The 57,671-nt window shown below is 67.8% G+C and carries 50 protein-coding genes and 1 pseudogene (1 of these 51 running past the window's edge); 39 read left to right on the top strand and 12 right to left on the bottom strand.

The genetic code is table 11. From position 1 onward, the window contains the following. The 3 genes from ABZS64_RS31080 to ABZS64_RS31070 form a co-directional block, all read right to left on the bottom strand. Positions 1–266 carry the beginning of an IS256 family transposase gene (locus ABZS64_RS31080; protein ID WP_355836952.1) on the bottom strand. The gene continues 979 nt to the left of window position 1, outside the view, so the window shows 266 of its 1,245 coding nt (coding positions 1–266); it begins with the start codon at positions 264–266; the stop codon falls past the left edge of the window. A gap of 47 nt (positions 267–313) precedes the next feature. Then, complete coding sequence (locus tag ABZS64_RS31075; RefSeq protein ID WP_355836948.1) at positions 314–919, bottom strand: hypothetical protein; 606 nt, start codon at positions 917–919, stop codon at positions 314–316. Between the two features lie 411 nt (positions 920–1,330). Then, positions 1,331–1,573, bottom strand: a complete 243-nt coding sequence (locus ABZS64_RS31070) for a hypothetical protein (protein WP_355836946.1) — start codon at positions 1,571–1,573, stop codon at positions 1,331–1,333. 193 nt (positions 1,574–1,766) lie between these two features. Between ABZS64_RS31070 and ABZS64_RS31065 the strand changes: the two genes are divergently transcribed. The 6 genes from ABZS64_RS31065 (at position 1,767) to ABZS64_RS31040 (ending at position 6,003) form a co-directional block, all read left to right on the top strand. Further along, a complete protein-coding gene (locus ABZS64_RS31065) occupies positions 1,767–2,576 on the top strand; it encodes a hypothetical protein (RefSeq protein WP_355836944.1) in 810 nt (269 codons plus the stop codon). Positions 2,577–2,765: 189 nt separating this feature from the next. Beyond that, positions 2,766–2,927, top strand: coding sequence for a hypothetical protein (locus ABZS64_RS31060; RefSeq protein ID WP_355836942.1), 162 nt, complete (start codon positions 2,766–2,768; stop codon positions 2,925–2,927). A gap of 447 nt (positions 2,928–3,374) precedes the next feature. Further along, complete coding sequence (locus tag ABZS64_RS31055) at positions 3,375–3,977, top strand: sigma-70 family RNA polymerase sigma factor (protein ID WP_355836940.1); 603 nt, start codon at positions 3,375–3,377, stop codon at positions 3,975–3,977. Further along, positions 3,974–4,651, top strand: coding sequence for a hypothetical protein (locus ABZS64_RS31050; RefSeq protein ID WP_355836938.1), 678 nt, complete (start codon positions 3,974–3,976; stop codon positions 4,649–4,651). Before ABZS64_RS31055 ends, ABZS64_RS31050 begins: the two co-directional genes overlap by 4 nt. Positions 4,652–4,759: 108 nt before the next feature. Next, the gene (locus tag ABZS64_RS31045; RefSeq protein ID WP_355836936.1) at positions 4,760–4,939 is read left to right on the top strand and encodes a hypothetical protein; all 180 of its coding nucleotides are present in this window, start codon (positions 4,760–4,762) and stop codon (positions 4,937–4,939) included. A gap of 614 nt (positions 4,940–5,553) precedes the next feature. Next, on the top strand, positions 5,554–6,003 hold the full coding sequence (locus tag ABZS64_RS31040; protein ID WP_355836934.1) for a hypothetical protein: 450 nt from the start codon (positions 5,554–5,556) through the stop codon (positions 6,001–6,003). An 86-nt stretch (positions 6,004–6,089) separates the two neighbouring features. Here the strand turns inward: ABZS64_RS31040 and ABZS64_RS31035 are convergent, their stop codons facing one another. Continuing rightward, positions 6,090–7,454: a cytochrome P450 gene (locus ABZS64_RS31035; protein WP_355836932.1), complete on the bottom strand. Its 1,365-nt coding sequence runs from the start codon at positions 7,452–7,454 to the stop codon at positions 6,090–6,092. Positions 7,455–7,799: 345 nt separating this feature from the next. On the opposite strand from ABZS64_RS31035, the gene ABZS64_RS31030 reads away from it, so the two are divergent. Both ABZS64_RS31030 and ABZS64_RS31025 read left to right on the top strand, forming a co-directional pair. Further along, the gene (locus ABZS64_RS31030; RefSeq protein ID WP_355836930.1) at positions 7,800–9,134 is read left to right on the top strand and encodes a cytochrome P450; all 1,335 of its coding nucleotides are present in this window, start codon (positions 7,800–7,802) and stop codon (positions 9,132–9,134) included. A gap of 1,096 nt (positions 9,135–10,230) precedes the next feature. Further along, the gene (locus ABZS64_RS31025; protein ID WP_355836950.1) at positions 10,231–11,406 is read left to right on the top strand and encodes a selina-4(15),7(11)-diene synthase; all 1,176 of its coding nucleotides are present in this window, start codon (positions 10,231–10,233) and stop codon (positions 11,404–11,406) included. A gap of 111 nt (positions 11,407–11,517) precedes the next feature. On the opposite strand, the gene ABZS64_RS31020 is transcribed toward ABZS64_RS31025, so the two are convergent. From ABZS64_RS31020 to ABZS64_RS31010, 3 genes are all read right to left on the bottom strand, one after another. Beyond that, positions 11,518–12,126: a hypothetical protein gene (locus tag ABZS64_RS31020; RefSeq protein WP_355836928.1), complete on the bottom strand. Its 609-nt coding sequence runs from the start codon at positions 12,124–12,126 to the stop codon at positions 11,518–11,520. Positions 12,127–12,461: 335 nt separating this feature from the next. Further along, a complete protein-coding gene (locus tag ABZS64_RS31015) occupies positions 12,462–13,700 on the bottom strand; it encodes a cytochrome P450 (protein ID WP_355836926.1) in 1,239 nt (412 codons plus the stop codon). Between the two features lie 86 nt (positions 13,701–13,786). Then, positions 13,787–14,875, bottom strand: coding sequence for a hypothetical protein (locus ABZS64_RS31010; protein ID WP_355836924.1), 1,089 nt, complete (start codon positions 14,873–14,875; stop codon positions 13,787–13,789). Positions 14,876–15,453: 578 nt separating this feature from the next. Between ABZS64_RS31010 and ABZS64_RS31005 the strand changes: the two genes are divergently transcribed. From ABZS64_RS31005 to ABZS64_RS30945, 13 genes are all read left to right on the top strand, one after another. Then, positions 15,454–16,383, top strand: a complete 930-nt coding sequence (locus ABZS64_RS31005; RefSeq protein ID WP_355836922.1) for a helix-turn-helix transcriptional regulator — start codon at positions 15,454–15,456, stop codon at positions 16,381–16,383. Next, on the top strand, positions 16,380–17,240 hold the full coding sequence (locus tag ABZS64_RS31000; RefSeq protein ID WP_355836920.1) for an SAM-dependent methyltransferase: 861 nt from the start codon (positions 16,380–16,382) through the stop codon (positions 17,238–17,240). The genes ABZS64_RS31005 and ABZS64_RS31000 overlap by 4 nt, the downstream gene beginning before the upstream one ends. Before the next feature lie 301 nt (positions 17,241–17,541). Continuing rightward, entirely contained in the window at positions 17,542–19,455 is a 1,914-nt protein-coding gene (locus ABZS64_RS30995) for a helix-turn-helix domain-containing protein (protein WP_355836918.1), read from the top strand. Between the two features lie 278 nt (positions 19,456–19,733). Continuing rightward, complete coding sequence (locus ABZS64_RS30990) at positions 19,734–20,546, top strand: hypothetical protein (RefSeq protein WP_355836916.1); 813 nt, start codon at positions 19,734–19,736, stop codon at positions 20,544–20,546. Between the two features lie 863 nt (positions 20,547–21,409). After that, positions 21,410–21,763, top strand: coding sequence for an SH3 domain-containing protein (locus tag ABZS64_RS30985; protein ID WP_355836914.1), 354 nt, complete (start codon positions 21,410–21,412; stop codon positions 21,761–21,763). A gap of 267 nt (positions 21,764–22,030) precedes the next feature. After that, positions 22,031–23,353 carry an MFS transporter gene (locus ABZS64_RS30980; protein ID WP_355836912.1) on the top strand — a complete coding sequence of 441 codons (1,323 nt, stop codon included), beginning with the start codon at positions 22,031–22,033 and terminating at the stop codon, positions 23,351–23,353. An 18-nt stretch (positions 23,354–23,371) separates the two neighbouring features. Beyond that, positions 23,372–24,418, top strand: a complete 1,047-nt coding sequence (locus ABZS64_RS30975; RefSeq protein ID WP_355836910.1) for a GNAT family N-acetyltransferase — start codon at positions 23,372–23,374, stop codon at positions 24,416–24,418. A gap of 843 nt (positions 24,419–25,261) precedes the next feature. Further along, positions 25,262–26,134, top strand: coding sequence for a nucleic acid/nucleotide deaminase domain-containing protein (locus ABZS64_RS30970; RefSeq protein ID WP_355836909.1), 873 nt, complete (start codon positions 25,262–25,264; stop codon positions 26,132–26,134). Continuing rightward, a complete protein-coding gene (locus ABZS64_RS30965; protein ID WP_355836907.1) occupies positions 26,131–27,813 on the top strand; it encodes a hypothetical protein in 1,683 nt (560 codons plus the stop codon). Before ABZS64_RS30970 ends, ABZS64_RS30965 begins: the two co-directional genes overlap by 4 nt. Before the next feature lie 98 nt (positions 27,814–27,911). After that, positions 27,912–29,429, top strand: coding sequence for a nucleic acid/nucleotide deaminase domain-containing protein (locus ABZS64_RS30960; RefSeq protein WP_355836905.1), 1,518 nt, complete (start codon positions 27,912–27,914; stop codon positions 29,427–29,429). 20 nt (positions 29,430–29,449) lie between these two features. Continuing rightward, positions 29,450–30,004, top strand: a complete 555-nt coding sequence (locus ABZS64_RS30955) for an SUKH-4 family immunity protein (RefSeq protein WP_355836903.1) — start codon at positions 29,450–29,452, stop codon at positions 30,002–30,004. 56 nt (positions 30,005–30,060) lie between these two features. Beyond that, positions 30,061–30,270 (top strand): hypothetical protein, encoded by a 210-nt coding sequence (locus ABZS64_RS30950; protein WP_355836901.1) that lies wholly within the window; start codon positions 30,061–30,063, stop codon positions 30,268–30,270. A gap of 847 nt (positions 30,271–31,117) precedes the next feature. Then, a complete protein-coding gene (locus ABZS64_RS30945; RefSeq protein WP_355836900.1) occupies positions 31,118–31,339 on the top strand; it encodes a hypothetical protein in 222 nt (73 codons plus the stop codon). A 530-nt stretch (positions 31,340–31,869) separates the two neighbouring features. Here ABZS64_RS30945 and ABZS64_RS30940 read toward each other — a convergent pair. Continuing rightward, positions 31,870–32,253 carry a hypothetical protein gene (locus ABZS64_RS30940; protein ID WP_355836898.1) on the bottom strand — a complete coding sequence of 128 codons (384 nt, stop codon included), beginning with the start codon at positions 32,251–32,253 and terminating at the stop codon, positions 31,870–31,872. Further along, positions 32,250–32,474: a hypothetical protein gene (locus tag ABZS64_RS30935; protein ID WP_355836896.1), complete on the bottom strand. Its 225-nt coding sequence runs from the start codon at positions 32,472–32,474 to the stop codon at positions 32,250–32,252. The genes ABZS64_RS30940 and ABZS64_RS30935 overlap by 4 nt, the downstream gene beginning before the upstream one ends. Before the next feature lie 393 nt (positions 32,475–32,867). On the opposite strand from ABZS64_RS30935, the gene ABZS64_RS30930 reads away from it, so the two are divergent. From ABZS64_RS30930 to ABZS64_RS30900, 7 genes are all read left to right on the top strand, one after another. Beyond that, positions 32,868–33,902 (top strand): ATP-dependent DNA ligase, encoded by a 1,035-nt coding sequence (locus ABZS64_RS30930; protein WP_355836894.1) that lies wholly within the window; start codon positions 32,868–32,870, stop codon positions 33,900–33,902. 176 nt (positions 33,903–34,078) lie between these two features. Next, positions 34,079–37,543, top strand: a complete 3,465-nt coding sequence (locus tag ABZS64_RS30925) for a DNA polymerase III subunit alpha (protein WP_355836892.1) — start codon at positions 34,079–34,081, stop codon at positions 37,541–37,543. Positions 37,544–37,686: 143 nt separating this feature from the next. Then, on the top strand, positions 37,687–38,946 hold the full coding sequence (locus ABZS64_RS30920) for a TIR-like protein FxsC (RefSeq protein ID WP_355836890.1): 1,260 nt from the start codon (positions 37,687–37,689) through the stop codon (positions 38,944–38,946). Between the two features lie 26 nt (positions 38,947–38,972). After that, positions 38,973–42,938: an FxSxx-COOH system tetratricopeptide repeat protein gene (gene fxsT, locus ABZS64_RS30915; RefSeq protein ID WP_355836888.1), complete on the top strand. Its 3,966-nt coding sequence runs from the start codon at positions 38,973–38,975 to the stop codon at positions 42,936–42,938. A gap of 146 nt (positions 42,939–43,084) precedes the next feature. Further along, on the top strand, positions 43,085–43,240 hold the full coding sequence (locus ABZS64_RS30910; protein ID WP_355836886.1) for a hypothetical protein: 156 nt from the start codon (positions 43,085–43,087) through the stop codon (positions 43,238–43,240). A gap of 22 nt (positions 43,241–43,262) precedes the next feature. Further along, positions 43,263–44,531 (top strand): radical SAM protein, encoded by a 1,269-nt coding sequence (locus tag ABZS64_RS30905; protein WP_355836884.1) that lies wholly within the window; start codon positions 43,263–43,265, stop codon positions 44,529–44,531. 759 nt (positions 44,532–45,290) lie between these two features. After that, on the top strand, positions 45,291–45,587 hold the full coding sequence (locus tag ABZS64_RS30900) for an ATP-binding protein (RefSeq protein WP_355836882.1): 297 nt from the start codon (positions 45,291–45,293) through the stop codon (positions 45,585–45,587). A gap of 392 nt (positions 45,588–45,979) precedes the next feature. On the opposite strand, the pseudogene ABZS64_RS30895 reads toward ABZS64_RS30900, so the two are convergent. Then, a pseudogene (locus ABZS64_RS30895) lies at positions 45,980–46,099 on the bottom strand (chloramphenicol phosphotransferase); the annotation flags it as partial. A gap of 434 nt (positions 46,100–46,533) precedes the next feature. Continuing rightward, positions 46,534–47,436, bottom strand: coding sequence for a phosphotransferase (locus tag ABZS64_RS30890; protein ID WP_355836880.1), 903 nt, complete (start codon positions 47,434–47,436; stop codon positions 46,534–46,536). A 158-nt stretch (positions 47,437–47,594) separates the two neighbouring features. Between ABZS64_RS30890 and ABZS64_RS30885 the strand changes: the two genes are divergently transcribed. After that, on the top strand, positions 47,595–48,608 hold the full coding sequence (locus ABZS64_RS30885; protein ID WP_355836878.1) for an NAD-dependent epimerase/dehydratase family protein: 1,014 nt from the start codon (positions 47,595–47,597) through the stop codon (positions 48,606–48,608). On the opposite strand, the gene ABZS64_RS30880 is transcribed toward ABZS64_RS30885, so the two are convergent. Further along, positions 48,609–49,931 (bottom strand): DNA-binding protein, encoded by a 1,323-nt coding sequence (locus ABZS64_RS30880; RefSeq protein WP_355836876.1) that lies wholly within the window; start codon positions 49,929–49,931, stop codon positions 48,609–48,611. 342 nt (positions 49,932–50,273) lie between these two features. On the opposite strand from ABZS64_RS30880, the gene ABZS64_RS30875 reads away from it, so the two are divergent. The 10 genes from ABZS64_RS30875 (at position 50,274) to ABZS64_RS30830 (ending at position 57,234) form a co-directional block, all read left to right on the top strand. Beyond that, complete coding sequence (locus ABZS64_RS30875) at positions 50,274–50,723, top strand: hypothetical protein (protein WP_355836874.1); 450 nt, start codon at positions 50,274–50,276, stop codon at positions 50,721–50,723. Further along, complete coding sequence (locus tag ABZS64_RS30870; protein WP_355836872.1) at positions 50,716–50,964, top strand: hypothetical protein; 249 nt, start codon at positions 50,716–50,718, stop codon at positions 50,962–50,964. Before ABZS64_RS30875 ends, ABZS64_RS30870 begins: the two co-directional genes overlap by 8 nt. 67 nt (positions 50,965–51,031) lie before the next feature. Beyond that, a complete protein-coding gene (locus ABZS64_RS30865; protein WP_355836870.1) occupies positions 51,032–51,232 on the top strand; it encodes a hypothetical protein in 201 nt (66 codons plus the stop codon). Positions 51,233–51,893: 661 nt separating this feature from the next. Further along, entirely contained in the window at positions 51,894–52,088 is a 195-nt protein-coding gene (locus tag ABZS64_RS30860; RefSeq protein ID WP_355836868.1) for a hypothetical protein, read from the top strand. After that, positions 52,085–52,507, top strand: a complete 423-nt coding sequence (locus tag ABZS64_RS30855; protein WP_355836866.1) for an ATP-binding protein — start codon at positions 52,085–52,087, stop codon at positions 52,505–52,507. Before ABZS64_RS30860 ends, ABZS64_RS30855 begins: the two co-directional genes overlap by 4 nt. A gap of 106 nt (positions 52,508–52,613) precedes the next feature. Then, positions 52,614–52,751, top strand: coding sequence for a hypothetical protein (locus ABZS64_RS30850; protein ID WP_355836864.1), 138 nt, complete (start codon positions 52,614–52,616; stop codon positions 52,749–52,751). Between the two features lie 245 nt (positions 52,752–52,996). Beyond that, a complete protein-coding gene (locus ABZS64_RS30845; protein WP_355836862.1) occupies positions 52,997–54,262 on the top strand; it encodes a TfuA-like protein in 1,266 nt (421 codons plus the stop codon). Further along, entirely contained in the window at positions 54,252–55,391 is a 1,140-nt protein-coding gene (locus ABZS64_RS30840; protein ID WP_355836860.1) for a YcaO-like family protein, read from the top strand. The genes ABZS64_RS30845 and ABZS64_RS30840 overlap by 11 nt, the downstream gene beginning before the upstream one ends. A 14-nt stretch (positions 55,392–55,405) precedes the next feature. After that, the gene (locus tag ABZS64_RS30835; RefSeq protein ID WP_355836858.1) at positions 55,406–56,233 is read left to right on the top strand and encodes a methyltransferase domain-containing protein; all 828 of its coding nucleotides are present in this window, start codon (positions 55,406–55,408) and stop codon (positions 56,231–56,233) included. Next, a complete protein-coding gene (locus ABZS64_RS30830) occupies positions 56,230–57,234 on the top strand; it encodes an NAD(P)H-dependent glycerol-3-phosphate dehydrogenase (protein ID WP_355836856.1) in 1,005 nt (334 codons plus the stop codon). The genes ABZS64_RS30835 and ABZS64_RS30830 overlap by 4 nt, the downstream gene beginning before the upstream one ends. The last annotated feature ends 437 nt before the right edge of the window (positions 57,235–57,671 follow it).

Raw genomic sequence — 57,671 nt, 5'->3', positions numbered from 1 at the left:
GGCACGTCGATCTCGACCGGGCCGATATCCGTCAGCACCTTCTTCGACCGGGTGCCGTTACGGGAGTTGCCGCCGTCCTTGCCCGCAGGATCGTGCTTGTCATAGCCGAGATGGTCGGTGATCTCGCCCTCCAGGGCGGACTCCAGCACCGTCTTGGTCAGCTGCTGCAGCAGCCCGCCCTCGCCGGTCAGTTGCAGCCCCTTGTTCCGGGCCTGCTCGACGAGCTGGTCGATGAGCTTCTGCTCGGCCGCCGGGGCCTCCAGCAACGGTTCCGCCTGGTCATCGGCGCCCTCGGACTCGGTCACGGTGTCAGTCACTTGATGTCTCTTCCTTGATCATCAATTACACCGGAGACCGTACAGACCCTGTCCGGGGGGACGCCGATGCTCCTTCGCATGACGCGGCGCATCTCGCTGAGCTGGTCCCAGAGCCTCACGATCTGAGCGTGCGCCTGCTCCAGGGACTCGCCCTCCCGGCGCGGCGGGATGCTGCCGTCGAGACGCTTGAGGACCCCATATATCCGGCTGAGCCTACGGTGGACGTCGTCGGCGGTGGCGAGCACGTCGTCCGGGACCCGCATCTGCGCCTCGGAGTACCGCGCACGGTGCTCGCGCCGCGCGTCGTCCAGACGTGACCTCAGGTCATCCGTGACCCGGTCGGCCCGGAGCGCGTACCAGAAGTTGTTCAGCTCGGAGTGATAGTCCAGGGAAGCGGTGTTCAGCATGACGGAGCAGGCCCGAACGGCCTCCTCCATCGCACGCTTCGTCTCGTACTGTCGCTCCTCGGCGCGCTGCCGCTCGGAATGGTCCAACTCCTTGGACTTGACGTTCTCGGCGAGCCGCTGCGTCATGAGCCCTGATGCGAGCGTGCCGACGATACCCAGGAACGCGATCACCAACGGAACCACCGTACTGCTCATGTGGTACCACCATTTCTGGCCCGCTCCGAGTATGGCGGTGTCGCGCCGCCGTACCCTGCAGCCCGCGACGGTCGCAGAGAACACCCAGGGGCGGAGATCGGCGCTGCTGCGTCACTACCCGTCGGACAGGCCCTAGCGAACCCTCCCGTCACCAAGCCCGGCGGTCCGCATGCCGACGCCGAAGCCCAGGGCGGTGAACAGGCGGTTGCTTCCGCTTCTGGGCGCCATGGGCGGGTAGCCGGTGTTGCCGCAGCCCCACCAGCGATCCAGCCGTCGGCGACATCGGGTAGAGCGTCCTCCTGGCCATAGGTCGCAAGCGATTCGACGCGCAGCGCGCGGGCCACGGTGGGCCAATCATCGCGGGGTCGGCAGACTCGCCCTGACCTCGGCGGCGGGCGGGTGGCCAGGAACTTAGTGGCGGCCCATCAGGTCGCGGACGGCGGCCGCAGCGTCGGCGAGGGCCTTGACTACGGTGTCGCTGCCGCCGAGCGCAGTAACGGGGTGGCGCAGAGCATCGAGGTTGCCGGCGATGTTGTACAGGACTTCGGCGGGCGCGCCCGTGTTCGCGACGTCATTGAGCAGCGCGAGGCGGGAGGCGGCCGCGCGCAGGTCGAGGGAGTGGGATGCGGCGGGGTCGGGCTGCGTGGTCATCATGCTTCCGAGATTAGGGAATTGGCCACGGCTGCGGCGTCGTTGACGCCTAAGGCGCAGGACACCCGTGAGTCGATGCCCGCTCGGTGGCTCACGGCAGTGCAGATACCAACACTGCTGTCCGGATCGTGCCGTGTCGTCAGCATTGGAGATGGGTACGGCTTTCGCATCGGCCATCGGGGCGAGGGGGCCAGGGGTGGGAAAAGCGAGTCGGGGCAAGCGGGAACGGAGCAGGGAGAAGGCTGGCCAGTGGACCGCAGCAGGTGCGGCGCGCGCCGCCCACCAGGCAAAGGCCGACACCCAGCGGCGGCTGCCCGGAAACCCGTATGTGCGTGCCGCCCTCGCCTCAAACCTGGACGACGTCATGGCGGAGATGCACAGCGTCGTGCTGAACAGTGACGCGCCCGAAGGCATGGAGCGGGACTTGGCCTGCTCCATGACTCTGGGCAAGCTGGGCGTGAAACCACCGTGGCCGACTGGCCCGCAACAGGCCGCCAACTGGCAGATGGAGCAGGTCACACGGCTGCTGACAGACGCGGAAGTGTTCGTCATCTCCCCGGCCGCGCATGCAGCGGTGATGGCGGCCGCAGCCACTCTCGAGCCGGCAGACGTCATCACACTTGTGAGGGAGCGGGACGTCGAGATACCGAACGGCCTGCTCGTGCTGCCCGAACCGTTGGTGATCGTCAACCGGACCGGATCGCTTTCTGACACCGCCGCCTTCGGCTGGCAGTTCACCATCCAGCACCAGGTCCTTCCCACCGCCCAGTACCCGGGAGTACGGGTCACCACGTTCATGGACCGGGACGGACCCATGCAGCCGGCCGAATGGCGTCTCGCCGTCGCCCAGGCGCAGGTCGGCGGAACTCCCATGCCCCGATTCGTGCCTGACGGTATGTACGGGATGCGCGGGGATGGCTGTCTTGCCGAAGAGAGCAGCGAGAAGCTTGCCGATGTCTCCGCCCACCATCGGGAACTGCAGACTGCGCTGAACCAGGCGTCCTAGTGGCGGGCGCAGCCTGTCCCCGAGATCGGAGAGTGGGGCGGGGGCCGCGTTGAGGAGATGCGGCCCGTACCCGGAACGCAGAGGCAACCGGGGAGCGCGGGCGAGCCGTACGACCCGGACATCCGAGTGATCCGCCTCGCCAGTCAGGTGCCGGCACAGCGCTCCGGTGCTGAAGGAGCCGACCGCGGTGTGCGCATCTACAACCACCGGTGGCCGGTGCGGATGCACAAGGTCCGGCAGTGGTACCCCAGCCACCAGGAACATCGCGTGATCTGGCGCGGTCCCTACATCAAAGGACCTGCTGACGCCCCCCTCATGGTCGGCGAGAAGGCGTATCTCATCGACTCATAGAGCACCCGCCAGACTTACCTCCTCCAGTAGCCGCCGGGTGCACATGGTCGGTGGGCGCGGGTGGGCTGTTGGCGCTTTCCACCCGATTGTGTGAGGCGAGTCGTAGGGGCGGTCTGCCGACGACCGGAGCGGTTCGGGTGGTGCTCGTTTTCGCCCAACTCCCCTGTGACGTGTGTCACTTCGCGGTTGGGGTCTGCTGACTGTTTCGCGCGCGCCTTCGTTTGCACTGTTCGGAGCCCTTTTCGTGAATACAAGTTCGATAGCCGAAATGACGTAGCGTGCCCGTACATGATCAACGGGTGATTTTTCTTCGAGGGGTGATGAGTGATCGGGCCTCGTTCTCGACATCGTGGGTGCTGAGAGCCAACTGGCTCCCGGTACGGGCTTGTTGCGTACCGCCCTCAACGAAGAGGAACCCGCAATGAGTAGTGCACGCCGGAGGCCCGCGTGAGCGACGACGACGTCCGCGGAGACGTCTCGCCCCAGGGCAGCGGATACGGCCAGCCGGTACGCGCACCCCTGGCGCTTCCCCTGGACTACGAAGGCTTCTACCTCGGCCACCAGGAGTTCTTTCACGCCTTCGCGGAGATCCACCTCGGCAGTCGGCGGACTGCCGAAGAGGTGGTCCACCAGGTGTTCCTGGAAATCCTGGGCGGCTGGGAGCAGCTGCTGCAGGAAGGGGATCTGGAACAGCAGACTCTCGCGGTCCTGCACCGCCGTGTCACCCGTCGTCTGGAACGGGAGGGCCGGATTCCCGCGTTCGTCATCAACGGTCCGATAGCCCAGAACCTGCGTGCGGTCAGGAACGAGCTGGAGCTCAAGGACGGCACCGGCGGGCTGTACGAGGCGATCGCCGGGCTGCCGCCCCGGCAGTTCAACGTGATCGTGCTGCGCCATCTTCTGGGCTACAAGACGGCGCAGATCGCGCGGTTCATGGGCCTGGACGGACGCACCGTCGACTACCACGGCCGCAAGGGCAAGGAACGGCTGCGCGTGCAGCTGGGCCTGCCCGCCGATCTGAACAAGAAGAAGAAAGGGGGAGGGCAGTGACCTCCACCATCGATGACCTCCTGGCCGACGCCGCCATCCCCACCTCGTCCCCCTCCCCGTCCGTGTTCGACGTCGGGGCCGCGCTGCGCAGGCTGGCCGCCGACGCGGCTCAGGCCGCGCCGCAGCCGGACATGGTCCGGGCGGCGCAGGCGGGGCAGCGTCTGGCCGTGGTCTCGCGCTGGATCCTCAACGGGCCCGGCGCCGCCACCCACGTCGACCGGCTGGCAGAAGGCCCGACGGCCACGCCGGTCGAAGAAGAACAGCTGGATGTCGACGGCGCGCTGGTCTTCGCGTGCCTGCTGTATCTCACCGGCCATCCGGAGAGTGCCCAGTTCTGGTGGCAGCTCGCCGCCGGTGCGGGTCACCGGGCTGCCGCCTACTGCCTCCACCTGCACCACCTCGCACTGGGGGAAAGCCGGGAAGCCCGGCACTGGCGGCACGAGGTCACCCACTCCGTACTCGACGCCGACGCGCCCGATGAGGCGTTTCTCGCCTGCCTGGAGGCAGTTGCACGCTACGTCCGCCACAACGGCTCGCCCTCCGCGAGTGCCCCCACCGGGGGCCTGGAAATGGAAGTCGACCGCCTGGCGGAACACGGCGCGAACTCCTGCATCATCGTCCGCCGGCCCGACCGGCGCCTGGCCGACCGCCTGGCCGACTTCACCCGCCGCTAACGGGCCGAACACAAAAGCAGAGGAGCCCCGACTCCGACCCCGGTTCCTAGGCCTCCGGTCGGAAGGGCTCCCCGCACGACACCCCTCCGAAGAAGAAGGACATCTGCCATGCACAATAGCCCCGCCTGCTGCCCCTGGTGCAAGACCACCGAAACCGTACGCCGACTGTTCCACTGGGCCGCCTGTCGCCGCCGCGTCGCCACCGGACTGCTGCTGCGCGGCGCCTGCTACGGCCTGGGCACCGGTGCAGTCGGCATCATCACCGTCTGGGTCCAGCACCGCCTTTGAAACCTGCCACACCCGGGCAGGTTTCGGTCAGCAGCCAAGGGACAGGTCGCACGTGAGCAGATCTTCGAGGGCTCCTCAGCCGACTCGATGCAGAAGGCCTCCTGTTGAGCTGGAAGAAATGGACCGGGCGCGCACCCCATCGAGGCCAGTGATCTCGTGCGGGAGGACCTGGATCGCTTCGTCGCCGAATGCCGCCGGGTGCTGGATCCGAATGCTGACCGGCGCCCGCGTCTCAGCCCGTTGGGGCGTCTGCGCCTACGCCCGTACGCCGACACGGCGGCCCGTACGGTTGGCGAGGCTGGCTCACTGAACTCTGTTCGGCGCTGACGCCGGAGGAATCAGGAGCCTGATACCTCCGGCGACCACGCACAGCACCAGCAGGGTGGGTTCCACGGGGAACAGGCGACAATTGAATAGGCCCCACCAGTATTGAACCCCTGCGGCAGGCCACCGAGGTCCGCCAGCCGGCATGCGGAAGGCTTGGCTCCTACAGCCTCCAGGAGAGGCGGCGTATCTACACTCGTCTGGTGAATCTCAGTGCGAGTGACCGGAGCAAGCTACGGTCCGTCAAGGACGACATGGTGTCCTGCGCCGCCACGGGTGAGAGCCGTGTCGTGAGCATGCTGCAGCGCACAGTGGCTGCTCAATGGGGGACTCAGGGGCTGGACTTTGTGTTGCTGCTGCTGGCCGAGGACGTCGTGCGGCACGCACCCAGCAGTGCGCGGAACGATTTCGCGCGAGTCGTACCCGAACAAGCCCTGACTCCCGCCCAGTACGAGGAGCTGAAGGGGCGAGTCCTCGCGGTGCTCCCGGGAACGGCGTTCGGAGTCTCCGACATGGACACGCTGTGCCGACTGGTTTCCGACATGGACACGCTGTGCCGACTGGTTTCCGATTACCTGGCTGAAGTCGAGCGTGGGGACGCGGAGGGGCAGACCCGAATCCTGGCCGAGATCCGGCGCGGACAGCCGGATGACCCGCACGCGGTGCGCGAGATCACTCTGGAACTGGCGGTCCTCTACTCTCCGGACGCGCATTCACCTCCCTCTCCTCCGGCCACCTGAACACGCCCGAGCGGCTTTCGGGGGGCCCGGCGTGCAGCTCGCCGTTGACGAGCGCGAGCTGCACGTGAGTGAGCGGGGTGCGCGGGTCAGGTGTGACGGGGCCTGACCGTCATGGGGATGCGGTCGGCGTGTGCCACCGCTGAGGCGACTTCCTTGGGCGTGTGCCCGGGGGCGGGGACCAGCTGCCAGCGCGCGAGCACGGTGGCGATGGCGATGGTGGCTTCCGTCCACACGAATAGGTCGCCGATGCATTTGCGGTTGCCTGCACCGAAGGGGATGTAGTCCTTGCGCCCCAGGCCGGCCTCTTCCTGCCGCTTCGGCAGCCATCGGTCGGGGTCGAAGCTGTCGGCGTTCGCGTACAGGGTCGGGTCGCGGTGGATGGCGTACAAGCTGAACGCCACCTCGGTGCCGGTGGGGAAGGTGATGCCGGCCAGTTCCACTGGCTCCGTGGTGCGGCGCATCAGCATGGTGACGCCGTGCAGCCGGATCACCTCGTCCAGCACCCTGCGGATCCCTTCCAGTCGCGGTATGTCCTCGATGGTGACCGGCCGGTCGCCGACGACCTCCTCAATCTCCGCAACCAGCTGCTTCTCGACCTCGGGATGCGCGGCCAGCTCGTGGAACGTCCAGGCCAACGTTGCCGCCGTGGTCTCGGCGCCCGCGAAGAGGATGGTGCCCAGCTGGTCCCTGACCTCGGTGTCGGAGAGACCGTCTCCGCTCTCCGTGTCCTGGGCCGCGAGCAGCAGCGACAGCAGGTCGTTCCGGTTGGTGTCGCCGGAACGGCGGGCGGTCACGATGACCTCGTTGATGACCTCGCGCAGGTTCGCTGCTGCGGCGTCAAAGTCGCGGTTGGCGGGGATCGGCAGCCGGTCCAGAGCCTTCGGGGACGCCGCGCGTATCAGCAGGTTCTTCAGCAGTACGGGAAGGTTCTTGCGTACGGCCTCCACCGCGGGCAGTCCGATGTCCGTGGAGAACATGGTCGACGCCAGCGTCTCGATGGCGTACTCGGCCATCGCCTGTTCCAGCTCGATCTCCTGCCCGGGCGTCCAGGAGTCGGCCAGCGCACGCGCATTGCGGCTCATCGTGTCCGAGTAAATCGCGATGCGCTCCTTGGAGAACATCGGCTGGAGCATGCGCCGGTGTTTGCGGTGCACCTCGCCGTCGGAATTGGCCAGGCCGTTGCCCGCCAGCGGCCGCAACCTGTCGAAGAACCGGCCCTTCTCAAAGCTCCGGGCCTGCTTCACCATCACCTCGTGGACGAGTTCCGCCGACGTGATCACGATCATGGGCATGGTGCCGAGATCCACACGGACCAAACCCCCGTGCTCCCGCAGCGACTTCAGGAAGCCGAGAGGATCCCGCCACAGCTTCAGGGCATGCCCGAGAAGCGGGACCGCCCCGGGGGCGCGCGGCACCGACTGCAATCCGACAGGCTGCAACCCAACTGACACCGAAGAATCCTTTGCTCTGAGCCGTGCGGCACACCGGATGGTGCACCGCGCCGCGCTGTCTCGTCATTGAGGAGATCCCACCATCAGGAGCCCTGCGGCGCGACCCTGAATCCCGGCGCCGGGAGTCCCCGGGGTGGTTGTGGAGCCAAGTGTCGTAATGCGCAGGCCAGTTCACCCGGCACTGGCTGCAAGTTCGGGACTGGCCAGGGATATGCTGCGGACGCTCCTGCATCCTCTGCCGTTTCCTCTTCGCCGTTGCTCCCCGGAGGCATCGTGGCCAGCCCGCTTTCAGACCCGACCGGCACTTCGTCCGCGCCCCCTCCTGGGTGCCCGGCGCATGCTCAAGTGCCCAGCGGGCTGCGGCGGCTCTACGGGCCGGAAGCGGACGCGCCGCACGCGCTCTACGGAAACCTCCGCCAGGAGCAGGGGCCGGTGGCGAAGGTGCTGCTGCCCGGTGACGTGCCGGCCTGGCTGGTCCTGGGGCACCGGGAGAACCTCGAAGTCATGCGCACCACGTTGCTGTACTCCTCCGACTCCCGGACCTGGAACGTCCGCCTGCCGGCTGACTCGCCGCTGCTCCCGGTCACCATGTGGCAGCCGTTGGTGGCCTTCACCGACGGTGAGGAGCACGGTCGGCTGCGGAACGCGATCACAGGAAGCCTGGAGCGCTTCAACCGGCACGGAGTCCGCCGCTATGTCGTCCGATACACAAATCAGCTGATCGACGGCTTCGCCGCCACGGGGCGGGCCGACCTCGTCGCGGACCTCGCCGAGAAGCTGCCGAGTCTCGTGCTGGCCCGGCTGTTCGGCATACCGGAGGGGCACGCGCTTCCGATGGGTGAGGCCGTGCGTGACATGATCCGGGGCAGCGAGACGGCCCTGCAGAGCAACCAGTACGTCGTTGACGTCATGTCGGAGCTGGTCAAGCGCAAGAAGGAGCAGCCCGGCGAGGACCTCGCCAGTTGGCTGCCAGCCCACGAGTCCGGCCTCACCGACGACGAAGTCGTCGAGCACCTACGGCACGCGATCGTCGCCTCCACCGAGACCACGACCAACCTGATCGCCAACGCGCTGCGGATGGTGCTGACCGACCGGCGCTTCCGCGGCCATCTGTCCGGTGGTCATATGACCCTGCCGGACGCCCTGGAACAGGTGATGTGGGACTCCCCGCCGCTCGCGGTGGTACCGACCCGCTGGGCCACCGGCGACACGGTACTCGGCGGCCAGCAGATCAGGGCCGGCGACATGGTGATGCTGGGACTCGCGGCCGGCAACATGGACCCCCAGATCAGGCCCGATCTGGGCACGCCCGTGCACGGCAACCGCTCGCACCTCGCCTTCGGCGGCGGACCCCACGAGTGCCCCGGCCAGGACATCGGACGAGCCATCGCGGACACCGGCATCGACACGCTGCTCGCACGGATCCCGGACATGGAACTCGCTGTGCACGAGGGCGAGTTGAATGTGACCACCTCGCTGATCTCCCAGCGCCTGGACAACCTGCCCGTGCACTTCCGCAGGCAGGGGACGGCAGGCTCCGCGGCCCCGGCACCAACGGCCTCCGTCGCGCAGCCGCTACCCGCCGCCCATACGGTCACAGCGACGGTCCCAGCATCTGCGCCGGTGAACGACCAGAACCGCGGGCCGTGGTGGCGGCGGCTCCTGCGCCGACTGCGCTGACGTCCCGGACGGGCAGAGCGGTGGGCAAGGCTGCTGCTGCCCAGACCGATACACCGCCCCTGCCGCTCCACCAGGAGCAGTCGGCCCTCGTGGAGACTTCTCGTTTCCTCTGCGGAGCAGGGGCGCGGGTCGCGAACAGCGGGCCTGCTCAGGTCGCCAACCATTCCGTGGTAGGACGGCGGACGCGGACTGCATACCTTTCGAGACGGGCCTCGCTTTCCATGGATTTGTTCACCAGTCGTCGCTCTGGCCAACTTCTGTAGTGTCACGGCAGAGTGCCGACTCCTACCACGTTCCAGGTAACGGACTCGCCCTCCACAGGGCGCTGTCTCTACCCTGGCCGGAGCGGGACTGCGCAGTTCCCGCAGGTTGCGGAGTCGTGGCAGAGCGGCCCATTGCGATCGACGTGAGCGAGGCCCCTCTCACGTCGACTGACGGGGACCGGGGCGGGCCTGCCTCTCCCTGTCCGCGGGTTCGAATCCCGCCGGCACCGCAGCCGACCAGCACATGATGGGGCGCCTGGAATCTCACCTCGGGGCAAAACCGCACTCCAGAGGTTGAGCCTGAGACCGTTGTCGTGGGCAGAGCCGCTTTCCAGCTACCCACGCGTCAACGCCGCCTTTCAGGCCACGGCGCGCGGGTGCGTCCGCGACGGTCAAGGCGACACGCCGACAACCAACTCCCGGCCGCACCCTTGTCGGTCGCCCCCGATAACGCCATCTGTCGTGAATTGGATAGGCGTGACCGTCAAACGTGACTCATGTCTCCCGTCGGCTTGCCCCATAGAAACAACCCCCGACTTGCGTCACGAGACGACCAGGGCCGGGACGGCGCGTTGCGTTCAAGCCAGACACCGCCGACGCACATCACCAGGGAATCTTTTCGAAAAACGGTTGCTCATGCGGCCCCAGCAGGGGCCCCGACTGCCCCCCCGAAAGCCCTGTTCCCCCTGGTGCAGGGCCCTTTGGAGGGACCTGAGTGGCGAGAAGGACCTGTTGGAGGGGGTGTGGCGGGTGGGTACGATGCGGCGTAGTTGATCAATCGGGTGGCGTATTCGCAGCCGTGTCATGACCGCTTTCGCAGAGAGGTGATCAGGGTGTGGCCTGAGCTGACAGTTCCACCGATCTACTCTCCGATACCACCGGCAATACATCCCAGCCATGCGGCGATAGACGCCCAGACCACGGCGTGGGCCGAAGCGGTCGGCATCGGATCCAGCGAACTGCGCAACAGGCTCGTCCAGCACGACATCGGCACCTTCGCCGCCCGGGTCCTGCCCGAGGGCCGCGCGGCCGTCGTCGGCATCCTCGCAGACTTCGTCCTGTGGCTCTTCGGTGTCGATGACGGATACTGCGAGGAAGGCGAACTGGGCCGCCAGCCAGGGCAGTTGATGGCAGCACTGCTGCGGCTGCTGCGCGTCGCACAGAACCCAGAAGTCCCCATGCTGCTCGACGACCCGCTCGCTCGCGGGCTGCGTGACCTGCAACGCAGAATCTCTGAGCACGGCACTGTCGGGCAGGCGGCTCTCTGGGTACATGCACTGCGCGAGTATTTCTCCACCGTGGTGTGGGAGGCAGAGCACCGCAGAGCGGGCACCGTCCCCGACCTGAACGACTACACCCTGATGCGCCTCTACGACGGCGCGACGACGGTCGTGCTGCCGCTGCTGGAGATGGGGCACGGCTACGAACTGCAGCCGGCTGAGCGGGACCAGAAGTCCGTGCGGGCCGCGGTTGAGATGGCGTCCTTCATCATCACCTGGGACAACGATCTCTTCTCTCATCACAAGGAGAGCCGCGGAACGGGCTACTACCTGAATGCCGTGCGGGTGCTGGAGCACGAATACCAGCTCAGCCCCGGCCAGGCCATCGACATGGCGATCTCCCAGCGGGACCGGGTGATGCGCCTCTTCCTGCGTCTGCGCGAGCGCATGCTCCCTGCGGCCAGCCCACAGCTGGGGCAATACCTCACCAGCCTCGCCACATTCATCCGCGGCGCCCAGGACTGGGGCATAAGCTCCGTGCGCTACACCACTCCCGACGACCCGGCTGGCCTTCCCACTGCCTTCCGTGAGACACCCACCGACCGTAGCGACAAGCCCGTGGACATCCCCGTCATCTCCTGGTGGTGGGACCTCGATCTCGTCCGGCCCGATCCGCCCCTCGCACAAGACACCCAGGCCGGCTCTCCCCCTTCCACGCCGGAAGGGGCCAAGGCACGCCGGCGGAGAAAGGATTCGTCAAGAGTCCTGAGCTGCCCATCCGGCACATGACGCAGTAGTGGCCTCTCCCCGTGGGGAGAGGCCGCCCCCTTACGCTGCCGCCACCGGCTGCCGCGGGTGCCACCACGGCGGCATCACGGGGCCGGGGAATGCTTCGTGGAGCTACTGCGAGTCGTAGGCCTTGATGCTCACCGCCGGGCCGTTGGAACTGCGCGCCACCGCAGCGGCCGCATCCCCGGTCACCTTGACTACAGCAGTCCCGTGGGGCGGTACCACCGTCAGGCCTCCGACCGCCGTGACCTCGACGGCCTGTTGGGTGACGCCCTTGGGCGGCTGGTCCCACACGATGTAAGCGACCCTCACGAAAACCGGGAAGTCATCCTCATTGGTGAGCCGAACCTTGGAGAAACGCTCGAACCTGGTGATCTCGCGGCCCTGGCTGTCCAGCGCTTGAGTCGTCACCTCGTGCATCCCGGCGGGGATCCGAGCGGCGGCCGTGCTCTGCACCGTCACACGGACATCCGCCACCTCATGCTCACCAGGGCCGGAGAACCGCAGGATGTCGACGCTCGTCCCGTACGCCGCTACCAGATTGCCCCGGTCGCTTCCGTACACCGTGCTCACCTTGACCTGAGGCAGAACCTGATGATTCTTGTCGAGCGCGCTGAAGGACAGGACCGGGACCACCGACTGCCCGGAGACGTTCTCGATCTCCAACTGCTGATTCATCGTCTCGTCCTCGCCGGAGTCCCCGATGTAGCGGAAGGACAACGCCTTCGAAAGCCCGACGCTCCCAGATGCCGCTTCAGAGCCGGGCGGCTCTCCGCGCGCACCGGGCGCCGCCCCGCACCCACACAACAGTGCCCCGCCCACAGCCACCGCCACACCCGCGGCAACCAGTCTTCGCTGTCCCACCCTCACGACCTGCACCCCTCCCCATCGATCATTGTCCGTCGGACGCTATCTGATCCGCTTCACCGCCTATGCGGCCCCACCTCGGCATCTGCCCGTCAGCCGTCGGCGTCGCGAGCGGCGGCCCAGGTCGGCCCGAATGCCGCCCTGGGGGATGGCCTCGACGGTGGCCTCTCCGTGGGCAGCAGCGATTCTTATGCCGGTTGCTGGCCGGCCTTGAGGTAGACGGGCAGTTCCGTGAAGCCCTGAAGTGCAATGGAGTGGATGGGCGGAGGGCTGGCGGAGGCGAGGGTGAGGTTGGGGTAGTGGTGGAACAGTTTGGTCAGGGCGATCTCGATTTCGGCCCGGGCGAGGATGGAACCGGGGCAGAAGTGCTGGCCGTGACCGAAGCTCAGGTGGTCTCGGTTCGCGCGGATGTCGAAGGTGTCGGGTGCGGCACCTCCGGCGGGGCATCTGCCGGGGTCGCGCCCGGCGGCGGCGAGGGCGACGACGACGGGGTCTCCCGCGGGCACTGTGACTCCGGCGATGTCGATGTCCTGGGTGGCGTACCGCATGAGGGCGTATCTGACGGGCGAGCCGTATCCCAGCCCTGCTTCGACCGCGTCGGAAACCGGATGGCTCCGCTCGCCCAGCAGGGCTAGCTGATCGGGGTGCGTCAGCAGGTGGTACACGTCGTTGGTGATGGCGTTGACGGTGGTCTCGTGGCCGGCGGTGATGACCTGCAACAGGTTGTCGACGAGCTCCTGTTCGCTCAGTTTGCCGGCGTCTTCGTCGCGTGCCTCGATCAGGGTGGTGATGAGGTCATCACCCGGGTGCGCACGTTTGTCGTCGATCAGCTCTCGTAGAACACGGTCTGTCTCCTCTATGGCGGTGACCAGCTCCTCGGGGCTGCTCATGGTCAGGAGCCGTTCGATGGGGGCACGAAGGCGAGTCGAGGCGTCGTCGCTGATGCCCATGTAGTCGCAGATGACCCGCATCGGGAGCGGGTAGGCAAACTGTTCGCGCAGGTCGACCGGCTCGGCGGGGTCTGTGGCAGCCAGGTCCGCGAGGAGCTCATCAGCGATTTCCTCGATGCGCGGCCGCAGCCCGGCGACGCGTTCGCGGGTGAAGGCCGGGGCCACCATGTTGCGCAGGCGCTGGTGGTCGTCACCGTCGCAGTGGAGCATCCCGGTTCCCTGGACGAGGGGAAACAAGGACCAGTCCTCGGGTACCTCTCCTGCTTCCAAGGCCCGCCAGTGGCGTATCTCCTTGCTCAACAGCGGGTGGTTGAGGACGGTGCGCGCCGTGTCGTAGTCCGTCGTGACCCATGCCGGCACCCCGCCTGGCAAGTCCACGAGGACCAGTCGGCCCAGCGCGCGCAGCTGCTCGGTTTCGGCGGCGACATCGGGGGTGTGCGGGTTGAGGGGGAAGCGGGGGGCGTGCTTGTAGCCCATCGGGCACCTCCAGAGTCGGGACGGCATGCGAGGCAGCGGCAGATGCCGCCGTTCAGCTGGGGTGGTCGCGCGATCGTGGGCGTTGGCTAGTTTCTGCGGCCGCTGTGCCGCAGTGATCGCCAACGGACGGAACCGGTATCGGTCGGGTGGGGGGCGGCTGGCTGCGGTGGGGGAGCGTTGATGAAGTCGCAATCGGGCAGCCACTGGACGTCTGCGGTGACGTCCGGCCTGCCGGGCAGGAACTCCACGGGCAGCGACTGCGGGGATCGGGCCGAGTGGGCGGACCCCCACAGGAGCTCACGGGCTGGCATGCTCAGGCGCAGGTTGTGCAGGCGGAAGGCGAGCCGGTCCAGGCCGGTCGCGACCACCAGCCAGGTCAGAGGCGCGGCGGCTTCCGGGCAGGCGTGCGCGCGTGGTGTCCCGACCGGCTGGCTCTGGCCGTGCCCGAGGGTTGCCGTGGTGGGTGAGTTTGGAGCCGGGCCGTCTGCTGCGGCGAGCGAGATGATGACCGGATCGCCCTGCAGGATGAGTGCGTTGCCGAGCAGGGTGTCGCGCGTGGCGACTCGGCCGAACAGCTCCGGGATGGGCGGGCTGTGCCGCATCGCGCGTTCGGCGATACGGGGAAGGCCTGGGCGCTGTTCCTCCGGCGGGGCGTCGCCCCCGGGATCCAGCAGTGGGAGGAGACAGCTGCCCAGCAGCGCCGTGCATTCCTCCACAGCAGCCAGGAGCAGGAGCCGTGTCTGGTGTGCGATCTCTCGCACGCTGGCATCGCTCGCGTAATGGACCATCCAGGAGACGAGGTCACGTCCGGGCGTCTCGGTCTTCTCCTCGACGAGCTGGAGCATGAGCTCGTCCAGCCGGGCGGAGGTCCGTGCTCCTGCGAGGAGGTCGGGGACGGCCTGGCCCACGCCGGCGGCGTACCGCTCATCCATGCCGAGCAGCCCCATCATGACCAGCAGGGGCAACCGCTGGACGAACGCGCCCATGAGATCGACCCGCCCCTTGCCCGCCGGGGCGAACTCGTCGATGAGTTCATCGGCGAGCTGGCGGATGAAGTCTGCGGTGCCGGGCCCGAGTTCGCTCAGAGCCCGGGCCAGGGGCGCCGCCCCAGGAGCACGGTCGTCGCGGTTGCGGCCGCGGCTGCTGCCGCGCAGAACGTCCGGCAGCCACCTCATGCGTCGAGTCGCCCGACCGCGGCGGGCGGGCCCGTGATCGCCCCAGCTCCGTGGGTCATGCATCCACGCCTCGTCTGTGTTGCGCAGCACCTCCATCACCTCGTGACGTCCGAGGACCAGCCATCCCCATCCCTCCTCGTCTTCGCCCAACGCCACTGGGACAACCGGCCCGAGCTGCCGCACCGCCGCCAGGTAGGCATCGGGATCAGCATCGAATCCGGGTCCGTACAAGGGGACGGTGTCCGCTGGGCAGCCGGCCGGCGGGCGCGGCAACCGGGCGCTGAGCCCGCCGGGTTCAGGGCTGGCGGCGCCATAAGGAGGCATGGGCACGAAGTCTCCGCTCGGTAAGGACGTCACGACTGGGTCGCCGGGTGCACGGCAGCACAGCGGCGACAGGCTCACCCGCGCCGTCGGCACGGCGAGCGGACACAGGCACATCGCCGGGAATGGTGATGTCACTGCGTCACTATCCCCGCCGATCACCCCAACTCGCAACAGGCAATCTGCAATTTGCATCCTGTTGCTTGCAGCGAACGTGTGGCAGACTGCGGCCCGCAGGTCGATAGGGGAGGAGCCAGGTGGCAACAACCAAGGCGATGCCGACGGCGCTCCAGCTCAGGCTCGGGAGGCAGTTGGCCGTCCTGCGCGACGGCGCCGGCAAAACGTGGGAAGAGGCTGCTGCGCACCTGGGGGTTCACCCGGGGACGATTCGGCGCCTGGAGCTTGCCCAGGTAAAGCCGAAGGTCATGGCGGTAAGGCCTCTTCTTGAGCTCTACGGGGCAACACGGGAACAGATCGCTGACTTCATGGAGCAGGTGAAGCAGGCGAACACCGCGGAATGGTGGCACGACTTCCGGGACGTCCTGCCCGACGGTTTCGGTCGCTTCGTGAGCCTGGAGGGGGCTGCCAGTCTCATCAGGGCCTATGAGCCCCACAGCATCCCTGCGCTGCTGCAGACCGAGGCTTACGCCCGCGCGCTGTTGAGCATGGACCACCCCGACGCATCTCAGACCGAGTTGGAGCGGCGGGTCGAGCTGGTGCTGGAACGGCAGCGGCACTGCCTGACCGGACGCGTTGAGCCGACTGTCCTGTGGGTGGTCATGGAAGAGACCGCTGTGCGCAAGTCGGTCGGCGGAGCTGCCGTCATGGGCCCGCAGATCGAACGGCTCATCGCTGACGCCGCATTGCCCAACATTCAGCTGCAGATCCTTCCGCATGCAAGCGGTGCCTATTCAGCGCGGCAGGGTCAATTCAGCCTATTCCGGTTCGACACTGCCCCGGAACTGCCCGACAACGTCTACGTCGACAACCTGACCGGCGGCGAGTACCTCGACGAGAAGACGAGCGCTTACATCCAAAGCCTGGACCGTATGAGCGCCGAGGCTGCGCCCCTGGATGTGTCCCCCGCCTTCCTCCGAGACATCCACCGGGAGCTGTGGGCCCATCCGGCGGCGTCCAGACGGCGTACCGGTTCGGAGAGCGAGAAGAGGAACGGAGAAGTGGCATGAACGGGGACTACCGTGGATTTCCCACGGAACGCGTCGATACCAGCACCAATGTTGCTCACCCCGCGCGGGTGTACTCCTACCTCCTCGGCTACAAGGACTGGTACGAAGAGGACGAGAAGGTGGGCGCCCCGATCATGGCGAACCACCCCGACGCCCGAAGGTCGGCCTGGGCCGCCCGCCACTTCATGCAGCGCAGCACCCACTATCTGGCTGCCCAGCTCGGCATCACCCAGTTCCTCGACATCGGATGCGGCTTTCCCTACGAGCCCAACCTCCACCAGATCGCCCGGCACGCCTCATCCGCTGCCCGGGTGGTCTACGTCGACAACGACCCCATCGTGATCCGGCGTTTCGAGGCCCATCTGAAGGCCTCGCCGCAAGAGCAAACAGCCATGCTGTATGCCGACTTCACGAACCCCGCATCGATTCTGAAGGCACCAGAGCTCACCGCCACGCTGGACCTGGGCGAGCCGGTCGCCCTCTGCCTCAACAACCTTCTCAACTTCGTCTCCGACGACGACAGCCCTCACGAGAAGGTCGCCGAACTGGTCGAGGCCCTCTGCCTGGGCAGCTACGTCACGGTGAGCCATCCCACGGCCGACTTCCGGAACATGGACAAGGTGGTCGCCAGCTACAACGTCCCCTACGGGAAGGGACCGCTCGTACTGCGCAGCCGCGCCGAGATCGAGCGTTTCTTCACCGGCCTCGAGCTCGTCGACTCCGGCCTGGCTGTGTGCCACAGCTGGCGACCCGACATTGTCCTGCCGGAGATCGGCCGACCCGGCCTCGCGTTCGATTCCGCCACGATCAGCGACGTCGCGGACTCGAAGTACGCCGGCATCGCCCGAAAGCCGTAGCGGCGATGGTCTGGCGGCGCCCGCACGGGCGAGCGAGAGACAGGGCTGCACACCAGCGCCTGCACCTGAACGGCCTTCGGTCGGGCCCATCGGGATTTCGCCGCGCATCCTCGCTCAGCTCCTTGCGCCGACATCAGCGACCTCGCTTCGCGCGCACTCCCGCGCACGGGGGCATCACGCCCCCTTGTGCGAGGGCGCGAGGCCTAAGCGCTGCCACTCGTGTGACCGCTGCACCAGCACTCACCAGGACCTGCCGGGAAAACCCTCGCACGGCAGTTGCCCATCGAGGAGATCAGGGGACATGCCAACTCTTGGATACCTAGTCGACGAACGTTCCGAGCTTCAACTGCGCTTCTCGGAGCCGAACGCCGGGCCGTACGCCGACACCAAAGTGGCGGCCATGGTCGTGGTCAGCGAGGAAGAACTGCTCGGCGGCCGGTGCGACTTCGCCCAGCCTCCGGGAACACTGCTCCTTCTCACCCTCACCTCCGGCATCCAGGGCGCCACCGCGGCCGCCGTCGACCGCACACTGACTGCTCTCGCCAAGTACCGGGCAGCGGGAATGGTGGTGACAACCCCCGAACACCATGTGGCCACCTATCCGCGCGCGACCCACGCCATCGCCCGAAACCTGCGCATCCCCCTGCTGACGACGACAGCCGATCCCGCTGCGTGGGACACCCTCAACGAAGGCATTCAGGCATGCCGCAGGCAGTACGCCGAGCGCCAGGTCGAGAACCTGGCCGGCCTGCTTCACCGCCTGCCGACTCAACTTGCCGACGACTCGGCCATGGACCGCATCACGATGTGGCTCGCGGACGCGCTCGAGGCTCAGGTCCTCGTCAGCGACCCCAAGCGCGGCGTGCTCGCCGCCGCTCCGAAGACCGCACCCGCGCACCTGGCCCACGCCGTCATCACCCAGGCCGCCGAACCAGACCGAGTGCAGGCAGAGATGGAAGGTGCCGGAGTCCACACCCGGCTCGTTGCGCTGACGCCGACCCGCACAGACTCGGCAGTCCTCGCCGTGGCCGCGGACCGGCCCTTCGATCAGGCCGATGCGCGGCTGATCCAGCACGCCGCAAAGCTCCTGGGGCTGGTCGACCAGGCGCACCGCGGCTATGAGGGGGCGGCACGGTCCGCTCGCGAGGCCCGCAGCGTGACCTACCAGCTGCTGATGAACGGTGAACCGGCCAAGGCACAGCGGGTGATGGAGGGTCTCGCCCCCGGGCTGCTGGCCGCCGACGAGGCCCGCATCTACGTCATCGACTGCGGCTCTGCAGACCGGCGAGAGGAAACAGCACACCGTTGCGAAGCGGTCGTCGGCGAGCGGGCGTTGATCGTCCGCTGTCCGACCGACGATCGGCACATCGTGATTGTGGAGCCGCTCCACGACACGGACCCCGCCGGGGTGGGGATCGCCGGCGAGGTACAGCATCTCGTTCTGTCCTCCGCCGGGTCCCACCGCATGGGCGGCAGCAGCCGACGCCCAATTGCCTTGGTTCCCACCGCATACGAGGAAGCCATCGCTGCCCTCAGTTTCACCGACTGCAGGCACGACCCCATCGTGCTGGCAGCCAGCACCATCAACCTCGTCGACCTGCTTGATCCCCTCGCTGCGCGCGCATGGGCTCTGCGAGTTCTAGCACCCATCCGCAGCCTGCCCGCTGCCCAGGCCAAAGAGATGGAGCGCACCCTTCGGATCGCGCTCACCCAATCGCACACCGCGGCCGGCCGCGCACTGGGCGTCCACCGCAACACGGTGGCTCAGCGGGTGAGCCGGGCCGCCGACCTCCTCGCCCTGGACCTGGGCCAGGTACAGAGCAAAGTCGTCCTCGGCCTGGCCCTCGACATCACTGCCCTTGCCGAAGAGCCCGGGGTCCCGCACGAGGGCGGACCCCCAGTGGGAACGCTGGACGAACTTGTGGGCGGCCCCCGCGTACGCGTATGGGCCGAAGCACTCCTGGACCTGCTGGCGGCCGACCGCCGTGACCTCAAGCGCACCCTTCAGGCCTGGCTGCACCACGAGGCGCGGGTGGAGGCGGCCGCTCGCGATCTCAGCCTGTCCGAACTGACGGTGCGCACCCATCTCAAGACCATCGAACAGGTCACAGGGCGGGACCTCGCCACCCTGGCCGGGTTGCGCGACATCGCCATCGCCCTGAGCGTCTGCACGGGGATCCCGACGCTGACCTACGCCAGGCTCGCCGCAGCGTAGGGAGCGAGCGACACCACTGACTTCGGATTCAGGAGGCAGGAATGCGGTCCCGCGCTGCCGATGCGCACAGGCATGCCCACCCACGCCGAATCCGCTGTGCACATCCCCAGCGAACTCTCGCCTGCCGGGGCACACGCATCGCGTATCTCTTATCCGGTGTGCAATTGCGATAGGCAAGGGACTTCAGATTGTGCACTCGCGCAGTAGCACGGCCCTTGCCCCTGCCCTACCGTGATGCCCGATCAGAAATGAATCCCCAGATACCTGAGGTCGGCGACATGACATTCCACCGCGTTACCGTTCTTGGATCGGCGTGTGACGCCTATCCGATAGCGGACGAACTGTGCGCGGCCGGGGTGGAAGTCGACACCTGGATCCTGCCCGAGGACTGCACCGGACGCGAGGCAGCAGCCCTCGCGGAGCTCGCCGCCATGGACGGCCAGTGGGCCGGGCAACTCGCGGACACCGAACTCATCATCACGGCCTTCCGGGACTCCCGGGCCCTGACCGGGGCGGTTGTCCCCTATGTACTGCCACACCTCCCTATCGGTTCTGTCTGGCTGCAGATGGGCCAGGCCGCCCGCGACGAGACGGACGGCCTCGCCCTCGCAGCCGATGGCTACGACATAAGTTTCCGTAGCGCCCAACTAGTCGGGGAAATGCCAACGCATTTCGCCGGTCCGCACCTCTTTGGCCCAATTGGTGCTGGCACCGGTGAAATCCCAGACCGATTGCGGGCCCACCTGCCGCTGGAGCTGCTCACTCCTTGGCGGTTCGGCCTGCTCCCTGCGTGGGATCGACCCGCCCTGCAGGGCGTGCGGCAGCAAAATTCGATACCATCGCCGGCTCTCGCCGGATCACTGATGACGCGTCGGGATCCCATATGGGACCGGATAGGCGCCGAGCGGCAGAGGCAATTTGCGAAAACCGGTCAGGGAGATTCCCTGGCATGTGGACGTGATAGCCAGCCGAGCCAAAGGCTGATTGCTGGGGCCAGGGAAACCGAAACATCGGCGCTGCCGCGGGCCTTCGTCAACGGTCCAGGTATCAGCGGGGGAGAGGTGGTTCACCACCACGCTGCGCCCCCGTAGGGGGATGCTCGATGGCTGATTGGAGTCAGCCTTCGGCACTCAGCACCCTCGGGTGCACGCGGGTGCCGACCCTGGAGAAGGTCGGCACCCATGACTCGTGCGGAGTCACCGCCAGCAGATCGATCAACCACTGGGGCTTGCCAGCGTGTTGGAGCACGCCGACGGCGCTCAGGATAGACCACCAGTCCCCGCCGGGGACAGTACGGGCGGCGCTTTGCCGCCTGGTCGTCTTGAGCAGCAAGCCCTCTGACACAGAGGGGAACCCATCACAGTGAGTCGTCTCATTCCAGCCGCGTCCCTGTGGCATCGCCGCAGCCCAAGCGCTCGCGGCCGCCAGCCGCACCCCCGCCGCGCCGCGGGCCGGGCAGGCCTCAGAACCTCGCTGTCGTCGGCGGCCAGCAACCGCCCGGCGACGTCCTCGCCGGTCTGGACGTAGCACCCAGACCGGCTGACCGCCTGGGGAGACTGCACCTCCCTTGAGCGAGCGGCGCCCGGCAGGAACTGACAACCCCAGCGCAGTTCCTGCCGGCGCCGCACCCATCACGCACCCCCAACGGGCCTGCCACCGCGCGCCCTTGATTCCACGCGTGCGAGCTCACGCTCCATCGGCTCATGCCGTGCAGCGACACCCCACACCCCTGGCCTGCTGAGCATGCCAGGCACGTCCCCACTCTCTGCCGCTCGGCACCAACTGGGCCCTCGTGCGCCCAGTCGTGCCCTAAATGCGGCTTACCTGACGGAAAGGTCATCCCCGCATGTCCGCATCCCGGCGAACCGCCGCGACCAGCGACGCGTGGGCACCCGCCCATGCCCCATCGAGGGCTGGCCGCTCCATGTCCGTATCACCTTCCACAGGAGTCTTCGTGTTTCTCGCAAGGAACAAGTACGCCCAGCGCCTAGCAGTCGCGGCGGCCACGCTCGCCATGGGCGCGACGGCATCCCTCGCCTTTGCGCCGACCGCGTCCGCGGTCTCCATCCCCTCCAAGTGTTCGTACCAGTGGAACACCCCGCACAAGGCGAAAACGACGACCAGTGTCAACCTGCGCACCGGGCCGAGCACCTCTTACACGTCCCTCGGGATCCTCGCCAAGGGCACCGGCTTCACCCACTACTGCATCGCCGCCCCCAACGGCAGCAACTGGGCGTGGGGCAAGGTCACCAGCGGCGCCAACGCCGGCAAGACGGGCTGGGTCTACTACAACTACCTGACGCTCTGAGACCAGACGCCCCTGCGCCGAGCACGGTGAACGCTGAGCCAACCATCCGGCTGACCTGAGACAGCCGATGGGGCGGGCCATGCACGCCATGCGCCTGTCCACCCCCCTGGACGCGCTTGCGACTGGCCCCTCGCGGGGTGCCGCCGTCCCCCGGGGGCGCCGCCGGTCGGTGGGCGGCGCCCCTACCACTTCCCCGTCCGGCGCCAACACGTTGCGGCGCGGGCGCTCGGTCATGAACGTCCCGATCCGTCCTTCCCGGGAGCGTCTGTGTCAGCCAGCACTCTGCCCGTCACCGCACCAGCCCGGCCCGCCCCCTCTACCCACAGCCAAAGGCGCCGGTGGCCGCCCGCCATCTGGGCCCTGCCGACCGGCACATTCGTGGTGCGCGCCGCAGGGTTCAGCTATCCCTTCCTCTCCTACCGGATGGCCAAACTCAACTTCACGACCACCGCAGTCGGCTACGTGTTGGCCGCCTTCGGAGTGGGCTGGCTCGCAAGCCAACTGCTCTGCGGCTGGCTCGCCGACCGCGTCGGCCGACGCGCCACGCTGCTCGGTGCGATGCTTGTGGCCGCAATCGCGCTGCCCGCGCTGGCGATGGCCCAGTCCGCGGTCCCGGTGTTCGCCGCCGTGATCGTCGTCGGGATGGTGTTCGACGCGCCGCGGCCGATCGTCTCAGCGGTCATCATCGACAGCTTCCCTACGGAATCCGGCCGCACCCGAGTCAACGCCGCCCGGCACTTCGCCGTCAACATCGGAGCCGGACTCACCGGTGCCGTTGGCGGCCTGCTCGCAGGAGACGTCGGCACCCGCACGCTGTTCCTGATCAACGCCGCCGCCTGCGCCAGCTTCGGCCTTCTCGCCCTGGCCGTCATGAAGCCCAGCGTGCACTCCGAAAACGACGCCCATGACCAGCCCCGATTCCGCGCAGCCCTCGCCGATGGGCGGCTGCGGCTGTTGTGGCTGGCCAGCCTGGCTGCCCTGACCTGCTGTGCCTCAATGTTCTCGGCGCTGCCGATGCTCATGGCCGCCGACGGACTGGACGCGGCCGCCTACGGCTGGACGCAAGTCGCCGCCGCGATGGTCGTTGTCGCCCTCTCACCGGTCATCACGCCCTGGCTCAGCCACCGCGCCGCACGCGACGCCCCCATGCTGGGCCTGTTCGCCTTCAGTTCACTGCTGCTCGGCATCGGGATGGGAGCCTGCGGCCTCGCCTCCACCACCCCCGGCTACAGCCTCGCGGCCTGCATCGCCGTACCCGGCGAGATCATTCTCTTCATCGCAGCGAGCGACATCCTCAACCGCATCTCACCCGCCAACGCCCGCGGCCTGTATGCCGGGATCTGGGGCGGAACGCTGGCCGTCGCGGTCATCATCGCGCCCCTGCTCGCCGCCTGGGCCCTCAACACCGGCGGCGACGACCTGGCCGCCTTCACCATCCTCGCCTCAGGAACCCTCGGCGCCGCACTGTGCGCCCCATTGGCAAGGCTGATCGGCCCGGCCCGCACCGCGACGGCCAGCCGTTCGGCCTCCGAGCCGCAGACCACCGCTGTGCAGGCCCGGCCGCCGTCCCCGGCCAACGACGCAGCATAGAACCGGAGTTGACCGACCATGACCAAACTCATCGACGCCCCCGGCGACAGACCCGGCAAGCTCAGCACTCTCCCGGCGCCGGTGACCGTGGACATACTCGAAAACCGCGCCGCCCGGGACTTCCTCACCTCGCAGTGGCCCGGCCTGTATGAGCAAGACCGGCTGGCCACCCCGTACCAGTCACCGGCGTGGCTCACAGTCCACGCGGACCAGCTCCCAGCCACCGCCGTGCTACTGGTCCTTGTCGCAGCGGCGCCATCCGGTCCGCGGGCCGCACTCGCCGTCGTCCGCGACCGCAGCATCGGCGGCCGCACGGAGGTACAGCCGCTGTCCGCTCCGACCGCCGAATACATCCGGCTCGTCGGCCCGGACGCCGAAGAACCCCACGTCGCTGCCGCCATCGCCCACACGCTCGCCACTCTCGGCGCCGACGTCATGATGCCGGACGTCCCCAGCAACAGCGCTCTCGGCCGGCACGTCGCCGCACAGTGGCAGCACACCATCACCCGATGCGCCCGCATCGACCTGCCCGTGCCGTATGCCGCCATGTCGCGCGCCACCCGGCGCGAACACAAACGCCGCAAGCGAGCCTGGGACCAACTCACCACCAGCAGCCGAACGGTGGCCTACCATCGCACCAGCAGCGCCGCGGAACTCCTCGCCGCCTACCCCGCGCTCTGCCACCTGCACAGACTCCGCTGGAGCAGCCCCCGGCCCGATCATCGTCTCACCCCCGCAGACGAGCAGTTCCGCGCTGTCCTGCAGCACTGCTCCAGCATGGCGTTCATCGCCACCCTTGCCGTCGACGAGAGCGTCGTCGCGGCCCAGCTGTGCCTGCACCGCGGCCGCTACGTCTACTCCCTGCTACCGGCAATGGACCCGGCACAACAGGAACTGGCGCCCGGGCACGCTCTCCTCCGCACGCTTACCGACGATCTGACCGCGGCCGGATTCAACACCCTCGACCTCGGCCGCACCACCTGCTCACCAGGCCAGCTCGCCTACAAGGCCCAGTACGCCCCGGTATGGACCACCACCCTCACCGCCGCACGACGCACCTGTTGAACGGCACCGAAGAGTTCAGTTGCGCACGAAACAGTTCAGTGGATAGTTCAGTAGCGCAGTGAACTGTTCAGTGTCATACGCGTATTGCGTGTCCGCTTCAACCCCCGTCGGCTGGTTGCGTCGTCTTCCGGTGGTACCTGGCCCGGACGCCGGCCTCGGTACTGGTGAGCTCGCATATTCATGTGTCGCGCATTCGCCCGGGGGACCGGGCCGGTGACTACGCTGCGTTCCGATCTGGCGTAGGCGAGGGGTCTGGGCGCCCAGCTAGACCAGGCCGCGAACATGGAGCTGACCGCGCCCTCGGCGAACCTCTGGAGGCTGTGGAGCGGCTGGCCGATGAGCGGGACGACTCCTGAATAGAGCCACTGTGAGAGGCCGCCAGGCGGCCGCACTGCCCATTTCGGTCTTCGCGGACGCCAGTGAGACGTCCGATCGGGTGACAGGGGTGGGTCGTTGCTGGCGTCGCCGGTGGCGTTGTTGCCGCGTTCTGGTTCCGCAGTCTGCCCTTGGAGCCCGGAGCACGGCTCCGTTGCCAGGGGCTTTGTGCCGTGGCGGGCTAGGGTCGTCTCGTGTACCTCGCAGGGCGGATTCTCGCCACCGAGCGGGACGCCTGGCGCGTCATCGACCCCCGTCCTCTCCACGCCTACGAAGCGGCCCCAACAGGAAACGGCCCGGTTAAGCGGCGCTGAGCACGTACTCGAGTGGCCCGAAACTCAAGTCTTACGAGTCATTCGGTGCAAGGAAGCTCCGGGCCTACCGCCCTCAGGACCCACCGTCGGTGCTCCGCCGCGACTCCCGGATAGGGTCGTGCGCATCGGCCCGTCTGTTCAGTGAGGTTTCTCGATGTCTACGCCGTCCTTTGATCCGGCCAGCGTCCACTTCGGTACGGACGGGATGCGCCGCCTCCACCCCCGCAGCGCGTCCGGGGTGCGGCTACCTGACGCCGCGCGCACCGCCCTCGAGCAGGTGGGCGTCCCCCTGCAGGTGAACCCCTACTTCACGGCCGCGGGTGAGAATGACGCGCTCCTGCTCGGCATCTACACCAGTCATCGCGAACTCCCCCGCCCCGCTGCCGCCCAGGAGCATTGGCTGCGCATCGGGACAGACGAGCTGGCTCAGCTGTGTGTGCGGCCCGACGGTGCCGTCGAGGCGGTCATACTCGAGGGCGGTGAGGACGACCTGTTCGTCAGCACGGACGTCACCGCTTTCAACGCGTCGCTGGCGGTCCTAGACCGCCTCTTGCCGGTCATCGCGGCGTCGTCCGGGCTCGCTGAGGCGGCTGCAACCTTCCGGGACCTGAACGACGAACTGCGGCGCATCGACGTGGGCGCATTCGAGGAGCGGGACGCCTGGTGGCCTCGCGTGCTGGACGATGTGCGGCACACGCTCAACTTCCCGTTCTCCGCCGCCTTCGAGTACGTCGACGGTGCGGGTAACAAGCAGATCGTCACGGAGGCGACCGGCCCAGGGCGGCTGCATCCCGAGGAATTGATCTGGCAGCGGCTGTCGGGTGAGGGCGTCGCACCGGAGCAAGTGCGCCGGGTGTATTGCGAGCTGCAGGCGTGCATGATGCCCGGCCATTACTGCGCGCTCTGGATGCAGCGGACCTTCCCGCACGCGGAGTTCACGCACAGCTTCGACTACGGCAGTGACGCCGACTCCCGCGAAACCGGGCTCAAGGAGCTGATCAAGTATGCGGCCGAGGGCCGCCGGTGAGCGACACCGCATGGGCCCGCCCTGCTGCGGGGCGGGAACCCGCTGCCGCCGCGCTGCTCGGGTGGCTGGCTGATGCATCTGCGCCGGGCTTGTGCCTGGTAGCGGGCAGTGAGGGGTGCGGGAAGTCGACGCTGCTGGCCTGGCTGGTGGGCCACGGAACCCGTCCGGGCACCGTCCCGGAGCGCACCGTGCACGCTTTCGTACCGCTGGAAGGCCAGAGCATGCGGGGCACCGTGTGGATGCTGGCCGACCAGCTCGGCCTCGTAGCCCGCGCGCCGGACGAACTGCTAGCCGGACTCGGCGCCGACCCACGTCCGGTCACTATCGTCCTGCCAGGCCTGCACGCCAGTAGCGACTCCGAGGCGCTCGCCGAACTGGCGCTCGCGCTGTGTGGTATCGGGCACGTCCGGGTCGTCGTCGAAGCCCGCTCTCAAAGCACAGTCCACCGGCCGCTCGCCGCATCCGGGGGGGCCGTGATGGATCTGGACGAGCCCCAGTGGACCGACGAAGCCCGCTATCAGGCATGGATGGCCACGCAGGACGCCGCCGGCCATTCTGCTCACACCACCGGGCAACAAACCGTTGCCGCCCTCGCGTTGGACGACGCGGCCGCGCTGTGTGCCGCCGATCCGTGGCAGGTCACCGCCGCCTTCGAGAACGGCGCGGACGAGCATGGCGGGCTGCGTGCGGCATGGCTGCGCGCGGGGCAGTCACTGTGCCGCGACCAGGAGCCCGCCGAGCGGGCGCTGGTGCTGCTGGCCGCTCTGGGGGACGGCGCGGACCCCCGTCTTGGGCCCGAATTGAGGAGCCTCGCGACTACTGCCGGCTGGCAGGTGCAGTGGAGCCGGGTACGCGGGGACGTCACCCCGCCCTGGCCTGGGCCGGTCCTCGCACTTGCCCAGGGCCCGGGGCTCGCTCCGTGTCAGGGCCTCATGGCAGACCACCAGGGCGTACTCAAGACCATCAGCACCGCGGATGGCGCTCCGGCCGGGCGCCTGGCTCAGCCCGTCGCGCAGCCGACTGCGGTCACCGTCCTAGACGACGCGACGGTGCTCGCCCTGGACGCCCAAGGACGCCTGCACACACGGACGTTGCCGACCGCGCCCCGCGTCACGGGCATCGCCGCCCTGCTCGATGACGGTCCCACCCCTACCGAGCGGCTCACCCAGGCGCTCTCCGCACAGCTCGACCGCTCGCCTGGCACGGCCATCGCCGCCACCACGAGCATCGCGTCGATCGGGGATGCCACCGGTGCCGTGCGCGTCTTCCCCGTGGGCTCGGCGCAAGACAGGCAGCACGTTGCGCAGCTGCACACCGGTCGCGTCACCGCCCTGTCCGCGCTCGAGATCCCACTAGGCGGGGACGGTGCGACTGTGGCACTCCTCTACAGCGGCGGCGCGGACGGAACGGTCCGGGCCTGGGCGCCGGTCGCGGATCCGCAGCAGACCCCGGTGACTCAACGACGCTGCGCTGTCTCCGCGTTGAGCGCCGCCCGCACCCCTTCCGGTCTGGTTCTGGCCATCGGCTGGGCGGACGGCCTGATCGAGCTGCACCGCCTCGACGGCGGCCCGACGCGCCTTTTCCGGCCGGGCCCTCCGGTGAATGCCCTCGCGCTCACGGCGAAGGAATACCTGCTCATCGGTCTCGACGACCGTGTGCTGTGCCTGCGCCCCAACTGACGTGGCTGATCTCACCCGCCTCGGCTTTACCTGCAGTTGACGGTCACTCATGTGTCCCGGAAGGGTAGGGAGTTGATTTCCGAGGGGGGAAGTGTCGCGTGGGGAAGAAGCTGCCCGATGACCTGGTCGAGGTCCTGGACCTGGTGGGCGTCAACTGGCCGAACATCGACGAGGACGAGGTCCGCGGCAGCGCCAAGGACTACCGGAACCTGGCTGAGGGCATCCGCGACGTCATCACGGAGGGCAACATAGCCTGCTCCCACATCGTCGGCGGCAAGAGCAAGGGCGCGACCGTCAAGGCCATCGACCGACGCTGGGGCAAGCTCACCTCTAAGGACCTGAGCACCTTCGCCAAGGCGCTGGACGAGCTGGGTGACGCCCTGGACGAGTGCGCTGGTTTCATCGAAGGCTGCAAGATCGCGTGCATCACCGAGCTCGGCATCGCCGCAGGCACCGCCACGGCCGGCGTCATCGGCATGTTCTTCACTGCCGGTCTCAGCGGCCTGCTCAGCGCCGCCGCCATCGGCGTCTGCCGCATCGCCTTGCACGAGGCCATCGACTACGCGATCAGCGAGATCACCTCGGTCGTCACCGAAAAGATCGAGGCAAAGATTCTGGGGAAGATCGAGGACGTCTTCACCGACCACCTCGACGCCCACGACGAGAACCTCTCCGACTACGCCGCGGGCAGCGCCGACATGGCGCTGGAACTGGCCATCGAGTTCGACGACTTCGACAAGGCCCAGGGCGGCTACGACGAGACGAAGAAGAACTTCGACACGAAGAAGGGCACCCATAAGACGGGCGGCGCCAAGCGCCGCAGCTCGGTGAAGAAGGACAGCCGCTTCCACAAGCTTGCCACCGTCATGGACAAGGCCGAGGACGCTGTCGACAAGAAGGCCGACGAGACCGTCGACGTGCTCGAGAAGCACGGCGGCAAGATAGACAAGAGCAAGCGAGACCACAAGGAGACCGACAAGAAGAGGAAGCGGGACTTCGACAGCTGCGACAGCGGCGACGTCCCGATGTACTTGCTGAACGCGGATGGAACTGTCCAGCGACTCAGCGCCGACGGAGGCTTGGATTCGCTCGACGCCAGCGACAGGACGCGGCTCGACGGCATCACGAACAACGGAAAGGTCTGGATCCCGAAGACTGAGAAGGAAAAGCGGGAGTGGCACACCCCCCAGGGCCACTCCGGGACGGTCTCATCTACGAAGGTGGACCCGTACAGCAATGACCTCGGGCAGGCCACGCAGGCAGCGCGTATCGCCCGGAACGACTATATGGGAACGAACTACGCGGCGGGCCGTTACATCGACCCCGACACGGGCAGGGAGTCCATTCTCGTCGGGTACAGCAACAAGGCGGGCCACTCCGAGCGCATGATCGGGCGTCCACTCCTGCACAACGGAAAGGAGGCGGGCCTGAAGGAGGTCTTCACTGAACGTGAGCCATGCCGGAAGAACCCCGAGTGCGCCCGCTGGCTGGACAGTTACTTCGGCTCAGACCTCAAGGTGACACATGTTGCCGACTACTACGACAGCACCGGAAAGACCACTAACAAGGAACACACTCAGTACGTCAACGGCCTGCGCAAGGCCCACGGAAAGTAGCATTACGATAAGGTAAGCTTGTGAACTTTTCAGTTACCCCAACCGACCTCACCCAGGCCTACGGATTGGGCGATGTCGTCTACTTCCCTCAGTATCCGGTCGACGCTTATGACCCGCGCACCGCGAACTTCCTGAGTTCGGTGGGACTCCCGCATTCCGACGCTTTCTCATCCCGCATGGATGTCGAGGACCCCTACGGTCCGGACACCGATGCGATCACTCTCGGCAGTCGCTTCGACGATGACGGGATGTACTGCCCCCCGGAGAGCCGCTCGTGGTGGAAGCTGGGCTACCTGTTCACGTCCCTCGTGGCTGTTGACCCCGCCTCGGGAAAGGTCTACGCCTTCCCCGAGGGAGCCATGGAGTACATCCCGCTTCACCGGGATGTCGAGTCCCTCGTGTTCAGCCTCATCGAGTTCCGCAAGCTGGAGGATGACCACGACAACGACGTCGATCCCGAGGAGTTGGCGTCACGCTTCAGGCAGGTGGTGAGCGCCTTCGACCCCACCCCGTTCGCCGACGAAGACTCGCAGTGGAACCTGTCGCTCGAAGAGCTTGAGAACGGGATCTGGTAAATCAACCAATCGCAGGGTCTCAAATGCCGACGCGACGACCGTCGGAGACCCCCCGCATGACCTTCGCTGTCTCGCCGGACGAACTCTTGAGCACCCTGTCGGGCGTCGTGTGCTTTCCCCGATACGAGTCGCCCGAGAGTCAACTCGACACACGGACGGCAGACTTCCTCAGCCGGGTCGGGCTTCCTGACATCGAGCCGTTCAAGTCGGAAGCCAGCATCGGCCAGGATGAGTCGATCAGTCTGACCGAGTGGTTCCGTCCCTAAGACGGCACTCTGCCCGTGGAGTGCCATACCTGCCTCGTCCTCGCCTACTTCGCCGCCTCCCTCATCGCCCTCGACCCGATAGCGGCAAGGTCTACGCATTCGGCGAAGGGGACCCCCTGGACTCCTCACTCAGTTGCACCGGGAGGTTGAGTCCGAGCCACTCCGCGCACAGATTGCGGCCTTCGACTCACAGCCGTTCGAGAGCGACGAGTCGCAATGGAACCTGCTCTTCGACGAGGCCACCGACCGCATCTGGTAAGTCAAACGAGCGTCGGAGCTCAACTTCAGCCCTCCTCTTACCGGCGCCGGGCTGTTTCTCTCGTCCGACACACCACTGCGGAACTGCCGCGGACCATGCAGAAGGGGATCGCCTGATGCTCACCACGACCGCGCCACTCCCGAGCGCTACTGTCGTGGCTTCTTCGTCAAAGCGTTCGTGACCTCTGAAAATCAGTATCCGGCGTGCCCGTGGAGGAAGAAGTGGTTCCCCGGGATGGCTCTGAACCTGGATCCGACGCGGCGCCCACCCACCCGAAAATTGCTACCGTTGGTGATGGAACCCGCCAAACCAGCGTTCCACCATTGTGGATGTGGCCCCACGGGCGACTGACCCAAATCGGGCTCGCTGGACGTCATCGCCGCAGCTCTGGGGGCTGCGGGAAGATGTCCACCACTTCTGTGCTGCACCCGCTCCTCCACTCCGTGGATTCGCCGGGCGCGGGGGACGCCAGGGTGCGGGCGGCGTCGACGAGCGCTGTCGGCTCCGCGTGCATAGCAACGCGGCCAGTAGGCCTCAGACGGCCGCTTTTGGACTGCTTTGGGCGGCGATGTGGCGCACGCTGGAGGCATGGCCGACCACGCGCCTGTGATCGTTCACCCGTTGTCGCCGGACGGCGGCAGGCGGGTGACGATCCGTGGCGAGGCCGTGGGCAGTGCGTACACCTTGTTCGATCTGCTGGAGTTTCTGCGCCGTGCGGAGCTTCCCGAGGTGGACACTGCGATCGATGATCCGGACTTGGTCGAGTGGCGGGGTGGCGGGCCCGAGGTATGGATCGAGTCGCCGCCCTGAGCTCAGTACTGGCCGGAGGCCTTGAGGTCTGCGCTCACTTGGGCACGCTTCTGGGGGCAGTGCGACTCAACTGCCAGGAGCAACAGCTTGTTTGCATATCTGGCCTCGTGGTCCCTCAGTCCATCCCGGCGCGGTACAGCGCGCCGTCCAGGACGAATTCGACGCTGTCGTCCTCTCGCAGTGCCTGGCACCACAGTGACGGGTACATTGTCAATTCGTAGTCGCTCGGCCTCTTGTCGTTCCAGCTTGGCAGGTTCGTCGTGGCGACCGAGGCGAGGAATACCTCGTCCGGACTCGACACGGTTGAAGTCGGTTCGGCCTCGGGGTTGGTGTCATTCCCGTCGGTGGTGCCGCAGCTGACGAGTACCAGCGGAAACGTCGCGATTCTCCTCCACACCAGCTGCCTGTTCCGGCTGAATCCCCTGGGGGAGAGAGCGGTGGCCGCCGCGGGGGATTGCGGCAGCCTGGCTGGGTGACACTCGTCGGAGTCTGGCCGCAGCCCCGGCTGCGGCTCCAGCCCGTGGGGCAGGTCAGTGGGCCCAGCTGCGCAATTGTCCGGCTACCTCGCGCAGGGTGAGGGTGCCGTTTCGAAGGTCTGTGACCAGTTGGGTCATGCCGGCGACGGGTGGTTTGACGGGCTCGCCGGACTCGCGCAGGTAGCGGATGGCGAGAGCGCTGCCGACAAGACCGTTGTAGTCGGTCAGGGGCGTGGTAGCCACGAACATCTGCAGCAGGACCGCGGCGCGGACTGGGGTTTCGACGTAGAAGGGTTCGCCTGCGTGGAGCTCGTAGGCGTGCCGGTAGACGGCGGCGGCGAGGGCGCCCCAGTCGTCGATGCCGACTTCGCGCCCGGTGTTCTCCTCGAACTGCTGGAGGGATTCCTCGATCCAGCGGGCATCCACTTGGAGGATCAACGCTTACCCGCCTCGTAGGTCTCCTCGAACTCGCCGAGCAGGTCGGTCATGTCATCGACCAGTCCGGACACGAAGGCGTCGCGCTGCGGGTCGACCTCGCTCTCGACGATGCCGGAGACGTAGGCCTGGATGGTGACGCCGCGGCGCTTGGCCCGCGCGGTGAGGAGTTCGTGTGTGCGGGCCCCGACCCGGACGTTCAACTGCTTCTTCTCGGTCTCCATACGCGCAGCCTAGCAATTGCTAGCTGCCGCCGGGAAGGGGCGCTGCGCGCGGGTCATTGCCCGGCCGTCCGAGGCCGGACCTTGCGCATCTTGTGGCTGTAGGCCCCAGCCGCCTCCTCGCTCGCTGAACCCGTCGATCACCGGCGTCTTTCATTCCTCTGACGCGGGCGCGCGCGGTGACAGCGTCGGTCGTCTGAGCGCGCCGATCCTGCTGGCCAGTTCCCGGTCTCCGGCTTTGCGGGCTGCGGCCGCGTGCTGGTTGCGGGCGTCGATGAAGTCCTCGGGTGGCAGCCCGTACAGCTCGTCCGTGATGTCTCCAGATCCACGGCTAACCCAGCGCCGTTCACTCCGATAGGGATGAGTTTGCACCCTTTACCCGGGTAATTTCCTGGTATGAGTCTTGGTCCTCCGGTGGAGCCGATGCTGGCCCGCGCGGTGCCGCGTCTCCCGGGGCCCGCCGCCCTGCCGGGCGGCGCCGTGTTCGAGCCGAAGTACGACGGCTTCCGGCTCCTGGTGTTCGCCGGCACTGATGGCACGGTGTTCCTGCAGTCCCGCAACGGGCGTGACCTCACCGCAGCCTTCCCGGAGATCGCCGAGGCCGCCGCGGCACTGGGCGAAGACGTGATCATCGACGGTGAGGCCGTGATCTACACCGGTGGTCGGCTGGACTTCGCGGCGCTCCAGCGGCGGATGAACCGTCGGCCGCGAACCGTCGCACTGCTGGCCCGGGAGCAGCCGGCGCACCTGGTCGCGTTCGACCTGCTGCAGCACGCCGGTACCGAGCTGCTCACCTGGTCCTACACCGAGCGCCGCGCTTCTCTCGAATCACTGTTCCAAGGCCACAGTCTTCAGGCTCCGTGGGCGCTCACCCCCTCGACGACCGATCGCGCCCTGGCCGAGGAGTGGATGACCGAGTGGACCGCGGTCGGGGTGGAAGGCCTGGTCATCAAGGGTCTCGACCAGACCTATCAGCCCGGTCGGCGCGGGTGGCTGAAGTACCGCACCCGCAACACCGCTGAAGCGGTCATCGGCGCGGTGACCGGCAGCCTCGCCCGACCGGAGACAGTCCTGCTCGGCCGCTACACCACCGCCGGACACTTCCTTCTGACGGCCCGCAGCACACCCCTTGCACCGCGGCTCAGGGCAGAGCTCGGCGGCGGTCTCCTCACCCCGGCGGGCGCCGATCACCCCTGGCACGGCGTGCACTTCACCTCACACTGGGGAAGCCACGAACCGCTCGCTTTCACCCCCGTCGCGCCCCAGCTCGTGGCCGAATTCCACGGAGACATGGCCGTCGACCGTGGCCGCTGGCGACACCCCGTCAACGTTCACCGGCTCCGCATCGACCTCACCCCCGACGACGTCCCGCCCTACGGCACCGAAGGGTCCTCGACTGATCCGGGCGGGCGGCAACCTGCAGGGCAATGAGTCCGGCTGCTTCAACGCCGCCCGGGGGTGGTTCCCCGTGCGTGTGGACTCCCGTGCGCCACGGTCGCCGTCGGGGGTATCACGCGTTACCCTTCTCGAACAGGAGTTCGAAGTCGCTTTTCAGTGCATTACGCACGAAAATGGATGGATGGGGGCGTGGTGTTCGGAGGCGTGGCATGGCGGGTTTTACCCATGTGCATGTCGCGTCCGGCTACTCCGCCCGGTACGGCGCTTCCCATCCCGAGGACCTGGTGCAGCGGGCGGCGGAGCGTGGCATGGGCGCGCTGGCGCTGACCGACCGGGACACCGTCACCGGCGCGGTGCGGTTCGCGAAGGCGGCGATGGAGCACGGTATCCGCCCGGTCTTCGGCATCGACCTGGCCGTCGCCCCCCTGGCTGCAGTCCGTGCGCAGCGCCGCCGTGCCCCGGTGCGCGGCGGTGCCCACGTGCTGGAGCGGCCTCTGCGCGTCGTGTTGCTCGCCGAGAACAAGGCCGGGTGGGCGCGGCTGTGCCGCCTGACCTCCGCCGCGCATCAGCAGCCGCACGGCCAGCCGCCCGTCGTGTCGTGGGAGGCGCTGGGTGAGCACGGGTGCGATGGATTGATCGCGCTGCTCGGGCCGGTCTCCGAACCGGTCCGTGCCCTGTCCGCGGGCCGTCCGGACATTGCCGAGCAGATGCTCGCCGCTTGGCGTGAGATTTTCGGCGATCGGCTGCGGCTGGAGGCGGTGTGGCACCGCCTGTCCGGTACCGGCCCCGGCTCGCTGCGCCTGGCTGCCCGCACCCTCCAGCTCGCCGATCAGGTGCACATTCCCGCTGTGCTGACCAATGCCGCCCGGTACGCCGATCCTGGCCAGCACCGGCTTGCCGATGTCCTGGACGCGGCCCGGTTGCTGCGCCCGATCGACCGGCGCCGGCTCGATTCGGGGGAGCGCTGGCTCAAGGACCCGGCCGCGATGGCCGACGGCGCCTCCCGGATTGCCGAAGCCGCGGGTTATGGGGAGCAGCGGGCCCGCCGTCTGCTCGCCGACACTGAAGCGACGGCCGCACGGTGCGTGCTCGATCCGGTCGCGGACCTGGGGCTGGGCACCCCCCACTTCCCCGAACCGGAGGTTGTCGGCGCTGGTGGGGGAGCAGGGGAGGCATCCCGGCTGCTACGTGAGCGGTGTGAGGCCGGCATGGTCCGCCGTGGCCTCGACCGTGACACCGCGGCCGTGCAGCGCCTGGAAGAGGAGTTGGCCGTCATCGGCCAGCTCAGGTATGACACCTATTTCCTGACCGTGGCTCAAGTCGTCGCCGATGTGCGGGAGATGGGCATCCGCGTCGCAGCCCGCGGCTCCGGCGCCGGCAGCATGGTCAACCACGCGCTGATGATCGCCACCGCGAACCCGCTGGACCATCGGCTGCTGTTCGAGCGGTTCCTGTCGGTGCGCCGGGCCTCACTGCCGGACATCGACATCGATGTGGAGTCCGCCCGCCGTCTCGACGTCTACGACAAGATCATCGACCGGTTCGGGCTGGAAAGGGTCGCGGTCACCGGCATGCCGGAGACCTACCGGGCCCGGCACGCACTGCGCGACACCGGCCTCGCTCTTGGCATCGCGCCAGTCGACGTCGACCGGATCGCCAAATCGTTTCCCCACATCCGCGCCTGCGACATCCGCGCCGCCCTCGCCGAACTGCCCGAGCTGAAGCAACTGGCCGCCGAGGCGGACCGTTTTGGGCTGCTGTTCGAGCTCGCGGAAGGCCTCGACAAGCTGCCGCGCGGGATCGCCATGCACCCGTGCGGGGTGATCCTGACCGACGCGACGCTGCTGGACCGGCTCCCGGTCCAGCCCACCCCCGGCGGCTATCCGATGGTCCAGGCCGACAAGGAAGACGTCGAAGACCTCGGCCTGATCAAGCTCGACGTGCTCGGCGTGCGGATGCAGTCCGCAATGGCCCACGCCACCGCCGAGATCGAGCGCACCACCGGTCGGCACATCGACCTGGATGACCCGCAGCAGGTGCCGCTCGACGACTACTTCGCGTTCAAAATGATCCAGGCCTCCGACACCCTCGGCCTCTTCCAGCTCGAATCACCGGGCCAGATGGACCTGCTCAGCCGACTGCAGCCCCGCAACACACAAGACGTCATCGCCGACATCTCGCTGTTCCGTCCGGGCCCGGTCGCCGGCGGCATGCCCGAGCAGTTCATCGCCGCCCGCCACGGCAAAGCCCCCACCTATCCGCACCCCGACCTCGAACCGGTGCTGTCCGATACCTACGGGGTCGTCATCTGGCACGAGCAGATCATCGACATCATCGCCACACTGACCGGCTGCGACCGGGCGCTGGCGGAGACCGCCCGCCGCGCGCTCGGCGACGAAGAGCGCATGCCCAAGCTGCAGGCCTGGTTCCACCACGCTGCCGACGCCCGCGGATACGCGCCCCAGGTCCTCACCCACGTGTGGGAGATTTTCGAGGCGTTCGGCTCCTACGGCTTCTGCCGCGCGCACGCCGTCGCGTTCGCCGTCCCCGCCCTCCAGTCAGCCTGGCTCAAAGCCCACCACCCGGCCGCCCTGTATGCCGGACTCCTCGAGCACGACCCGGGGATGTGGCCCAAGCGCGTCATCGTCGCCGACGCCCGACGGCACAACGTCGCCGTACTGCCCGTCGACATCAACCACTCCCGCCCCCAGCACGTCATCGAACAGACCCCCGACGGCACCTGGGGCGTGCGCCTGGCCCTGTCCGGGGTGCGCGGCATCAGCGACGACGAGACAGCCCGCATCGCCGCCGGCCAGCCCTACACCTCCCTGTCCGACCTGTGGCAGCGCGGCCGCCCCAACCGGCCCACCGCCGAACGCCTCGCCAGCATCGGCGCCCTCGACCTGCTGCGCGGCAACCTCAGCCGCCGCGACCTCCTGCTGCAGATCGCCGAACTCCACCGCCAGTACCGCGGCCGCCCGCTGGGCGATGGACAGCTCCCTCTCCACACCCACGACCACGAAACAGCCGGGCACAGCGCGGGCCTGCCGGAGATGACCAGCCGCGAAGCCCTCGCCGCGGAACTGCAGGTCCTGGGCATCGACGTGTCGAGACACCTGATGGACCACCACCATCAGCTGCTGCGCGAGCTCGGCGCGACCGACGCAGCCCACCTCCCCGCCCTTCACTCGGGCCAGCAGGCCCTGGTCGCCGGCGTCCGCGCCTCCACGCAGACCCCGCCCATCCGGTCCGGGAAGCGGGTCATCTTCGTCACCCTCGAAGACGGCTCCGGCATGGTCGACCTCGCCTTCTTCGAAGACAGCCACGACGCCTGCGCGCATACGATCTTCCACTCCGGGCTGTTGCTGGTGCGCGGCACGATCCAGCGCCGCGGCAGCCGTAACACCATCACCGGCTCCATGGTGTGGGACCTAGACGAACTGGCCGCAGCCCGCCGCGACCACGGCCCCGAAGCCGTACGCCGCCTCCTGGGCCCCGACGCCACACCCACCCCAGTCAGGCAGCCGGCCAGGACCGAAGCCGAGACACCGCAGCGCACCATCACGCAGCCGACCGGCGCGTCCCTGCACCCCTGGGCCGACCTCCAGCCCGCCGGGCAGCGCTCCGCCGACCTCAAGGCCCTCGGCTACACCAGCCCCGGAAGCGCCGGGTGATCGGCATGCGGCAGATCCTGCTATTGGATTATGTGGAATAGCGGAGGGTTCACCGAGTCAAACGGCTCCGGCGAGCGTTGCTGTCGAACCCACACAGTCCTAGAAACACCGAAACTTGACCGACCCAGACCAGCAGCTTCGCGATGTCTGGGGTACGTCCCAGTGGGTACCACCTAAGATGCGTCGGCACGGGGGGTGCCTTGGAATACCCATACTTCTTTCTCAGTTACGCCAGGCTCGATGACCGTACGGCGTACGTCCGCAAGTTCTACGAAGACCTGCTGGATGTGCTGGAGCTGCCGGGGACCGGTTCGCGGCGGCAGCCGGCGTTCCGGGACTCGGAGAGTCTGCATCTGGGGGCCGACTGGCTGCGCGGGCTGAGCCGTGCCGTGGGTTCCTGCAGGACGCTGGTAGCCCTCTATTCGCCCGCATACTTCCGCAGTGAGTACTGCGGCAAGGAGTGGAGCGCCTTCGCCGATCGGGTATCGCGCTACCAGGAAGAGACCGATGTCGAGCCGCACGCGCTCGTACCCGTGATCTGGGAGCCGGTGTCCGCGCGGCTGCTGCCGCAGGAGGTGAAAGCGGTCCAGTACGCGGAGTCGGCCATGGGGCGGACGTATCTCGAGCACGGGCTGTTGCACCTGATGCGGTCAGACCCCAAAAGCGACGAGTACTGGCAGGTGGTGAGGTCGATCGCCAAGCGAGTCCGGTTCGCCGCGGACCACTTCGCCCTGCCCTCCATGCGCAATAGCTTCGATCTCTCGGCCGTCAAGGGCTGTTTTCCGGTTACCCTTGCCCAGGCCAGCTCCGGTCACGTCCGGATCTTCGTCGCCGCCGGCACGATCGACCGCCTGCCGCCTGGGCGTTCGCGCAATTATTACGGCGAGCAGCCCTGGTTATGGAATCCTTACAGCCCTCCCGCGATCCCCACGGCGGCCCATCGCGCCCAGAAGGTAGTCATCGCCGAAGGCCACCTCACCAGCCTGGAAGTGGTGGACACCCAGCTGACGCGCAAGCTCAATCAGGCGATGCGGCTCAACCAGGTCAGCATCCTGCTCGTGGACGCATGGTCCGCGCGCATCCATCCGTACCGCAAGCCACTCGGCACGTATGACAAGCAGTACCATCCCACCACCGCCGTTCTGATCCCCTGTCACGATTCGGACGATGAATCGGGCCCGGACAACGCGGCGCTCTGGGAGGATCTCAAGCAGCTCTTCACCCGCAACTGGCTGCGCAGGAACAACCCGCACGACCCCGTCTTCTGGATACGTGTCAGCCAGCGCGAGTTCGACGACCTGGTGGCCAGGATCGTGACCGTCACCCAGAACCGCATCGCCGAGAACGGCCACGTCCGCCGCCTGCCACCCGGGGGCCCGCCGCCGCCGATGCCCTGTCTATGAACCGCCGAGGCGCGAGGAAGGTACAGATGACTCCGAGTTCTGACGGCCGAGGCTCGGTCGTCACGTTCTACTCGTTCAAGGGCGGGGTCGGCCGGACCATGGCGGTGGCCAACGTGGCCTGGATCATGGCGAGTCGGGGGCTGCGGGTGCTCGCGGTGGACTGGGACCTGGAGGCCCCCGGTCTCCAGAGTTACTTCCACCCCCTGCTCACCGATCCCGAACTGCGCGACACCGACGGACTCATCAACATGCTCCGCGCCTACCAGGAAGCGGTCCTGCTGCCGGGACAGGAGTCACCCCCGCAGGACGATTCGTGGTTCCAGAACACAGTGAGCCTCGACCCCTATGTCGTGGGGCTCGGCCTGCACTTCGAGGAAGGTGGCCGACTCGACTTCCTGCCCGCAGGCCGGCAGAACGCGGTGTACTCGGACGCCGTCACCAGCTTCAACTGGCACCACTTCTACGAGCGGCTGGGCGGCGGGATCTTCCTCCAGTCGTTACGTGAAGAGATGATCAGGCGTTACGACTACGTCCTGGTGGACAGCCGCACGGGAGTCAGCGACAGTTCGGGCATCTGCACTGTGCTGCTGCCGGACGTCGTGGTCATGTGCTTCGCCCTCAACGCGCAGAACATCCGGGGCGCGGTGGATGTGGCCCGATCGGTGGACCGCAGCGAGATCCGGCCGATCCGGCTGATGCCGGTACCCATGCGCGTCGAGGACGCAGAGCGGGAACGGCTCAACGTCGGCCGCCACCACGCGCGAGAGGCATTCGCCCCCTACCTGGGATGGGTCCCCGAGGACCTCAAGGAGCGGTACTGGGGCGATGTGGAGATCCCGTACAAGGCGTACTACGCCTACGAGGAGATTCCGGCGACTGTCGGGGACGGGCCGCATCAGACAGGCACCGTCCTCAGGGCCAGTGAGCGGCTGACCAAGTGGATCACCCAGGGCGCTGTGAGCGGCCAGCAGCCGTTGCCGTCCGACGAACGGCAACGGCTGCTCAACGCCTACCTCCGCAAGAGCCGTGTCGTGGCGGACTGTCTCTTCATCAGTTATGCGCCCCACGAGCGGATCTGGGCCGAATGGGCGGCTGCCCACCTCCAGGAGGCGGGGTTCAATGTCTCCCTGCAGAGTGCCGCCCGGCCCGCCGAGGACGATCTGACACCGTCCGAAGCTGTGCGCGCCCAGGCGGGGGAGGGCCGCATCGTCGCTCTTCTCTCCGGCGACTACTCCCGCCGGCCGCGCGCCGGAGCCATCTTCTGGGCCACCGCAGTGCGGGAGACGGATTCGAATTCGGCGCTCGTGTCGGTGCGGGTGCGGGCCGGTGACGGACCGTTCGCCGCCCCCTTCGACGTACTCCCCGTACTGAACCTCGCCGGCCTCACGGCGGAAGATGCTGCCTTGGCCTTGATCACAGCTGTCGGCCCGGCTCCGGCCGCCCGGGCCGGCGCCCCGAATCCACAGTCGCACGTCTCAGCCGCGGGCCTGCCCCGCTTCCCGGGCTCGGCGCCCGACGTGGAGGACCTTCCGTCCAGGAACGGCGGCTTCACCGGCCGCGACCTCCTCCTGGAGGATTTGCGCGACCGATTCACCCAGTCCGGCGGAACTCCGCAGAAGCAGGTACTCGTCGGTCTCGGCGGAGTGGGCAAGACCCAGGTGGCGCTGGAGTACGCGCACCGCTACCGGGAGTCCTACGAGGTGGTGTGGTGGATCGACGCGGCCGAGCCCAGCGTGATCGCGGCCGAACTCGCCGGGCTCGCACCCGAACTCGGCATCGAGCACGGCGACACGGCCAGCACTGCCCGGTCGGTCCTGAGGGCGTTGCGCCGCGGCAGTCCGCACCGCAATTGGCTGCTGGTGTTCGACAGCGCGGGGCCGCCGGAGACGACGAACGACTGGCTGCCCTCGGCCTCCTTCCCAGGTGGGCATGTACTCATCACCTCCCGCGACCGGACCTGGGCGAAGCACGGCAACCTCGTCGAGGTTGACGTCTTCACGCGCGAGGAGAGCGTGGAGCTGCTGCGTCGTACCAATCCCGCGCTCTCGCCCGAGGACGCCGCCGCTGTCGCCCACGAGCTCGGGGACCTGCCGCTCGCGGTGGGCCAGGCCGCAGTCTGGCTTCGCGCGAGTGCCATGCCCGTCGACCACTATTTGGACCTGCTGCGTACCCACATGACCGAAATTCTGGAGCGGACCCGGCCCAACGACCAGCCTCACTCGGTCGCCGCGGCCAGTTGGCTGCTCTCGATGGGACAGATGCGGGGCCACAGTCCGGCTGCCGCGGACTTGTTGGAGATCTGTTCGTTCTTCGGTTCCGACCCCATTCCCATGGACCTGCTCTACAGCACCGCGGTGAAGGACGCCCTCTCTCTGGCGCCCGCCGAACCGCGGGACGCCCTGACCATCAGCCGTATCTTCCGCGACATCAACCGGTTCGGCCTCGCGAAGGCGGACCAGGGCGAGGGCACCGTGACCGTGCACCGGCTGGTCCAGGCCGAGATCCGCGAGTCCCTGCCCCAGGAACGCCGCCTGAAGCTGCGGGCCGTGGTGCATGCCGCACTGGCCGACTGCGATCCCAAACATCCGGCCGCCCCCGACAACTGGCCCCGCTACGACCGGCTGTTACCGCATCTGTGGCCCAGCCGGGCCGAGCGCAGCTCCGTCCGCGAGGTACGGCAGTGGATCATCAACTCCGTCCGGTGCTTGTGGCGGCGCAGTCTTTTCACTGCCGCCCGGGACACCGCGAAGCGCGTTCTGGACGAGTGGACGACCCGGTTCGACGACGACGACGTCCAGGTCCTCAACCTGCGGACTCAGCTAAGCAACGCCCTTCGCTCCCAGGGCGACTTCCAGGGTGCATACCTCACCGACCTTGACGTCCACACCCGGTTCGTCCGGACCCTCGGCGAGGAGCACCCGCACACCCTGGTCGCCGCCGCGAACCTGGGGGCCGATCTCAACGCCCTCGGCCAGTACCGCGAGGCACGTGACCTGGACCGGAAGACTCTGCGTGCCAGCAAGCGGGTGTGGGGCAGCGACTACCTGCGCACCACCATGCACGCCAGCAACCTCGGCGTCTCCGAGTACCTGTGCGGTGACCGGCGGGCCGCACTGGAGATTCACAAGAAGCTGTACGAGGACCGGATCGCGGACAAGGGCCGCGACGACATCTACACCCTGAACGCAGGCGCCAACTACGCCCGCGATCTGAGGGAGACGGGCGACATCGACTCCGCCCTCGAGATCCTCCAGGAGACGTGCCGTATCCTGTGGCAGCGGGTCGGCCGGCTCAATGTGCAGACCCTGGCCGCCCAGCGCAATCACGCGGTGGCGCTGCGCCGGGCGGGCCGTTACGAGGAGGCACGGGAGCTCGTCGAGGCGGTGCATCGCATCTGTGCGGAGAACCTGGGACGCGACCATCCAGACACCCTGGCAGCACTCATCGACCTGGCGAGCGTACGCGCGGCACTCGGCGACATCGACGCCGCCCTCGAGCACTCGCTGCGGGCACTGGCCCGCCAGCGCGAGACGCTCGGCGACGAACACCCGTACACCCTCAGCAGCGCCAACAACCTCTCCATCTATCTCAGGCTCAGCGGTCGGCACGCGGAAGCCCGCGAACTGTCCGGCCAGACCTCACAGGCCCTGCGTCGGGTCCTCGGTCCCACCCATCCGTACGCCTTCGGCGGCATGCTCAATCATGCCAGCGACCTGGTCGCGGCAGGGGAACTCGAGGAAGCGATCGCGCTGGAGCGAGAGGCGCTGAGGGGCCTTCGGGCGTCTCTGGGCCCGGACCACTACGACACCATCGGCGTGTGCTCCAACCTCGCCTTGGATCTGCGGGCGTCCGGCGAAGCGCAGGAGGCGGAGCAACTCCACCAGGAAGCCCTGGAACTCGCCCGGCGCACGCTGGGTTCTGGTCATCCCACTTACCTGGCCGTGGAGGGCTGGCAGCGGCTCGACTCCGACATCGAACCGCCATTCACGTGATCAACACCGCGACCCGCGTCTTAGCGCGCGTCCGGAGCCGTGTTATGTATCCTCCGTCTGCGTCCCCGCCCGGGGCAAGTCGGCAGCAGATCAAGGGAGTAGGGGTGCCGAACCCGACAGACCCGCCTCCAGCGGTTGATCGCGTCGTGCCCCCGACGGGCCTGGTGGCTCTGAGCGGCGCGGACGTCGACCGGCTGGCCGGTGGGAGCACTGCCCTCGCCCATGTACTGCGCCGCGTCGCCCTGGAAGCGGCCATGCCGAGCACCGAACCCAGCGCGCCGTTCGAGTCCGCGATCCAGTGACGGTTCGATGAATGACGGTCCGATGAATGACGGTGCGGTGCCGGGCGGTGCGACGACGGATCGTGCCGTTCCGTTTCGCCAGTTCCTACTCAAGATCCACAGCCGCTGCAATCTCGACTGCGACTACTGCTACGTCTACCACTCGGCCGACCAGAGCTGGAGTCGCAAGCCCCAGCGGATGGAACCGGCCACGGTCGACCGCCTGGGGGACCGGATCGCCGAGCACGCCCGCGCCCATAACCTTCCCGACGTACGGATCATCCTGCACGGCGGAGAGCCACTGCTCGTCGGACCACGACGTCTCGAGGCGACGCTCCGCACCCTTAGCAACAGGCTGGCCGCGGAAGTCCCGCCGCGGTTCTCGGTGCAGACCAACGGCGTTCTGTTGGACGCGGAGATGCTGGACGTGTTGCTGCGCCACGATGTGCGGGTATGCGTGAGTCTGGACGGCGGCCGCCAGGCCCACGACCGGCACCGGCGGTTCGCCGACGGCAGGGGCAGCCACGATCACGTGACCAGGGCGCTGCGGTCGCTGACGACCTCGGGGCGCGAGCATTTGTTCGCGGGCCTTCTGTGCACGGTCGACCTGGACAATGACCCCGTGGAGACCTACGAGGCGCTGTTGTCCATGGCCCCGCCGCGGCTGGACATGCTGTTGCCGCACGGCACCTGGGACGCGCCTCCGCCCGGCCTGGAACACCGCATCATTCCGCCGACGCGGCCACCCGGACCGTCCGGACGGGCTGGGCTGCCGGGGCCGACGCGTGACGTCGGTGGCACTCCGTACGCCGACTGGCTGTGCCAGGTCTTCGACCGCTGGTTCGGCGCTCCCGAGCGTGAGACAGGCATCCGGCTCTTTGAGGAGCTGATGACCGGGATCCTCGGCGGCACGGTCCGCAGCGAGTCGGTGGGTCTCGCCCCAGTGGACCTCGTGGTGGTTGAGACGGACGGCTCGATCGAGCAGTCGGACTCGCTGAAGGCGTCCTATTCGGGTGCCCCGGAGACCGGCCTTGACATCTTCCAGCACTCCTTCGACCAGGCCCTGGAGGGTCACGAGTTCCGCGCCCGGCAAACCGGCCTTACCGCGCTGAGTGACACCTGCGGGAAATGCCGTCTGGCCCAGGTCTGCGGAGGGGGCCTGTACGCTCACCGCTTCAGCTCCCTGAACAGGTTCACCAACCCGTCCGTGTACTGCTACGACTTGGCCGTCCTAATCGATCACATCCGCTCCCGAATCGAGGACGACCTCGCACGCAGCCACTTCGTTGAGAGTTTTCCAACCTCACGTTGAGGCACGGTGAAGCGCGAGACGTCGGTGATGGGGTTCCGGCCTGCCGTGTGGACGATGTCCTCAGGGCCTGGGGTCCTCCCATGCGAGGGGTCAGCATTCTTCTTCGAGCGCACGGCGTTGTCTTGCTCGCGGCGAACGCGTCTTTCCGGACAGCCAGCTGCGGATGTGCCGGTCAGTCACTATGCCGGGTCGGCCGGTGAACTCTTCAATCCGCCGGTTGAGGGCATCAGCGAGTTCCTGCTGCCTCAGGCCTGCCGCTGACATTCGGGCCCACGTTCCCCGCCATGAGCCCACGGTAGCGGTGACGATGACGTCCAAGTAGGTAAAAGTTTCCGGTTGTTGGCGTCGAGGTTGGCCTGCGAGTTTCCTGGGCTGCCTTTCGTCAGAGCGGTTGGCTAGTGGCAGGCCCTCGCGCCGCCCCCTTCGAGCCTTCGTCCGGGCGTCCGCAAGCGGTGCGTCCGGAAGGGATTGTGATGACGACGAATCGCCTCCACCAACTGGCTGCTGTGCCTCTCCCGCCCGTGATCCGGGAGCGGCCGAAGAGACATGCATTGGCGCGCGGCTCGGTAGGACTCGCCCGCAAACACGCACATCGCCGGCAACGGGGTCCGGAACGCTCATGATCGTTCCTGCGCCCCGCCCCAGACCTGCTATTGCAGCACGCCATCAGATCGCGCTCGGCCTCGTGTCTCAAGTCAGCGAGGTGCGACGGATGCGCCACGAAGTTGCCAAGGTCCTTCCGAGCTGGAATAGGGCACCGTGGAGACCGCGGTCCTCGTAGTCAGCGAACTGGTGACCAACGCCGTCCAGCACGCGCCCAGTGCTCCGATCGAGTTGATCGCCACTCACGGAGACGGCCTGCTGTTGCTCGAAATCCGCGACGGATCCGGTGAACCACCCGTACTGGATCCGGAACTCGACGAGGAGGATGAAGGCTGCCGAGGGCTTCGGCTCGTCCAGGCCATGTCCAGCGACTGGGGACGGAGCCCTCTCGGGGACACGGCGAAGTGCACCTGGGCCGCGCTGCCCGTCGGCAATGCGGATTGCCAGTCTTGATCACACAAGACTCCGCGTCCGCTGGACGAGGAGGTACCGCTCACGGGTTTCCCCCGACCCACCGGCGGGCGCGGACCCGATTCACCACCGCGAGATGAGGACTCGATGAACGCGCTGCCGCGCCGGCCCGACTTGGCCGAGGAACTGCTCGTACGTCGAAAGCACGAGCAGGTTGCTCGCACCCAGCCGGTCAGCCCGCGTCAGGCTCGAAAGGCGGGCTCGTGGACAGGGCCAACACCGAGGCGCTCCGGCGGATCGTCGCAGAGCACGGCTGGCCCGGGCACACCCTGGTCGGTGTTGAAGCGGCAGACGCGGCATGGCTGCTGGCCCAGCACGCCGACCACGACCTCGCCTTCCAGTGGGAGTGCCAAGCAATGCTCGACCGCGCTGTCGACATCAAGGCAGTCGTGCAGACGCCATGGCGCGCTGAAGAGGTGGTCCACGACGATGTTGTTGCCCGCCGCAGCCATGCCGGCGACCGCGCGATGGAACCCCATCCAGGTGTGCCTGAGTGTTTCCCTGTTTCGCGAGCTCCTGGACATCCGATCATGATGCACGTTCAGAGTTCAGCCGTCCTGGGTGTCCCTTCAGAGCCGGGTCCGGCCAGGACGAGTGGGCTGTCAAACTCGGCGTCAACGAACTCCGACGCCCTCTGGGTGGGGCCAATCGACTCGTTCACGCCGCACCGCGAAGATCGCCACCCGGGGCCAAGAAACTCGATCCCGCGGGGCCAACAGACTCGTTCGAAGCCGATGGCTCGCGGGCTGCCTGTATGCCCGTCTGGCGAGGCATGGTGATGTCAAGGATTGCGAGGCCGCGCATTGGCGATGGCGTCGGCGCCTCGGCGGCCTCGGCAACGACGGCGAGGTCGGCTTGGTTCTCCAGGATGAGTCGCACCTGCTGCGTGGCAGTTTGCCCCCGATCCTTGGACGGACTTGCTCAGCGGTTACAGGATGTTCCACATCAAGGAGGTGTCCTCCTGGTGCAATCCTTCGATACGGCGCTCCACCTCGTTGCGGGTGTGGGGTGCCTGGGCGATCTTCCGGGCATTCGTGCTGACCATGCGCAGCTCGCGTAGATCCCGGATCACGGCGAAGCCCGGCCAGGTGGTGATGTCGAAGCCGTAGGAGTCAACGAACGGCTGGTACTGCCCGACCCCGTGCCGCAACCGCCGGCAGTGGATTTCGATGGTGGCGAGATCCCATTCACGACGGCCGCGCGTCACGGTGTCCCAGTCGCACAGAACGGCCCGGGGGCGAGCGTGGAGCGCGTTGCGGTGCTGCGGGTCTCCCTGGATCACAGTTTCCGGGAAAAGGAAGTCGACCTCGTCAAGCTCCTTGGCCAATCGTTCAAGCCGCTCGCTGAGGAATGTCCGGGATGCCGCTGGCAGCACGTGGGCGGCTGCGATTGACCGGCCGATGGCCGTAACTGTGCCGTGTTCGGGGAGCTGCATGGGCGGAGCTGGCAGGTTGTGCAGCGTATGAAGGGGCTCCGCGAGCTGTTGAGCAGTCACCGGGTAGTCGGGCTGCGGAAGGTACGTCCAGAAGGTAGCGCAATGGCCGTCCACGATGGCGGGCTGCGGCACGGCGTGAAGGGGCGAGGTGGGGAAGCCGAGGTCCACCAGCCACTGGACGAACCGTACCGTCCGCTCAACGTCCGCGTAACGGGAGCCACGGCGGGCGATCTTGACCACCACTGGGTCGTGGCGGAGGCGGACAACGGCGTTGGTGTGCCCGCGGAGGACCTCAGCTCCTTCGCTGTCCAGGCCGACGGCCTCGCAGGCCTGCTGGAGAACGTGACGCATTTCCGTCTCGCTGTATCCGCCGTAGGTTGGCGCTGGTGCTGTCATGGGGCCAAGGCTGACTGATGGGAGGTCGGACTGTCATATCGTTCCCCGAGGCAGCTCCAACAGTTGGCGGCCAGTCCGGTGCAGGCGCGAGGCAGACCGTGCGCTGTCGGATTCCCCGCCCCTTCCGATAGTTAATGATCACGGGCAGGATCTGGTTCATGAAGGTCTTGGTGATGGGTGGGACGTGGTTCTTGGGCAGGCACATCGCGGAGGGGGCCATCGCCCGAGGCTGGGAGGTCACTACCTTCAACCGCGGCCGCTCAGGGGTGGATGTACCCGGCGTTGTCCCCGTGCACGGAGATCGCACAGTGGTCGCCGACGTCCAGCGGCTTGCAGGTCACGGCCCTTGGGATGCCGTGATTGACACTTCCAGCTCTGACCTCGCGCCCCGGGATGTGCGGCTGACCGCCTCGGCGTTGCGGGAGGTGGCGGGACGCTGGGTGCATATCTCGACGGTCTCGGTCTACGCGGGCTGGCCTCACCAGCGTCTGACGGACGATTCTGACCTGCTCGACTGCCCCGCGGACGCTGACGAGACGTACGGATACACCGGTGAGGACGGCAGTCCGACAACCTACGGCTTTCAGAAGGCTGGCGGTGAGCGGGCGGTGGCGGAGGCGTTCGGCGCGCGTGCGGTCTTTCTACGGCCGGGCGTGATTTTGGGGCCGGGCGAGTATGTCGGGCGGCTGCCGTGGTGGCTGCGCCGTGTGCTGCGGGGGGATAGGTTCCTCGCGCCGGTCCCGGCGAGCCGTCTTATCCAGCCGGTCGATGTGCGCGATGTGGCCGCTTTCGCGCTGGATCAGGCGGCATGCACGGATGGTGGTGGCTACAACGTGACGCATCCCGAGGGCATTTCGTTCGAAGCTTTTTTGCGTGCGTGCTGCATGGTGACGGACGCGGTTGCGGTTCCGGTGTGGGTGGAGCCGCAGGTGCTGCTTGAGCATGGTGTCCGGCAGTGGACGGAGCTGCCGCTGTGGCGTACGCAGGAGGGGGTGTGGGCGGTGGACTCGAGTCGGGCGGTGGCGGCGGGTCTTCGGTGCCGGCCCATTGGGGAGACCATCCGGGATACGTGGGAGTGGCTGGCGTCCGAAGGGCGTCCCGTGCCTCATCCGAGGTGGGCTGAACACGGGATCGCCCCGGACAAGGAGGCGAGGATCCTCGCCTCCTTGTGATCAGCTTTCGAGGGCCAGCAGGCCTTGGGTGCCCAGTTGCATCTGTGCGGACGAGCGCACGAACTCCTCGATGCGTTCGCCGAGCTCTGCGGCGAGAGGCGAGCCGTGGAGCTGGGGGTGGGCCAGCATGCGGCGAAGCCGGTCGACGCGGGCGATCAGACCTGTCACGCGTTGATCGCAGGGGACGTTCCATAACGTTTCCAGCGCTGCTTGGGCGCCGTCGAGGTCGTCGCGCATCAGGCGGGCCATGGCCAGGTCGGTGGCCGCACCGCCAAGGACGGGAGCCTTGAGCTGTGCTGGCGGCTTGCCGGCCAGCAGCCTCAATGCGCGACCGGCCGCGTTCTCGGCCTGTTGTCCGTCGCGGATCAGCAGCGCGGTCGAGCTGTTGGACATGGCCAGGCGCTCGGCGGTGAATCCGAACTCGCCCCCCACGCCATCGTGGAGATCGTCCTGGCCGTTTTGGCTCTCTTCTTCCGACAGCTGGATGGCTCGTCGGGCAGATGTCACATCGCCGAGGTGCCCGTGGGCCCGGGCCTCAATGGCGCGCAGGCGGCGCGTGGCGACCTGTCCCAGACCGCTGTAGGTCAGTGCGCGGCGGGCCAGGGATGCGGCCTGCGAGGGCTGACCGGTGAAGTAGGCGATGTAGGCGAGGCTGCCCTCTGCGTGAGCCCGCAGGGGGTCGAACCGTGCGCTCTCTCCGTACAGCGCCGCTGTGCGGGCCAGGCGCTTCGCGCCGTCCAGCGACCCAAGGTCGAACGCCGCGGCGGCCAGGAGTCCAGACGCTTCACCCGCCAGGATGAGCAACGCCTGCTGCTGGATTGGGATCTGCGTGCGATCCCGGGCCCGCTCGGCCTCGCCCCGTAGTTGGCGGGCCCGCCGCCACACCTCATAGGCAGACAGTGTGTGGTACTTCCTGGCCAGACTGACTACATCATCGCGGAGTTGGTCAAGAGTCGTGTCGGAGATGGCGGCAGCGGCAGTAGCGCCGGCGTCGTCCTGAGCTTCACGTGCGGTCATGTCGATCTCGGCTTCCAGGTTGAACGTGGCAACGTCGGGATCGGCGATCACGGGCGGCGGTGCGAACAAGTCCGCGGCTGCGACACCGAATAAGGCCTCTAGCACACGGCAGGTATCCGGACCCGGGAGGCCCTTGAGCTTTCCGGCGGTCCAGCGCCGGAAAGCGGTCTCGCTCACGGTGGGGTTGCCCGCGCCGCTCGCGATGACCCTTTCAGCTGCCTTGAGGAACTGCCGCTCGAACTCGCTGTAACGCCACCGATGCTGATCGACCAGGACCTTGAGGAGCGTCCTCGGCTGCTGACCCATTCACGTCCCCCCAGTTCCCTGACAGTCGGACGCGCCGACCCCATAGGCGGATCCCTTCCGTTGAAAGGGATACCGACGTCTTCCACACGCGCAACGTGGCGAGCACAGACGCCACTTCAACGGTATCCGCGCGCTACTTCTGTCGCTGGAAAGAGGCCCAGGAGCCACCCCTCAGGGCATGGCGAAGCCACCCCCGCCGGGAGGAACCTGCTCGTCGTCTCTCTAAGAGGACTGGACTTATCCGCACAGCGAGGGGAGCCCCCGTTGCAACCTCAGATCGCACGGCAAACGACGGCCTTCTCGGAGCTCGTCCTGCACTGCCCGCCGGATGAGGTGACCCGGATGGCCCTGACCCCAACGCCCCCATCGGCGCGCCAGAGCCAGCGGTTACGCGATCTGAGCGTGGGCGCGCTGGAGCCCACGGGAGGGTTCACGGTCGTGGTGTACGCCCTTACGACCTATGACCACGTTCCGACGAACACCCTGAATCACGTGCGCGCCTACGCATCCAGCCAGGGGTGGCGGGTGCATCGCGAGTCGCTGTGGGACGGCTCAGGCCTGCCCCATCCGCTGGAGCGAACGTCCTGGCAGCGGGCCCTGGAGCTGGTGGCCGGCGGGTTCGTGCAAGGGATTGTCACCCTCACTCGATCCGCCGTCAGCACGAGTGACGGCGAGTACGAGGAGAGCCTGGACCTCCTGGCCACGTATCGGTCATTCCTCGCCCATGTGCCCTGCGACTGGACACCGATCGCGTCCACGGCCGTACGCGCCGTGGAGGACTGCGATGTCTGACCCCCGCCCTGCCGATGCCCCGCCGGCGATCGAGGAGCGTGGTGAACCACCTCGCCGCGAACCGCAGAAGGCTTGGAACGAGGAGAAGGGAAAGCTGCCGATCCCCGATGTCGGCACGCCGCTGTCCCCGGTGAATCTGTTCCGCGTCCCGGCGTCGCGTGCGCCCAGGGCTCGGGTCGACCTGAGGCGGCTGCACCGGATCGGGACAGCGGACGGCCACGCCGAGGGGTCCGGGACATGAGGCTCACCGACGTACGCGGCGGGCCATTTGGTCTCGTGGTGAATCGCCCGCAGTGGGGGTGGCGCCCTTGAACGCGGTACGGAGCACGAGAAAGCGGCTGCCGCGGTTGCGGTTCGCCCTCAAACACCCGATCAGGACGCTGTGCCGCAACCACCGCAAATCCGTGGACTTCATCGGCTTCGGGTTGCTGCAGCTCACGTTGATCGGAGCGTTCGTCGTCGCCGTCCTGGGCTGGCTCGCCCGCCTGTACGTCTCGCATGTCCCCTGAAACCGGTCATCTCCGCGCAGTTGAACCCCCGACGTTGCGCGGAGATGACCTCCCAACGAACTCGGCAGTGAGCACCCCACCAGACCATCCCGCGCCCACATGCGGCCGCCGAACTCGTAGCAGCGATGAAAGGCCCCCACTCATGCATGCCACATCCGTAAGTTCTCCGGCGGATCCGGAGGCCGGAGCAGCCGTCCTGAGGCGGCCGACGGCAGTCCCGTGGATGGTCGCATGGACCGGAGAGGCCCCCATCGGAGCAGAGGTCGTCATCCGCCCCGGCCCGCGGAGCGGGATCGGCTACATGGACGAGCTCCCAGCAGACCGCGGCGACCACGATGTTCTGATCCACCGTTGCCGTCGTCCGGCCCGCCCCGGAGAGCGCGGCAGGCCGTTGCTCGGAACCGTTCACACCTCCCGGCAGCGGCGCGCCATGAGGAAACTGCTGTGTCACATCCACAGCGGCCCGGCGGACCGAACCGACCGAGGTGTGCTGTGGCTCCTGGATGACTCAGGTGAGGATCGTGGACCTGACTGGCCAGAGCGGGAGATCACCCTCCACCCGCCGGTGCGCCTTAGCTGCGCAGCGGAGGCCGTGGAGCAGTCCCCGCAGTTGGGGAAGGCCTTTACGGCGGTCCGGGTTCGTGAACCGCGTACCCATGGCGTGCACGGACGGCAGTACGCCCCCGATCACTCCAAGCCCGGATCCCCGTTCCCCATCCTGGCGAAAGAGTCGGTCGCCGTGGCGTACGAGGACCCGCTGCTTCCATGGGTCCAGGCCGCCCAATTGGCGCGCTACCTGGTCGGCTGCACCATCGTCGACCTGAACGCGGAGCTTGCTGCCGGAGGCATCCGATGAAGGCTCCCGCAGCCTGCCCAACTCTGGCCGCCTACACCGAGACCATGCCCTGCCGGCCGGAGAGCGCCCGCAAGGCCAGGGTCCTGATTGCCCGGGCGCTGTCCGCGTGGGACCTGGACGGCCTCACCGACAGCGCCAAGCTCGTCGTCTCCGAACTCGTCGGGAATGCGGCCCGGCACACCCGATGCCACAGCATCCGCGTCACCATCAGCCGACTCGATACGGACTGCGTCCGTATCGCGGTCATCGACAAGTCCGCGAAGAAGGCCGTACCCCGCGTCGCCCCGGCTGGCGGCGAAGGCGGCCGCGGCCTGGCCGTCGTGGCCCGGCTTTCCGAGGACACCGGCACCGACCCGTTCAGCTGGGGCAAGCGCGTATGGGCCCAACTGCGCCTGCCCAATTCAAACGTCCCGTCCTGACCCAGGGCGGGCAACCGGTACGGCGAGCACAAGCGGCCGGACCGCACCAGAACCTCCCGCCGATCTTGCGAGGAGTACCGAGAGATGAGAGATACGGAGAAATCCCATGGAAGAGTCCAAGTCCGAACTAGCCGCCCAGGCCGGACCCGCCTCAGCGAAGGCAGTCCGCACCGCCCATGTCGCTCAGATCGTCGACCGCTCCAGCGTCGTCCGCATCGAGGACGTGGAGGACGAGGGCCCCTGACGCGGCCCGCGGAACTGATTCCGCACTTCCGCCCGGCGCGGTGACAACGACGTTGTGACGGCCGTTGCCCGCACCGGCACCGGCACCGGCACCGGCACCGGCACCGGCACCGGCACCGGCACCGGCACCGGCACCGGCACCGGCACACGGAAGTGCCCTGACACCTGCGGATGCCGAAGGTCGGCCCGAGTAGGACGACGGGCACTTCTGCCCGTTGGCCCCAACATGCTCAGGAGCGGTAGCCAATGATTCACGTGTACGTCGGGCCGACCCTTGCCCCCGATGAGCCGCTGCTCAGCGCGCTGACGGTCCGCGTGCTGCCTCCGGTGCGGCACGGTGACCTCTTCGACCACGCGATTGCCGACCACGACACCGTGGTCATCATCGACGGGTTGTACCACCAGGTGCCGGCGCTGAGGCACAAGGAGATCCTGGCCGTCATGAGCCGGGGAGTCCGAGTCATCGGCGCGGCGAGCATCGGCGCGCTGCGGGCGGCCGAACTGCATGGGTTCGGCATGGTCGGTGTGGGGCAGATCTTCCACGCCTACGTCGTCGGCGACATCGACGGCGATGACGAAGTGGCGGTCGGTCAGGAGCCGGGCGGCGAGCAGCGGGCGCTGACCTGGCCGCTGGTGAACCTGCGCCACGTCCTCCGCATCGCCGAACAGCACGGCGTCGTGACCAGCGGCACTGCGGCCCGGCTGCTGGAGGAGCTCCGCGCGGTCTACTACCCGCAGCGTTCGACCGCCGCGGTGCTGGCCGTCTGCCGCCAATGCGGAGCAGGGGCAGTGGGGGCTTGGCTCGAAGAACAGCGCTCTGTGGACCCGCACTTCGGAGACCTCAAGCGATGTGACGCGGTGCAAGCCCTCCTGGTCGCGCTGGACGGCCGGTCGCAGCGGCCCGGAGAGGCAGAGACCTGCTGGGACACCAGCTACTTCAGGAGATGGGCCAACCACTTCGCGACGGAGTTGGTCGACGGACGGACGCTGGCGACGTCGCACCGTGTGTCGTACCAGGCGCTGTTCGACGGGCAGTTTCCAAGGGTGTGGGAGGCCCACCTCAACCATCTCTCGCATTGCACCGACGATGGCCGCCGGGGGATGCCATTGGCTGAGCGGATGGCCCGCCTGACTGGCGAGCAGCCCAGCCCGCTTCCGGCTCACGCGGTCTTCCGGCTACGGGCCGACCTGCGCGATGCGGACACCGTGGCGCGGCTGCTGGCCCGCGAGACGGCCGCCGACCGCGCGGCGATCACCCGGTACGAAACGTGCAACGAACAGGCACGACGGTCCGTCCCCGGTTTTGTCCCGGAGGCCGTCAAGGACACCGTGACCCGCTCCACCCTCCTCGATCTGTGGCGGGTGGCCCCGGACCGGGTCGACGACGAGGCAGCGGCCCGCGGCTTCCACAGCAGCGCGCACGCAATCGAGGAGATGAAGCAGTTCATGGTGGGATTCCTCCACGACCAGGAACAGGCCGCGGCCGCAAGCGAGTTCGCCAATGCTCAGTGACCGGGTGCTGCTCGACGGCACCGTGCGGACCCGCACCCCGGAAGACACCTGGGCATCCCTCGCTCCCGCACTGCCGCACTACGGCATCACACGGGTGGCGTCGCTGACCGGGCTGGACTACCTCGGCCTGCCCGTGCATACGGCGATCCGGCCCCCCTCCCAGACGCTGGTTGCCTCCCAGGGCAAGGGTGCAACCGCCCTGCTGGCCAAGATCTCCGCTGTTATGGAGTCCATCGAGCTGTGGCACGCCGAACAGCCCCGAACGCCCGCACTATGCGTGCCGGCCCACGACGTCGCGCTGTCCTACCCTCTCGCGGCGCTCCCGATGAAACCCACATGGCACCAGGCGCTGGAGCAAGTCCCTCTGGAATGGACGATGGGTACCGGGGTGAACAGCGGCGCCACCATTCCCGTGCCGCTCGGCCTCCTGTGCCGCTCGGCGCACCGGGACCTGTGGCAGCCGGACATCTTCCGCGCGACCAGCACCGGACTGGCCTGCGGCAACACACGCGACGAGGCGATGCTGCACGGCTTGTACGAGGTCATCGAACGCGACGCCCTGTTCGCCGACGACGCCAGCGGCGGAGCGCGGCGCACGCTGGTCGACCCGCAGTCGGTCGAAGACCCCTACTGCCGCCTGCTCGTGGACCGGCTGATAAGCGCAGGCGCCCTCCTGGAACTCGCGGTCGTGGACAACACGTACGGCATCCCGACGTGCCTGACCTACCTGTGGACCGAGGACTACCCGCTCCACTTCGCCGGCTCCGGGTGCCACACGGATCCGCACATCGCGCTCGCCCGTGCCATCACCGAGGCGGCGCAGTCCCGCCTGACGTGCATCGCCGGCACGAGAGACGACCTCCTCTCCCGCGAGGACGTCTTCGACGCGTTGCCATCCCGCCCACCGGCCACGGACAACCTGCACCCCTGGGATGCTCTCACCGGCGGGTATGCGCCGTGGCGCGGCAGCTTCGCTGACCAGGTCGCAACAGTCGCCGAACAGATCGAGCAGGTCACCCGGCACGAGCCGGTCTGCCTCGATCTGTCGGCCCCCTCCGAGCCCCTGGCAGCGGTGAAGGTCATCTGCCCGGGAACGCGGTCACGGATCAGGCGGTCAATCCCCCGATGAACCATCAGTCACCCGTGAGCGCACCGGTCTTGTCACCCGCCGAGCAGCGACTCCAGAAGGGCTTCGACGCCTGGCACGCCGCGCGGGCATCGACTGATCTCGTCTCCAGCCTCTACGCCGAGGCAATGGGCGACGCGCACCCGTCCGAGGTCGGCGCGTTCAGCTCGTGCGACTGGACAGTCCTCGGCACCCTCGTCGGCCGACTGCACATGCGGCCCGGTCAGGTCCTCGTCGACATAGGCTGCGGAACCGGCGGCGTGGGCCTGTGGCTCTCACGTGCCCTCGCCGTGCGCCTGGTCGGCATTGACATCTCCTCAACGGCCGTCGCCGCCGCGGCCACACGCCGCTCCCACTTCGTCACCCCCGACCAGGCGACCTTCCGCGTCGGCACGCTGAAGGCGAGCGGGCTGCGCGACGGCGCCGCACACGGGGTGGTTTGCGTGGACGCGCTCGGCTTCGCCCCCGACCGGGCGGCGGCCCTCCGCGAGATCCACCGCATCCTGCAGCCGGGGGCCCGCGCCGTCCTCACCCGCGCCCTCTCCCGTGCAGCCGACCCGGCCGCCGAGGCCGCTGCAGCCGGATTCCACGTCGAGCACATCGACGAACGCCCCGACGAACCCGCGATGTGGCGCCGCCTGTACCGGCTGTGGATCGCCCACGAAACCGACCTGCGCCGTGAACTGGGCGAGCTCCAGACTCTATCCATGCTGAGCGAGGCGGCCAGAATGCTTCCCCGGCTCGCCGAGCGCCGCGCCATCGTGCTCACCCTGCGGCGTCCCGCCCCCGCACGCCCAGCCGATAAAGTCCACCCGACGTCCGGCGCTGAGGGAGAAACGGGATGAAGATTGCAGTCCTCTCGGCAGGCAGCTGGGGCACAGCGTTCGCAGCGGTCCTCGCCGACGCCGGCACCGATGTGATGCTCCACGGCCGCCGCCCCGAGATCGTCGATGCGATCAACACCCGCCATGAAAACCCCGTCTACCTGCCCGGCATCATCCTGCCGACGCCGCTGAGGGCCACGACCAATGTCGCGCAGGCCCTCGCGGGGGCAGACTTCCTGGTGGTCTCGATCCCGGCGCAGTCGCTGCGCGACAACCTCACGCAGTGGGCGCCACTCATCGAGCCGCAGACCGTTGTCGTCAGCCTGATGAAAGGCATCGAGACAAGCACAGGACTGCGGATGAGCGAGGTCATCACCCACGTGACCGGTGTGCCCGAAGAGCGCGTCGCCGTGCTCTCCGGCCCGAACCTCGCTAGAGAAATCGCAGCCCGCCAGCCCGCAGCATCCGTCATCGCTTGCCGCGACGAGACCACGTCCAAAACCCTGCAAGAAGCCTGCCTGACCCCGTACTTCCGCCCCTACACCAACCGCGACGTGGTCGGCTGCGAACTCGGGGGCGCAGTCAAGAACGTCATCGCACTCGCCGTCGGACTGGCAGCCGGGATGGGACTGGGCGACAACGCCCGCGCCCTGCTGATCACAAGAGGCCTGGCCGAGACCGCCCGGCTCGGTGCGGTGCTGGGAGCCGATCCGCTGACGTTCTCCGGACTGGCCGGAGTCGGCGACCTCATCGCCACCTGCACCTCGCCGCTCTCTCGCAACCGCACCTTCGGCGAACACCTCGGCCAGGGCATGACCGTAGCCGAAGCAACAACCGCGACCAGCCAGACAGCAGAAGGCGTCAAGTCGTCCATGTCGATCCTGCACCTCGCACACCGACACGGGGTGGAGATGCCCATTACCGAAGTCGTCGTCGCCGTCATCCGAGGCACGATCACCGTCGCCGAGGCAGCCGCCATGCTGATGACGCGCACCCCCAAGCCGGAACGCTACGGCGCCTGACGGACGGAACTCGTCTGCTCAACCGCCTGGCACACGTCGTTGCTGACGCTTCGGCCGCCCCGTGGGAGCACGGCGTGGTCACCCACCTGACGAAACGAGGGGAGGGAGAAGCCCTTCGCGCTGGTTGTGCACATCCGAAAGTCAGTGAACGGAGCATTGTGCAGTCGGGGAGTGGTTCGAGCATTGCGATGGAAGTAGCGTGCCCGCGTGGTCCGACAGCGTTCGCCAATTCTTGAGACGGAATGCCACAAGCCGTTTTGGCGCGCGGCGCTTGGCTTCGTTCACGCGGGGCTCGCGCCAGGCGAGAGAGAAAGGTGTCGGCGCGGAGGGGCGGGGAGCAAGTGCAGCTGACACGCACGCACCGCATACTCATCGGGCTCGTCGTCACGGGCGCGGTCATCATCGCCGCGATCGGTTTCGCGGGTTCGTACGCCGCC

The sequence above is a fragment of the Streptomyces sp. NPDC005408 genome (assembly GCF_040606445.1).
Classification (GTDB): domain Bacteria; phylum Actinomycetota; class Actinomycetes; order Streptomycetales; family Streptomycetaceae; genus Streptomyces.
This window is presented reverse-complemented; position numbering and strand designations above follow the sequence as displayed.

Excerpts from the sequence above, each read along its gene's own strand:
- ABZS64_RS31075 (WP_355836948.1), bottom strand. The coding sequence starts at position 919 with ATGAGCAGTACGGTGGTTCCGTTGGTGATCGCGTTCCTGGGTATCGTC.
- ABZS64_RS31070 (WP_355836946.1), bottom strand. The coding sequence starts at position 1,573 with ATGATGACCACGCAGCCCGACCCCGCCGCATCCCACTCCCTCGACCTG.
- ABZS64_RS31045 (WP_355836936.1), top strand. The coding sequence starts at position 4,760 with ATGCACAATAGCCCCGCCTGCTGCCCCTGGTGCAAGACCACCGAAACC.
- ABZS64_RS31015 (WP_355836926.1), bottom strand. The coding sequence starts at position 13,700 with ATGGGCTACAAGCACGCCCCCCGCTTCCCCCTCAACCCGCACACCCCC.
- ABZS64_RS31010 (WP_355836924.1), bottom strand. The coding sequence starts at position 14,875 with ATGAGGTGGCTGCCGGACGTTCTGCGCGGCAGCAGCCGCGGCCGCAAC.
- ABZS64_RS31000 (WP_355836920.1), top strand. The coding sequence starts at position 16,380 with ATGAACGGGGACTACCGTGGATTTCCCACGGAACGCGTCGATACCAGC.
- ABZS64_RS30995 (WP_355836918.1), top strand. The coding sequence starts at position 17,542 with ATGCCAACTCTTGGATACCTAGTCGACGAACGTTCCGAGCTTCAACTG.
- ABZS64_RS30990 (WP_355836916.1), top strand. The coding sequence starts at position 19,734 with ATGACATTCCACCGCGTTACCGTTCTTGGATCGGCGTGTGACGCCTAT.
- ABZS64_RS30975 (WP_355836910.1), top strand. The coding sequence starts at position 23,372 with ATGACCAAACTCATCGACGCCCCCGGCGACAGACCCGGCAAGCTCAGC.
- ABZS64_RS30970 (WP_355836909.1), top strand. The coding sequence starts at position 25,262 with ATGTCTACGCCGTCCTTTGATCCGGCCAGCGTCCACTTCGGTACGGAC.
- ABZS64_RS30950 (WP_355836901.1), top strand. The coding sequence starts at position 30,061 with ATGACCTTCGCTGTCTCGCCGGACGAACTCTTGAGCACCCTGTCGGGC.
- ABZS64_RS30945 (WP_355836900.1), top strand. The coding sequence starts at position 31,118 with ATGGCCGACCACGCGCCTGTGATCGTTCACCCGTTGTCGCCGGACGGC.
- ABZS64_RS30935 (WP_355836896.1), bottom strand. The coding sequence starts at position 32,474 with ATGGAGACCGAGAAGAAGCAGTTGAACGTCCGGGTCGGGGCCCGCACA.
- ABZS64_RS30930 (WP_355836894.1), top strand. The coding sequence starts at position 32,868 with ATGAGTCTTGGTCCTCCGGTGGAGCCGATGCTGGCCCGCGCGGTGCCG.
- ABZS64_RS30925 (WP_355836892.1), top strand. The coding sequence starts at position 34,079 with ATGGCGGGTTTTACCCATGTGCATGTCGCGTCCGGCTACTCCGCCCGG.
- ABZS64_RS30920 (WP_355836890.1), top strand. The coding sequence starts at position 37,687 with ATGTCTGGGGTACGTCCCAGTGGGTACCACCTAAGATGCGTCGGCACG.
- fxsT (WP_355836888.1), top strand. The coding sequence starts at position 38,973 with ATGACTCCGAGTTCTGACGGCCGAGGCTCGGTCGTCACGTTCTACTCG.
- ABZS64_RS30905 (WP_355836884.1), top strand. The coding sequence starts at position 43,263 with ATGAATGACGGTGCGGTGCCGGGCGGTGCGACGACGGATCGTGCCGTT.
- ABZS64_RS30890 (WP_355836880.1), bottom strand. The coding sequence starts at position 47,436 with ATGACAGCACCAGCGCCAACCTACGGCGGATACAGCGAGACGGAAATG.
- ABZS64_RS30885 (WP_355836878.1), top strand. The coding sequence starts at position 47,595 with ATGAAGGTCTTGGTGATGGGTGGGACGTGGTTCTTGGGCAGGCACATC.
- ABZS64_RS30880 (WP_355836876.1), bottom strand. The coding sequence starts at position 49,931 with ATGGGTCAGCAGCCGAGGACGCTCCTCAAGGTCCTGGTCGATCAGCAT.
- ABZS64_RS30875 (WP_355836874.1), top strand. The coding sequence starts at position 50,274 with ATGGCCCTGACCCCAACGCCCCCATCGGCGCGCCAGAGCCAGCGGTTA.
- ABZS64_RS30870 (WP_355836872.1), top strand. The coding sequence starts at position 50,716 with ATGTCTGACCCCCGCCCTGCCGATGCCCCGCCGGCGATCGAGGAGCGT.
- ABZS64_RS30855 (WP_355836866.1), top strand. The coding sequence starts at position 52,085 with ATGAAGGCTCCCGCAGCCTGCCCAACTCTGGCCGCCTACACCGAGACC.
- ABZS64_RS30850 (WP_355836864.1), top strand. The coding sequence starts at position 52,614 with ATGGAAGAGTCCAAGTCCGAACTAGCCGCCCAGGCCGGACCCGCCTCA.
- ABZS64_RS30845 (WP_355836862.1), top strand. The coding sequence starts at position 52,997 with ATGATTCACGTGTACGTCGGGCCGACCCTTGCCCCCGATGAGCCGCTG.
- ABZS64_RS30840 (WP_355836860.1), top strand. The coding sequence starts at position 54,252 with ATGCTCAGTGACCGGGTGCTGCTCGACGGCACCGTGCGGACCCGCACC.
- ABZS64_RS30830 (WP_355836856.1), top strand. The coding sequence starts at position 56,230 with ATGAAGATTGCAGTCCTCTCGGCAGGCAGCTGGGGCACAGCGTTCGCA.